43 protein-coding genes and 4 tRNA genes are annotated in these 41,959 nt (G+C 68.3%); 29 read left to right on the top strand and 18 right to left on the bottom strand.

Annotation, left to right across the window (positions count from 1 at the left end; translation table 11 throughout):
* From AC2SGK_RS16055 to AC2SGK_RS16020, 8 genes are all read left to right on the top strand, one after another.
* On the top strand, positions 1-340 hold a 340-nt coding region (locus AC2SGK_RS16055; RefSeq protein WP_488324477.1), incomplete at its 5' end, for an SIS domain-containing protein.
* A gap of 22 nt (positions 341-362) precedes the next feature.
* Positions 363-590 (top strand): hypothetical protein, encoded by a 228-nt coding sequence (locus tag AC2SGK_RS16050; RefSeq protein WP_488324476.1) that lies wholly within the window; start codon positions 363-365, stop codon positions 588-590.
* 42 nt (positions 591-632) lie between these two features.
* Complete coding sequence (locus AC2SGK_RS16045; RefSeq protein ID WP_488324475.1) at positions 633-1,787, top strand: hypothetical protein; 1,155 nt, start codon at positions 633-635, stop codon at positions 1,785-1,787.
* A complete protein-coding gene (locus AC2SGK_RS16040; RefSeq protein ID WP_488324474.1) occupies positions 1,784-2,770 on the top strand; it encodes an NAD-dependent epimerase/dehydratase family protein in 987 nt (328 codons plus the stop codon). Before AC2SGK_RS16045 ends, AC2SGK_RS16040 begins: the two co-directional genes overlap by 4 nt.
* Before the next feature lie 42 nt (positions 2,771-2,812).
* Positions 2,813-3,427, top strand: a complete 615-nt coding sequence (locus AC2SGK_RS16035) for a histidine phosphatase family protein (protein WP_488324473.1) — start codon at positions 2,813-2,815, stop codon at positions 3,425-3,427.
* Between the two features lie 11 nt (positions 3,428-3,438).
* Positions 3,439-3,513: transfer RNA gene (locus AC2SGK_RS16030), tRNA-Val, on the top strand.
* Between the two features lie 109 nt (positions 3,514-3,622).
* Positions 3,623-4,804, top strand: coding sequence for an efflux RND transporter periplasmic adaptor subunit (locus AC2SGK_RS16025; protein ID WP_488324472.1), 1,182 nt, complete (start codon positions 3,623-3,625; stop codon positions 4,802-4,804).
* On the top strand, positions 4,801-7,899 hold the full coding sequence (locus AC2SGK_RS16020; protein WP_488324471.1) for an efflux RND transporter permease subunit: 3,099 nt from the start codon (positions 4,801-4,803) through the stop codon (positions 7,897-7,899). The genes AC2SGK_RS16025 and AC2SGK_RS16020 overlap by 4 nt, the downstream gene beginning before the upstream one ends.
* A 60-nt stretch (positions 7,900-7,959) precedes the next feature.
* Here the strand turns inward: AC2SGK_RS16020 and AC2SGK_RS16015 are convergent, their stop codons facing one another.
* The 8 genes from AC2SGK_RS16015 to aptA form a co-directional block, all read right to left on the bottom strand.
* The gene (locus tag AC2SGK_RS16015; protein ID WP_488324470.1) at positions 7,960-8,943 is read right to left on the bottom strand and encodes an ABC transporter substrate-binding protein; all 984 of its coding nucleotides are present in this window, start codon (positions 8,941-8,943) and stop codon (positions 7,960-7,962) included.
* A 37-nt stretch (positions 8,944-8,980) separates the two neighbouring features.
* Complete coding sequence (locus AC2SGK_RS16010) at positions 8,981-9,814, bottom strand: ABC transporter permease (protein WP_488324469.1); 834 nt, start codon at positions 9,812-9,814, stop codon at positions 8,981-8,983.
* Positions 9,811-10,674, bottom strand: coding sequence for an ABC transporter permease (locus AC2SGK_RS16005; RefSeq protein WP_488324468.1), 864 nt, complete (start codon positions 10,672-10,674; stop codon positions 9,811-9,813). The genes AC2SGK_RS16010 and AC2SGK_RS16005 overlap by 4 nt, the downstream gene beginning before the upstream one ends.
* Complete coding sequence (locus tag AC2SGK_RS16000) at positions 10,671-10,931, bottom strand: hypothetical protein (RefSeq protein ID WP_488324467.1); 261 nt, start codon at positions 10,929-10,931, stop codon at positions 10,671-10,673. Before AC2SGK_RS16000 ends, AC2SGK_RS16005 begins: the two co-directional genes overlap by 4 nt.
* Entirely contained in the window at positions 10,918-11,700 is a 783-nt protein-coding gene (locus AC2SGK_RS15995) for an ABC transporter ATP-binding protein (RefSeq protein ID WP_488324479.1), read from the bottom strand. The genes AC2SGK_RS16000 and AC2SGK_RS15995 overlap by 14 nt, the downstream gene beginning before the upstream one ends.
* The gene (gene hydA, locus AC2SGK_RS15990) at positions 11,697-13,148 is read right to left on the bottom strand and encodes a dihydropyrimidinase (RefSeq protein ID WP_488324466.1); all 1,452 of its coding nucleotides are present in this window, start codon (positions 13,146-13,148) and stop codon (positions 11,697-11,699) included. Before hydA ends, AC2SGK_RS15995 begins: the two co-directional genes overlap by 4 nt.
* A gap of 66 nt (positions 13,149-13,214) precedes the next feature.
* Entirely contained in the window at positions 13,215-14,480 is a 1,266-nt protein-coding gene (locus tag AC2SGK_RS15985; protein WP_488324465.1) for a Zn-dependent hydrolase, read from the bottom strand.
* A gap of 63 nt (positions 14,481-14,543) precedes the next feature.
* Positions 14,544-15,869, bottom strand: a complete 1,326-nt coding sequence (gene aptA / locus AC2SGK_RS15980; RefSeq protein WP_488324464.1) for an omega-aminotransferase AptA — start codon at positions 15,867-15,869, stop codon at positions 14,544-14,546.
* Between the two features lie 165 nt (positions 15,870-16,034).
* On the opposite strand from aptA, the gene AC2SGK_RS15975 reads away from it, so the two are divergent.
* A complete protein-coding gene (locus AC2SGK_RS15975; RefSeq protein ID WP_488324463.1) occupies positions 16,035-16,628 on the top strand; it encodes a TetR family transcriptional regulator C-terminal domain-containing protein in 594 nt (197 codons plus the stop codon).
* 7 nt (positions 16,629-16,635) lie between these two features.
* Here AC2SGK_RS15975 and AC2SGK_RS15970 read toward each other — a convergent pair whose 3' ends face one another.
* Positions 16,636-17,220 carry a TetR/AcrR family transcriptional regulator gene (locus AC2SGK_RS15970; RefSeq protein WP_488324462.1) on the bottom strand — a complete coding sequence of 195 codons (585 nt, stop codon included), beginning with the start codon at positions 17,218-17,220 and terminating at the stop codon, positions 16,636-16,638.
* Between the two features lie 129 nt (positions 17,221-17,349).
* Positions 17,350-17,913 carry a peptidoglycan L,D-endopeptidase MepK gene (gene mepK, locus AC2SGK_RS15965; RefSeq protein ID WP_488324461.1) on the bottom strand — a complete coding sequence of 188 codons (564 nt, stop codon included), beginning with the start codon at positions 17,911-17,913 and terminating at the stop codon, positions 17,350-17,352.
* A 303-nt stretch (positions 17,914-18,216) separates the two neighbouring features.
* Here mepK and AC2SGK_RS15960 point away from each other — a divergent pair, with 303 nt between their 5' ends.
* The 4 genes from AC2SGK_RS15960 to AC2SGK_RS15945 all read left to right on the top strand — a co-directional run bounded on the left by AC2SGK_RS15960 (position 18,217) and on the right by AC2SGK_RS15945 (position 22,614).
* On the top strand, positions 18,217-19,875 hold the full coding sequence (locus AC2SGK_RS15960) for a L,D-transpeptidase family protein (protein ID WP_488324460.1): 1,659 nt from the start codon (positions 18,217-18,219) through the stop codon (positions 19,873-19,875).
* A 63-nt stretch (positions 19,876-19,938) separates the two neighbouring features.
* Positions 19,939-21,039 (top strand): UDP-3-O-(3-hydroxymyristoyl)glucosamine N-acyltransferase, encoded by a 1,101-nt coding sequence (gene lpxD / locus AC2SGK_RS15955; protein ID WP_488324459.1) that lies wholly within the window; start codon positions 19,939-19,941, stop codon positions 21,037-21,039.
* Positions 21,040-21,052: 13 nt separating this feature from the next.
* A complete protein-coding gene (locus AC2SGK_RS15950; protein ID WP_411836766.1) occupies positions 21,053-21,319 on the top strand; it encodes an acyl carrier protein in 267 nt (88 codons plus the stop codon).
* Positions 21,320-21,405: 86 nt separating this feature from the next.
* Positions 21,406-22,614 (top strand): beta-ketoacyl-[acyl-carrier-protein] synthase family protein, encoded by a 1,209-nt coding sequence (locus tag AC2SGK_RS15945; RefSeq protein ID WP_411839485.1) that lies wholly within the window; start codon positions 21,406-21,408, stop codon positions 22,612-22,614.
* A gap of 67 nt (positions 22,615-22,681) precedes the next feature.
* On the opposite strand, the gene AC2SGK_RS15940 is transcribed toward AC2SGK_RS15945, so the two are convergent.
* Positions 22,682-23,464 (bottom strand): invasion associated locus B family protein, encoded by a 783-nt coding sequence (locus AC2SGK_RS15940; RefSeq protein ID WP_488324458.1) that lies wholly within the window; start codon positions 23,462-23,464, stop codon positions 22,682-22,684.
* Between the two features lie 491 nt (positions 23,465-23,955).
* Here AC2SGK_RS15940 and AC2SGK_RS15935 point away from each other — a divergent pair, with 491 nt between their 5' ends.
* A complete protein-coding gene (locus tag AC2SGK_RS15935; protein WP_488324457.1) occupies positions 23,956-25,518 on the top strand; it encodes a helicase HerA-like domain-containing protein in 1,563 nt (520 codons plus the stop codon).
* A 4-nt stretch (positions 25,519-25,522) separates the two neighbouring features.
* Here the strand turns inward: AC2SGK_RS15935 and AC2SGK_RS15930 are convergent, their stop codons facing one another.
* A complete protein-coding gene (locus tag AC2SGK_RS15930; protein WP_488324456.1) occupies positions 25,523-25,858 on the bottom strand; it encodes a DUF6477 family protein in 336 nt (111 codons plus the stop codon).
* Positions 25,859-26,167: 309 nt separating this feature from the next.
* Here AC2SGK_RS15930 and AC2SGK_RS15925 point away from each other — a divergent pair, with 309 nt between their 5' ends.
* The 6 genes from AC2SGK_RS15925 to AC2SGK_RS15900 all read left to right on the top strand — a co-directional run bounded on the left by AC2SGK_RS15925 (position 26,168) and on the right by AC2SGK_RS15900 (position 30,637).
* On the top strand, positions 26,168-27,211 hold the full coding sequence (locus AC2SGK_RS15925; RefSeq protein ID WP_488324478.1) for a DUF6456 domain-containing protein: 1,044 nt from the start codon (positions 26,168-26,170) through the stop codon (positions 27,209-27,211).
* A gap of 67 nt (positions 27,212-27,278) precedes the next feature.
* A complete protein-coding gene (locus AC2SGK_RS15920; RefSeq protein WP_488324455.1) occupies positions 27,279-28,193 on the top strand; it encodes a LysR substrate-binding domain-containing protein in 915 nt (304 codons plus the stop codon).
* An 85-nt stretch (positions 28,194-28,278) separates the two neighbouring features.
* Positions 28,279-29,235 (top strand): lipoyl synthase, encoded by a 957-nt coding sequence (lipA, locus tag AC2SGK_RS15915; RefSeq protein WP_488324454.1) that lies wholly within the window; start codon positions 28,279-28,281, stop codon positions 29,233-29,235.
* 110 nt (positions 29,236-29,345) lie between these two features.
* Positions 29,346-29,429 (top strand) — tRNA-Leu (locus tag AC2SGK_RS15910).
* 111 nt (positions 29,430-29,540) lie between these two features.
* Complete coding sequence (locus tag AC2SGK_RS15905) at positions 29,541-29,972, top strand: ElaB/YgaM/YqjD family protein (protein WP_411836760.1); 432 nt, start codon at positions 29,541-29,543, stop codon at positions 29,970-29,972.
* Positions 29,973-29,983: 11 nt separating this feature from the next.
* Complete coding sequence (locus AC2SGK_RS15900; protein WP_488324453.1) at positions 29,984-30,637, top strand: phage holin family protein; 654 nt, start codon at positions 29,984-29,986, stop codon at positions 30,635-30,637.
* A gap of 49 nt (positions 30,638-30,686) precedes the next feature.
* Here the strand turns inward: AC2SGK_RS15900 and grxD are convergent, their stop codons facing one another.
* The 5 genes from grxD to tyrS all read right to left on the bottom strand — a co-directional run bounded on the left by grxD (position 30,687) and on the right by tyrS (position 33,208).
* The gene (gene grxD, locus AC2SGK_RS15895; protein ID WP_411836758.1) at positions 30,687-31,049 is read right to left on the bottom strand and encodes a Grx4 family monothiol glutaredoxin; all 363 of its coding nucleotides are present in this window, start codon (positions 31,047-31,049) and stop codon (positions 30,687-30,689) included.
* 35 nt (positions 31,050-31,084) lie between these two features.
* Positions 31,085-31,327, bottom strand: a complete 243-nt coding sequence (locus AC2SGK_RS15890; protein WP_488324452.1) for a BolA/IbaG family iron-sulfur metabolism protein — start codon at positions 31,325-31,327, stop codon at positions 31,085-31,087.
* 115 nt (positions 31,328-31,442) lie between these two features.
* Complete coding sequence (locus AC2SGK_RS15885; RefSeq protein ID WP_411836756.1) at positions 31,443-31,610, bottom strand: hypothetical protein; 168 nt, start codon at positions 31,608-31,610, stop codon at positions 31,443-31,445.
* Between the two features lie 85 nt (positions 31,611-31,695).
* Complete coding sequence (locus AC2SGK_RS15880; RefSeq protein WP_411836754.1) at positions 31,696-31,848, bottom strand: hypothetical protein; 153 nt, start codon at positions 31,846-31,848, stop codon at positions 31,696-31,698.
* 121 nt (positions 31,849-31,969) lie between these two features.
* Positions 31,970-33,208 carry a tyrosine--tRNA ligase gene (tyrS, locus tag AC2SGK_RS15875; protein WP_488324451.1) on the bottom strand — a complete coding sequence of 413 codons (1,239 nt, stop codon included), beginning with the start codon at positions 33,206-33,208 and terminating at the stop codon, positions 31,970-31,972.
* A 78-nt stretch (positions 33,209-33,286) separates the two neighbouring features.
* Here tyrS and AC2SGK_RS15870 point away from each other — a divergent pair, with 78 nt between their 5' ends.
* The 5 genes from AC2SGK_RS15870 to AC2SGK_RS15850 all read left to right on the top strand — a co-directional run bounded on the left by AC2SGK_RS15870 (position 33,287) and on the right by AC2SGK_RS15850 (position 36,710).
* On the top strand, positions 33,287-34,411 hold the full coding sequence (locus AC2SGK_RS15870; RefSeq protein WP_488324450.1) for an anhydro-N-acetylmuramic acid kinase: 1,125 nt from the start codon (positions 33,287-33,289) through the stop codon (positions 34,409-34,411).
* A 56-nt stretch (positions 34,412-34,467) separates the two neighbouring features.
* Entirely contained in the window at positions 34,468-34,986 is a 519-nt protein-coding gene (locus AC2SGK_RS15865; RefSeq protein ID WP_488324449.1) for a PRC-barrel domain-containing protein, read from the top strand.
* Between the two features lie 206 nt (positions 34,987-35,192).
* Positions 35,193-35,269 (top strand) — tRNA-Asp (locus AC2SGK_RS15860).
* A 28-nt stretch (positions 35,270-35,297) separates the two neighbouring features.
* Positions 35,298-35,374, top strand: a tRNA-Asp gene (locus AC2SGK_RS15855).
* Positions 35,375-35,444: 70 nt separating this feature from the next.
* Positions 35,445-36,710 (top strand): glutamate-5-semialdehyde dehydrogenase, encoded by a 1,266-nt coding sequence (locus tag AC2SGK_RS15850; RefSeq protein ID WP_488324448.1) that lies wholly within the window; start codon positions 35,445-35,447, stop codon positions 36,708-36,710.
* Here the strand turns inward: AC2SGK_RS15850 and AC2SGK_RS15845 are convergent.
* Positions 36,707-37,330, bottom strand: coding sequence for a histidine phosphotransferase family protein (locus AC2SGK_RS15845; RefSeq protein WP_488324447.1), 624 nt, complete (start codon positions 37,328-37,330; stop codon positions 36,707-36,709). The genes AC2SGK_RS15850 and AC2SGK_RS15845 overlap by 4 nt on opposite strands.
* 40 nt (positions 37,331-37,370) lie before the next feature.
* Here AC2SGK_RS15845 and AC2SGK_RS15840 point away from each other — a divergent pair, with 40 nt between their 5' ends.
* The 4 genes from AC2SGK_RS15840 (at position 37,371) to AC2SGK_RS15825 (ending at position 41,634) form a co-directional block, all read left to right on the top strand.
* The gene (locus AC2SGK_RS15840; RefSeq protein ID WP_488324446.1) at positions 37,371-37,550 is read left to right on the top strand and encodes a DUF3553 domain-containing protein; all 180 of its coding nucleotides are present in this window, start codon (positions 37,371-37,373) and stop codon (positions 37,548-37,550) included.
* Between the two features lie 136 nt (positions 37,551-37,686).
* On the top strand, positions 37,687-38,472 hold the full coding sequence (gene olsB / locus AC2SGK_RS15835; protein WP_488324445.1) for an L-ornithine N(alpha)-acyltransferase: 786 nt from the start codon (positions 37,687-37,689) through the stop codon (positions 38,470-38,472).
* A complete protein-coding gene (gene olsA, locus AC2SGK_RS15830) occupies positions 38,469-39,368 on the top strand; it encodes a lyso-ornithine lipid O-acyltransferase (RefSeq protein WP_488324444.1) in 900 nt (299 codons plus the stop codon). The genes olsB and olsA overlap by 4 nt, the downstream gene beginning before the upstream one ends.
* A 1-nt stretch (position 39,369) precedes the next feature.
* The gene (locus AC2SGK_RS15825) at positions 39,370-41,634 is read left to right on the top strand and encodes an adenosylcobalamin-dependent ribonucleoside-diphosphate reductase (protein WP_488324443.1); all 2,265 of its coding nucleotides are present in this window, start codon (positions 39,370-39,372) and stop codon (positions 41,632-41,634) included.
* Positions 41,635-41,959: the final 325 nt, after the last annotated feature.

Genomic DNA, 41,959 nt, shown 5'->3' with positions numbered 1-41,959 from the left:
TGCCTCGGGAGAGCTGAAGCACGGCCCCATCGCGCTGATCGACGGCGACGTGCCGGTGGTGGTGCTGGCGCCGCATGACGCGCTGTTCGACAAGACAATCTCGAACATGCAGGAGGTGATGGCGCGCCACGGCCAGGTGCTGCTGATCTCGGACGCGGCGGGCATCGCGGCGGCGGGCGAGGGCATCACCGCCAGCCTCGCGCTGCCCTCCGGCGGGGGCGTGTTCCAGCCCATCCTCTACGCCATCCCCATGCAGTACCTCGCCTACCACACGGCCGTCGCGAAGGGCACCGATGTGGACCAGCCCAGAAATCTGGCAAAATCCGTCACCGTCGAATAACGCAGAAGCAGGACAGTCCCGCATGTACCCGAACTCTCGCATCGAAAAGGCGCATTTCATCGTCTACAGCAACGAGGCCGCGCCGTTCGGCGAGAACTCGGACTATTATTGCGAAAGCGCGCTGCGGGCGGGGTTCGACACCGCCACGCACCACACCGAACGCCAGCTGCGCCAGACCCCCTTCTGGGAGGAGAACCGCGCCATCCTGGAACAGCCGCGCGGGGCGGGCTACTGGTTGTGGAAGCCGTGAATCATCCTCGAGACGCTGCGCAAGGTCGGGCCGAACGACATCGTGGTATACAACGATGCCGGCCGCTACTCCCCGCGCTCGTTCGAGCCGTTCCCGTCCTTTCCCCATGCCGCGGTCGAGCTGACCGCGATGATGCCCAAGCGGTTCATCATGGGCACGCGCATCGAATGGCTGGTTCAGGGACAGTACACCAAGCGCGACTGCATGATCCTGACCGGCGCCGACACGGACGAGATGCGCTATGCCCCGCAGATCAACGCCTGTCCCGCCCTGTTCATGCCGTCGGCCGAGTCCTTCGCGTTTCTCGAGCGCTGGCTGGAACTGGCGCGTGACCCTCGCGCGCTGACCGATCAACCGGACGAGCTGGGCACGCCCCATCCGGAATTCGAGGATCACCGCCACGACATGGCGATCGCCTCGATCCTGCTGCATCAGACCGGCGGTCACTATTTCGACCTGTCCGACACGGGCGCCCTGGCCGAGGCCGATCACCTGCGGCAGCGCAACCGCCATGTGCCCCGGCTGCAGACCCATATCGGCTACCTCTCCCTGATCGCGCGCGAGGCGCTGCGCGACGATTTCTTCGCCGATCCGCAGGCCGACCTCTCCGAGGTCGAGCGGCTGGTCCGCAACATCCGCCCCGACGAACCCATTCCCCAGCAGCCGCGGACGGTGCCGGCGCGGGTGCTGGTCGAGGAGCTGAATGCCGGGACCGGCGACATCCTGCCCGACCATGTCCGTGCCGCGGCGCAGAAGAAGGTCGTGACCGCGATGAAGATCCACGCCTTGGGCCAGCAGCAGGAAGGGACCGGCATGGTCTGGGCCGATGCCGCCGCGATCCTGCGCAACGTCCTGTCGGACGGCGCTGCCAAGGACGCGGACGTCCTGGCCATCAGCGCCGCCATCGCCCTGGACGAGGCACTTTCCAGGCGTCCCGACCTGCAGCGCGCGACCCGCGCCGACATGGTCTGGAACGCGCTTGGCGACGAGGCGCGGGCCATGTTCAAGGCGCGGTTCAAGCGCAACAGCAGCCCGGCGGGGCGCGCGGCCCTGGAGGGCGCTGCCGACCACGCCGCCCGGGCGGGGGTGTTCGGTCTGGACCGCGAGCTCAGCTATCCGCGCCGGCGCATGGTGGCCGAGATCGAGGGGATGTTCATGGACTGGCTGCGCCTTCAGGACGCCGAGGTGACCGAATGACCCGCCCCGCGCGCATCCTGATCACCGGCGGCGCGGGCTTCATCGGCGGGCATCTGTCCCGCCGCCTGATCGCCAAGGGGACCGAGGTGGTCGTGCTGGACGACCTCAGTTCCGGCAGCCGCGACGCCGTGCAGCCCGAGGCCCGGTTCCATCACGGGTCGGTCTGCGACCCGGCGGCGGTCGCCGCGGCGGTGGAAGGGTGCAGCGGCATCGTCCATCTGGCGGCGATGGTGTCGGTGCCCGAATGCGTGGCGGACTGGACGGGCGGGCATCGTGTCAACATCGGCGGCACGATCACGGTCATGCAGGCCGCGCGGGCGGCGGGGAACCTGCCGGTCGTCTATGCCTCATCGGCCGCGATCTACGGTGATCAGCAGGGGGCGCTCTGCCACGAGGCGCTGCTGCCCGCGCCGCTGTCGCCCTACGGCGCGGACAAGCTGTCCTGCGAACACCACGCCCGCGCCTTCTGGACGATCCATGGCCTGCCCTCGGCCGGGCTGCGCTTCTTCAACGTCTTTGGTCCGGGGCAGAGCATCCGTTCGCCCTATGCCGGGGTCGTCGCGCGCTTCTGCGACAACGCGCGGACGGGGACGCCCCATACGCTTTTCGGCGACGGGCGGCAGACGCGCGATTTCGTCCACGTCACCGACGTGGTCGAAATCATCCGCCGCTCGCTGGACCGCCTTGCGGCAGAGCCCGACGCGCTGGTCTCGAACGTCTGCACCAACCGGGCGATCAGCCTGCTGGATCTGGTCGCGACGCTGGACGACATCGTGCCGGGCAGCGCGGCGGGCAGGACCTTCCTAGACGCGCGTGCCGGCGACATCCGCGATTCGCGGGGCTGCGACCGCCGGATGCGGGCGCTGTTCGGCGATCTGCCCGGCAGGACCCTGCGCGACGGGCTGGCCGAAATCCTGTCGCCGGACCCGCGACCGATGCCTGCGGAGATGCGGCTGGACAGTCCCCGCGGCCCCGGATCATAAACCGCGATGCCGGCCTGCCGCCGGCACGGGGAACATCCGACGATGCGCCAGGACTGGCCCGACCTGCATCTGCTCCGCCACGGAGAAACCGAATGGAACCTGGAGGAACGCCTTCAGGGACGCGGCGATTCCGCGCTGACCGAACGTGGGATGCGGCAGGCGCGGTGGCAGGCAGCGCTCATCCGCGGGGTCGGGGGCGCGCGCCTCTCCAGCCCGCTCGGTCGTGCCGACCGGACGGCGCGGATCGTCTTCGGCCCGGACTATCGCCATGACGACCGCCTGGTCGAGATCTGCGTCGGGCGGTTCGCCGGACAGCGGCTGGCCGACCTGCGCCGGGCGCATCCGCCACTTTTCGCCGGGGGCCCGCTCGACTGGTACGACCGCTGCCCGGGCGGAGAGGGGTTCGCGGCGCTGCGCGCGCGCTGCGCGGCCTTCCTGACCACACTGGACGGTCCGGCTACGATCGTCACCCATGCCATCACCCTGCGCATGATCCGCCTGATCATTCTGGGCCGGCCGCTGTCGGCGCTGGCCTGCGGTCCGGTGCATCAGGGCGCTGTCCACCGCCTGTCGCGGGGGCGGGAGACCGTGCTGCGCCATCCCGACGACACGGAGGATGCGCAGGCTCTTGCAAGACCCGCACCCGGCGGGCCATAAGGCGGGGGCATGGCCCGTTAGCTCAGTGGTAGAGCGTCCCGTTTACACCGGGCCGGTCGGGAGTTCGAATCTCTCACGGGCCACCATGCCGCAGCGCGGGGCCGACGCAGCGGTTGACCTCGGCAGGACAAAAAACCATCTAGGGCATTGGGGTGTGCGCGGGCGGTGGCGCGGCCGATCTGGAACGGAATGGTCATGGCGCGTTATCTGTCCTCTTCGACGGCGGTCTTTCTGGCGATTATCGGCTTTCTGGTCTTCTGGATCGGCGGCGGCATGCTGACCCGCGAGGCGCCCCCCGAATCGCAGCCGGTCGAAATCCCCGTGGCCCATGTCGCGGCCAGCCTGTCGGAGGCCGAACGCATCGTACCGCGCACCGCGCTGTTCGGGGACGTGGTGCCTGACCAGACCTCGGTCCTGCGGGCGCGGACCGGTGGCATCGTCGAGGAGGTCGTGACCCAGGGCCATGAGGCGCGCCAGGGCGAGGCGCTGGCCCGTCTGTCGGCCGACGACCGCGAGGCGGGCGTGGCGCGCGCCCAGGCCGCTGTCGGCTCGGCCGAGCGCGACTATGAGGCCGCGCGCCAGCTGCGCGAGCGGGGCGTGACCTCGGAGGCCGAGCTGCAGTCGCGCTTCGCGCAGCTGGAATCGGCCCGCGCCGAACTGCGCGCGGCCGAGCTGGAGTTGCAGAACACCCGCCTGACCGCCCCCATCACCGGCACCGTCAGCCGCGTCATCGCGGAGACGGGAACCTTCGTCGATGCCGGGGGCGAGGTGCTGGAGATCGTGCGCAACGACCCGCTGATCGCCCGCATCGAGGTCCGCCAGTCCGAGATCACCGCCGTGCGCGTGGGCCAGCAGGCGGGCGTCGTCTTTCAGGGCGGGCGCGAGGCCGCGGGCCGGGTGCGATTCATCGCGCCCGTCGCCACGCCCGAGACCCGCACCTTCCGCGTCGAGGTCGAAATCCCGAACCCCGACGGCATCCCCGCCGGTCTCAGCGCGCAGATCACGCTGGACTTGGAGCAGCAGCAGGCGCACCGCCTGTCGCCCGCGCTGATCCGGCTGGACGATGCCGGGCGGATCGGCGTGTTTATCGTCGCCGACGACGGAGAGACCTTGCGCTTTGCCCCGGTCGAGATCGCGCAGGCCCGCGCCGAGGCGATCTGGGTCACCGGCCTTCCTGCCCGCGCGCGCATCGTGACCATCGCGCAGGGCGCGCTGAGCGACGGCCAGACGGTCCGCGTCAGCGAGACGCCCGAGGAGTATCGCGGCATCCTGGGCGACGCGGAGGCGCCGGCCGATCCGGCCGATCCGGCGGCCGCGGCCGATCTGCTGGGCGCCGCGAACGCAGCCGAACCCGGCGCAGGAGCGGCCGTCCGATGAACGCGATCATCGCGGCGGGGTTCTCTCGGGCGCGGACCATCGTCATGGTCCTGATCGGGCTGCTGCTGTCGGGCGCGATGGCCTATGTCGCCATGCCCAAGGAGTCGATGCCCGAGGTCGACATCCCCATCTTCATCGTCAACGTCACCTATAGCGGCGTCAGCGCCGAGGATTCCGCGACCCTTCTGGCCGAGCCGATCGAGCGGCAGGTCAATGCGCTGAACGGCTTGCGCAGCATGCGTACCGTGGCCAGCGAGGGCTTTGCCACCGTCACGCTGGAGTTCCAGCCCGGGTTCGATCAGGATCAGGCCCTGCAGTCCGTCAAGGACGCGGTGGATGACGCCGCTCCCGACATCCCGCCCGAGGCCGACGGCCCCTTCGTGCGCGAGATCGACATGTCGACCTTTCCGATCCTGACGGTGGCGCTGTCCGGTCCGGTGCCGGAACGCGAGCTGATCCGGCTTGGCCGCGCGCTGAGCGACCGAATCGAGACCGTGGGCGGCGTCCTCCAGGCCGACCTGACCGGAGAGCGCGAGGATCAGCTGGAGATCCTGATCGATCCCCTGGCGCTGGAGACCTACGGCATCTCTCCCGATCAGCTGTCGCAGGCGATCCGCGCCAACAACCAGCTGATCGCGGCGGGGTCCTTCGACACCGGGGCAGGGCGGATCGGCGTGTCGATCCCCGGCACCGTGGTGCAGCTGGACCAGATCATGTCGATCCCCGTCCTGGTGGACGGGGCGACGGTGCTGCGCGTCCAAGACGTGGCCGAGGTCCGCCAGACCTTCAAGGACCCGGTCAGCTTCGCGCGCATCGACGGCCAGCCGGCGCTGGCCATCGACGTGCGCAAGTCGGCCGGCGCCAACATCATCGACACCGTCGAGGCGGTCCGTGCCGTGGTCGACGACACCCGCGCCGACTGGCCCGATCAGGTCGCCGTCGTCTTCATGAACGACCAGTCCAAGGAGATGCGCAACCTGCTGTCGGACCTGCAGAACAACGTGATCGCGGCGGTGGTCCTGGTCATGCTGGTGACCGTGCTGTTTCTGGGCGTGCGGGCGTCGTTCCTGGTGGCGCTGGCCATTCCGGGCTCGTTCCTCAGCGGAATCCTGATCATCTGGGCGCTCGGCTTCACGATGAACGTCATCGTGCTCTTCGCGCTGATCCTGGTCGTCGGCATGCTGGTCGACGGCGCCATCGTCGTGGTCGAGCTGGGAGAGCGGCTGATCGCGGACGGACAGCGCAAGGCACGCGCCTACATGCTGGCGGCGCAGCGCATGGCCTGGCCCATCATCACCTCCACGCTGACCACGCTGGCGGTGTTCTTTCCGCTGCTGTTCTGGCCGGGTCTGGCGGGGCAGTTCATGTTCTACCTGCCCGCGACCATGATCGCGGTCCTGCTGATGTCGCTGGCGATGGCGCTGGTCTTCGTGCCGGTGGTGGGTGGTGCCCTGGGCGGGGGCGATCCGCCACCGCCCGACCCGGATGCGGACGACCGATCGGGCAGGATGGCGCGGCTGTCGATGTGGACAATCGCGCGGCCTGGCGTGACCCTGGGCCTGTCGATCCTGTCGGTGCTGGTCATCATCTACGCCTATGCGCAGTTCAACCGCGGGGTGGAGTTCTTCCCCGAGACCGATGCCGAACGCGCGCAGGTCCAGGTCACCGCCAACGGCAACCTGTCCGTCCAGGAGAGCGACCGTCTGGTCCGGCTGATCGAGCGGCGCATCCTGGGCTTCGACGGGGTCGAGCGCGTCTATGCCCGCACCATTGGCAGCGTAGAGCAGCGCGTGCGCTCCAGCCTGCCAAGCGACGTGATCGGCCAGATCCAGGTCGAGTTCACCGACTGGCGCGGCCGCGATCCGTCCTCGGTGGTGATCGAGCGCATGCGCGAGGCCACGGCCGAGGTGCCGGGCCTGGGCATCCAGATCGAGGCCGCGGCCTCGGGTCCCGGCGCCGCCCGCCCCGTGCAGATCGAGATCTCGGCCACCAGCCGCCCCGTCCTGCAGCAGGTGGCCCAGGAGGTCGAGCGGCTGATGCGCGCGCAGGGCCGCTTCGTGGACATCGCCAACGACACGCCCCGCCCCAACCCCGAGATCCGCCTGCAGGTCGACCGCGAGGAATCGGCCCGCTACGGCATCGACATGAACACCATCGGCACCGCGGTGCAGCTGCTGACCACGGGGGTGAACCTGGGCACCTATCTGCCCGATTTCGCGGTGGACGAGGTGGACATCGCGCTGCGCTATCCGCCCGAACAGCGCAACCTGGAGAACCTCTCGGCGCTGCGCGTCGTGGGCCCCACCGGCGCACAGGTGCCCATCACCAACGTGGTCGAGATCCTGCCCGCCCCGGCCCCCGCCGCCATCACCCGCATCGCCGCGCGCGAGACGCAGACCCTGACCGCCGATCTGGCCCCCGGCGCGACGCTGCAGGCCGAGCTGGCCGCGATCCAGGCCGCCATCGATCGGGTCGAGCTGCCCGACGGGGTCGAGATCTCGTTCGGCGGAGAGATCGAGGACCAGCAGGAGGCGATGACCTTCCTGATGGGCGCCTTCGTCGCGGCGATCTTCCTGATGTTCACGATCCTGCTGATCCAGATTAACAGCTTCTATCAGGCCTTCCTGGTGCTGACCGCGATCGTCTTCTCGATCTCGGGCGTGTTCCTCGGGCTGATGGTGCGGCAGGAGGCCTTCTCCATCGTGATGAGCGGCATCGGCATCATGGCGCTGGCGGGGGTGGTGGTGAACAACAACATCGTGCTGATCGACGCCTATAACGAATATCGGGCGGGTGGCGACGATCCGGACCGGGCCGCGCGCCGCGCCGCCGCCGAACGGGTGCGGCCGGTCCTGCTGACGGCGGGGACGACGGTGATCGGGCTGATCCCGATGGTCCTGGGCATGACGGTGGACTTCACCGGGCGCGACCTGTTCTTCGGCGCGCCGTCGGGGCAGTTCTGGATCCAGCTGTCCACCGGCATCGCAGGCGGGCTGGTGGTGGCGACGGCGGTGACGCTGGTGCTGACGCCGACGCTGCTGGCCTGGGACGGGCGTCGTCGCCTGGCCCGCGCCGCGCGCCGGTCGGCGGCATAGGGCCGCGGCACGCAAAAGGGCCGCCCGGTCGGGGCGGCCCTTGGCGGCGATGCGCCGTGGTCAGTCGAAGGCGCGGTCGGTGATGGTCGAGACCCAGGCCCCTTCGGGTGCCGCGGCGATCACCGGCTCGGACCCGCCGGCCAGCAGGATGTCGACCGTGCGCTGATAGTCGGCCTCGTCCAGCGAACCGTTCGATCCCTCCAGCAGCTTGGCGATCTCGGTCATCATGCGGGTCTGATGCTCCAGGGTCTGGGCGCCGGTCTCGTCGTTGTCCAGGACGATCTGCGCCGCCTCCTCGGGGTTCTCGGCCGCATATTGCCAGCCGCGCATGCTGGCGCGGACGAAGCCCACCAGATCGGTCACCTTGGCCTCGTCCGCCAGGGTCTCCTCCAGGACGTAGAGCCCGTCCTCCAGTGTCGCCACGCCCTGATCCTCATACTTGAAGGTCACCAGATCCTCGGGCGTCAGGCCCGCGTCGATCACCTGCCAGTACTCGTTATAGGTCATGGTGCTGATGCAGGCCGCCTGCTTCTGCAGCAGCGGATCGACGTTGAAGCCCTGCTTCAGCACGGTCACGCCCTCCGCACCGCCCTCGGTCGACAGGCCGAGCGTGCTCATCCAGGACAGGAACGGATATTCGTTGCCCGCGAACCAGACGCCCAGGGTCTTGCCCGCAAAGCCGGTGGCCGGATCGGTGATGCCGCTCTCCTTCAGGCAGGTCAGCATCATGCCGGAGGACTTGAAGGGCTGGGCGATGTTGACCAGCGGCAGGCCCTTCTCGCGCGCGGCCAGGGCGGCGGGCATCCATTCGACGATCACATCCGCGCCGCCACCCGCCAGGACCTGGGTCGGCGCGATGTCGGGACCGCCCGGCAGGATCGTCAGGTTGACGCCCTCCTCCTCGTAGAAGCCCTTCTCCTGCGCGACGTAATAGCCCGCGAACTGGGCCTGCGTGACCCATTTCAGCTGCAGCGTCAGATCGCCCGCCTGCGCGGCGCCGGCCATCAGCGCAAGGGCTGCGGCCCCGGTCATCAGTCGTGTCATTCCCCGTCTCTCCTGTTGGTGGGGCGTTCGGCCCCGGTTAGTTGCGCTGCGACGGGTGCCAGAACGTCACCTTCTTCTCGATCAGCGCGACAAGTCCATAGAACAGCGTTCCCGCCAGCGCCGCCACGACAATCTCGGCCCAGACCAGCGGCAGGTCCAGCCGCCCCACGGCGGTCGAGATGCGGAACCCCATGCCGCGCGTCGGGCTGCCGAAGAATTCGGCAACGATCGCCCCGATCAGGGCCAGCGTGGTGGTGATCTTCAGCCCGTTGAACAGAAAGGGCATCGCCGCGGGCAGGCGCAGCTTCCACAGGCTGGCGCCATAGGGGGCGGCCCAGCTGGCCATCAGGTCGCGCTGCATCGCGTCGGTGGCCTTCAGGCCCGCGACCATGTTCACCAGGATCGGAAAGAACACCATCACCACGACCACGGCGGCCTTCGACTGCCAGTCGAAACCGAACCACATGACCAGGATCGGCGCGATGCCGACGATGGGCAGGGCCGCAACGAAGTTCCCGATTGGCAGCAGGCCGCGCTGCAGGAAGGGGCTGCGGTCGATGGCTATGGCGGTCAGCACGGCTGCCGCCGCCCCGATCAGCCAGCCGGTCAGCGCGCCCTTCACGATCGTCTGGACGAAGTCGGTCCAGAGGATGCCGGTATTGGCCGCGAAGCTGGCCGCGATCTGGCTGGGCGCGGGCAGGATGACGGTCGGCACGTCATAGGTCCGCACCACCATCTCCCACAGCAGGATGACGGTCGCGCCGAAGATGATGGCGACCAGGGCGCGGGACGCGCGTGTGTCGATGCGCGACAGCCAGACGTTCAGCGCCCAACCGCCCAGCCAGACGCCGATGATGGGAAGCGCGCTCATCGGGCCAGCCCCATGCGGGTCAGCGTGGCGCGCTCGATCACCCCGACGATGGCGACGAGAGCCGCGGCCAGGATGGCGGCGGTGAACAGCGCAGCCCAGATCTGCACCGTCTGCCCGTAATAGCTGCCAGACAGCAGGCGCGCGCCCAGGCCTGCCGTGGCCCCCGCGGGCAGTTCGCCCACGATGGTGCCGACCAGGGCGGCGGCAATCGCAACCTTCAGGCTGGCGAACAGATAGGGCAGGGATGCCGGCAGGCGCAGGTGCCACAGGACCTGTGCGCGCCCCGCGCTCCAGCTGCGCATCTGGTCCAGCTGCATCCCGTCGGGGTTGCGCAGGCCCTTGACCATGCCGACCAGCACCGGAAAGAACGACAGCCATGCCGCGATGATGGCCTTGGGCAGAAGGCCCGTGACCCCCATGCTGGACAGGACCACGATCACCATTGGCGCGATGGCGAGGATCGGCACCGTCTGGCTGGCCACGGCCCAAGGCATGACCGACTGGTCCATGCTGCGGCTGTGCACGATGCCCACGGCCAGCAGGATGCCCGCCGCCGCGCCGATGGCAAAGCCCGCCAGCGTCGCCGACAGCGTGACCCAGGCATGCCAGACCAGGCTGCGCCGCGAGGTGATGGCCTGGCCGGCGATCCCCTCCCACAGCCCGACCGCGACCTGATGGGGGGCGGGCAGGACGGGGCGGTCCTGGTTCAGCGTGCGTGCGACAAGGTCGGGCAGGGTCAGCTCGATCCCAGCGCGGACGGCCTGATCGCGCTCCCATGTGGCGTTCATGCGGATCGCGGCCAGGTACCAGACCGCGACGATGGCCAGCAGCACCGCCAGGACGGGGGCAAAGTTTCTCATCGCGCTATCGTCCATCGTGGGTCTTTGCGGGTAGTCGGCTCGAGAATTCCTTTGTCTCTCAATCGCTGTGCCACCCAGCGCATGTCGTACTGCCCCGTAATAAACAGGTCACCTGCCGCTTCCAGCTCTGATCTGTGATGCGTCCAGATGTGACGCGCCACTTCGACGATCGTCGCCGCTCCACCGTGGTTACTGATCGCATCAACGATCCATTGTCGCATCGCAGTCTTAACGGATTCTCTGTCAGTCATGGTCATGCCCCTCGCGCAGCCCCTCGCGGACCTCATGGGCCAGGGCGATGAATTCGGGCGTGTCGCGGATGTCCAGCGGCCGGTCCGGGGGCAGGGTGCTGTCGATCACGCGGGTGATCCGCCCCGGACGCGGCGACATGACGACGATCTTGGTCGAGAGATAGACCGCCTCGGGGATCGAATGGGTGACGAAGCCGATGGTCTTGCCGGTCTTGCGCCACAGCGCCAGCAGCGCCTCGTTCAGGCGGTCGCGGACGATCTCGTCCAGCGCGCCGAAGGGCTCGTCCATCAGCAGGATGTCCGCGTCGAAGGCCAGCGCGCGGGCGATGCTGGCACGCTGCTGCATGCCGCCCGACAGCTGCCACGGGAACTTGCCGCCGAACCCCGACAGCTCGACCAAGTCCAGGACGCGAGCGATGCGTTCAGCTCGGTCCGCCTTGGAAAACCCCATAATCTCAAGCGGAAGCGAGATGTTCCCCGAAATCGTCCGCCACGGATAAAGCCCCGGCGCCTGAAACACATAGCCATAGGCCCGCGCCCGCCGCGCCGCATCCGGCGCCATGCCGTTGACGCTCAGCGTGCCGCCGGTCGGCGTCTCCAGCGCCGCGATGGAGCGCAGGAAGGTCGTCTTGCCGCAGCCCGACGGCCCGATGAAGCTGACGAACTCGCCGGGCGCGATGTCCAGGTTCACGTCCTTCAACGCATGGACCGGCCCGTCGGCGGTGTGGAAGGTCAGGCCGACATCGCGGGCCCGGATGACAGGCTCCACGATCAGACCCCGCTGGCCGGAATGCCGCCGCGGGCGATCGGACGCGGCGCGGTCAGCTCCTTCCACGCGCTCAGCGCGCGGTTCACGGTGCCGCGCGGCTCGCGGGCTACGAATTCGCCATGGCCCTCGCGGCTGTCCACCTTGCCCTCGGTCACGGCGACGACGCCGCGGGTCAGGGTGAAGCGCGGCAGGCCCTTCACCCGCTGCCCCTCGAAGACATTGTAATCGATGGCCGACTGCTGCGCCTCTGCCCTGATGGTCTTCTCCGCCTCGGGGTCCCACACCACCAGATCGGCGTCGCTGCCCACCAGCACCGCGCCCTTGCGGGGATACATGCCCAGGATCTTGGCGATGTTGGTCGAGGTCACGGCCACGAACTCGTTCGGTGTCAGGCGGCCCGTGCCGACCCCCTGCGTCCACAGCATCGGCATCCGGTCCTCCAGCCCCCCCGTGCCGTTCGGGATCTTGGTGAAATCGCCGCGGCCCGTGCGCTTCTGCTCGGTCGTGAAGGCGCAGTGGTCGGTCGCCACCACCGACAGGCTCCCGGATTGCAGCCCGGCCCAGAGGCTGTCCTGATGCTGCTTGTTGCGGAACGGGGGCGACATCACCCGCCTCGCGGCATGGTCCCAATCGGCGTTGAAATACTCGGTCTCGTCCAGCGTTAGATGCTGGATGAGCGGCTCGCCCCAGACCCGCTTGCCTGCCGCGCGGGCGCGACGGATCGCCTCGTGGCTGTCCTCGCAGCTGACATGGACCACATAAAGCGGCACGCCCGCCATGTCGGCCACCATGATCGCGCGGTTCGTGGCCTCGCCCTCGACCTGCGGCGGGCGGGAATAGGCATGCGCCTCGGGGCCGGTATTGCCTTCGGCCAGCAGGCGCGCGGAGAGTTCGGCCACGACATCGCCGTTCTCGGCATGGACCATCGCGACGCCGCCCAGATCGCCGACGCGCCGGAAGGACGCGAACAGCTCGTCGTCGTTCACCATCAGCGCGCCCTTGTAGGCCATGAAATGCTTGAAGCTGGTGATGCCGCGATCCACGACCGCCTGCATCTCGTCATGGACCTGCTCGCCCCACCAGGTCACCGCCATGTGGTAGCTGTAGTCGCAATGCGCCCGACCGGCCTTGTTGTCCCACATATGCAGCGCATCCAACAGACCTTGGCCGGGCGAGGGCAGGGCGAAATCCACCACCATCGTGGTGCCCCCGGCCAGCGCGGCGCGCGTGCCACTCTCGAAATCGTCGGCGGAATAGGTGCCCATGAAGGGCATCTCCAGATGCGTGTGCGGGTCGATCCCGCCCGGCATGATCAGGCAGCCGGTCGCGTCCAGCACCGTATCGCCCGTCAGCCCCTGACCGATGGCCGCGATCCGGCCCCCCTCGATCAGCACATCCGCCGCATAGCTCAGATCCGCCGTGACGATCGTGCCGCCCCTGATGACCGTGCCCATCGCATCCCTCTTCTTCGTTCAAATATCCTGGGGGACCGGGGGTGAAACCCCCGGTCGGGGTCCGCGTCAGCGGACGATCTCGGCCGCGTCCAGCACCGCATGCAGCAGCACGTCGCAGCCCGCGCGGGCCCAGTCCGGGGTGATCGCCTCGGCCTCGTTATGGCTCAGGCCCCCCTCGCAAGGGCACATGATCATTACCGTAGGCGCGACCTTGGCGATCCAGCAGGCGTCGTGACCGGCGCCCGACACGATGTCCATGTGGCTGTAACCCAAACGCTCGGCCGCATCGCGGACCTTGCCGACCAGGCCCTGGTCAAAGGTCACTGGATCGAAATGCCCGACAGGCTCGATTTCGATCCCGAGACCCAGTTTGGTAGCGATATCATCGGCTTCCGCCTCCAACCTCGAGCGCATCGAGGTTAGCTTGCCCAGATCGGGCGAGCGGAAGTCGATGCAGAAGACCGCCTTGCCCGGGATCACGTTGCGGCTGTTGGGGAACAGGTTCGCCTGCCCCACGGCGCCCACGGCGTTCGGCTGATGGTCCATGGCGATGCGGTGCACGGCCTCGATGATCCGCGCCATGCCAAGGCCGGCGTTCACGCGCATGTCCATCGGCGTCGATCCGGTATGCGCATCCTTGCCCGTCAGGGTCACCTGCAGCCACCATAGACCCTGCCCATGGGTCACGACGCCGATCTGCTTGCCCTCGGCCTCCAGGATCGGCCCCTGCTCGATGTGATACTCGAACATGGCATGGATGCGCCGGTCGCCGGGAGCCTCGTCCCCGCGCCAGCCGATCCGATCCAGTTCGTCGCCGAAACGCTTGCCCTCGGCATCCTGCCGGCTGTTGGCGTAATCCTCGGTCAGAACGCCCGCGAAGACGCCCGATGCCAGCATGGCAGGCGCAAAGCGCGCCCCTTCCTCGTTGGTCCAGTTGGTCACCACGATGGGCCGCCGCGTCCGGATGCCCAGATCGCGGATCGAGCGGATCACCTCCAGCCCCGCCAGCACGCCCAGCACGCCGTCATAGCGCCCGCCGGTGGGCTGCGTGTCCAGGTGGCTGCCGATATAGACCGGGTCCAGATCCGGCTCAGCCCCCTCATGGCGCATGAACATGTTGCCCATGCGGTCCAGGCCCATGCTCATCCCCGCCTCCTCGCACCAGCGGCGGAACAGGGCGCGCCCCTCGGCATCGGCATCGGTCAGCGTCTGGCGGTTGCAGCCTCCGGCGATGCCCGGCCCGATCCGGGCCATTTGATCCAGGCTATCCCACAGCCGGTCGCCGTCCACCGTGATGTTGGCAGCCGCCATCACGCCACTTGCGTCGCTCATTCTTAGTCCTTCCTGTCGGGCCGCCCCGTTCTGTCGCGGGGTCGGCTGGATGGGTGTGCCGCCTCAGGCGGCGGTCTTCAGCACCTCGCCCAGGGTGCCGATCAGGTGATCGATCTGGGCCTCGCTGATGATCAGGGGGGGCGACATGGCGATGATGTCGCCGGTGACGCGGATCAGGATGCCCGCCTCGAAGGCGCGCAGGAACACGTCGAAGGCACGCTTGCCGGGCTGGCCGCCGATCGAGGCCAGTTCCACGGCGCCGATCAGCCCCATGTTGCGGATGTCGACGACATGGGGATGGTCGCGCAGCCCGTGCAGGGCCTCCTGCCAATAGGTCTCCAGGCTGGCGGAGCGGGTCAGCAGACCCTCCTCGGCATAGGTGTCCAGCGTGGCGATGGCCGCCGCGCAGCTGATCGGGTTGCCGGAATAGGTATAGCCGTGGAACAGTTCGATGATGTGCTCGGGGCCCTGCATGAAGGCGTCATGGATCTCGGCCGTGGCCAGGACCGCGCCCATCGGGATCACGCCGTTCGTCAGGCCCTTGGCGCAGGTGATCATGTCGGGGATCACGCCGAAATGCTGCGCGGCAAACGGGCTGCCAAGGCGACCGAAGCCGGTGATGACCTCGTCGAAGATCAGCAGGATGCCGTGCTTCTTTGTGATCGCGCGCAGCTTCTCCAGATAGCCCTTGGGTGGCATCAGCACGCCGGTCGACCCGGCCATCGGCTCGACGATGACGGCGGCGATGGTCTCGGCGCCGTGCAGGGCGACCATGCGCTCCAGTTCGTCTGCCAGGTGGGCGCCATGCTCGGGCTGGCCCTTGGTGAACAGGTTCTGGGGCAGGTGGGTGTGGGGCATGTGGTCCACGCCCGCCAGCAGCGTGCCGAAATGGCGGCGGTTGTTGACGATGCCGCCGACCGAGATGCCGCCGAAGCCCACGCCGTGATAGCCCCGCTCACGTCCGATTAGCCGCGTCCGTGCCGCATCGCCCCGCGCGCGGTGATAGGCCAGCGCGATCTTCAGCGCCGTGTCGACCGCCTCGGACCCGGAATTGCAGTAGAAGACATGCTCCATCCCCTCGGGCGCGATGTCCACGATGCGGTTGGCCAGCTCGAAGGCCAGCGGATGGCCCATCTGGAAGGCAGGTGCATAGTCCAGCTCTCCGACCTGGCTCTGCACGGCCTCGGTGATCTTGGGCCGGCAATGGCCCGCATTGCAGCACCACAGGCCCGCGGTCCCGTCCAGGATCTGGCGGCCGTCGGCGGCGGTGTAATGCATGTCCTGCGAGGCGACCAGCATCCGCGGGGCCGACTTGAACTGCCGGTTGGCGGTGAACGGCATCCAGAAGGCACGCAGGTCGTTCGGGGCGGGCTTGCGGTCAAGCGGCATGGAGATCGTCCTCACGTATTATTGACCAAACGGTCAGGAACAGGCTAGCACGGGGCAGGAGGCAGTCAAGCGTCCTGACGGGCCGGAACGCAAATCCGGCCGATCTGCCCAAAAACGGATCATGCCAGAGACCGAGGCCCGATGACAGACGCCACCGCTTCCCCGATGACCCGGATTCAGCAGAAGAACCGCGACCTGATCCTGGCGGGGGCGCTTGAGGCGTTTTCGGCCAGCGGGCTGCGCGGCGCGACGATCGACCAGATCGCCAAGGCTGCGGGACTGTCGAAGCCGAACGTCCTCTATTACTTTCCGTCGAAGGACGACATCCACAAGGCGCTGCTGACCGCGCTTCTGGACATGTGGCTGGCGCCGATGCAGCAGATCGACCCCGCGGGCGAGCCTCTGGAGGAGGTGCTGGCCTATGTGCGCGCCAAGATGCTGATGTCGCGCGACTTTCCGCGCGAAAGTCGGCTGTTCGCGCATGAGATCCTGCAGGGCGCGCCGCATCTGACCGAGATCCTGGGCGGCGGCCTGCGCGAGATCGTGGACCGCACCGTGGGGGTCCTTGAGGGCTGGATGGCGCAGGGGCGGCTGGCGCGGGTCGAGCCGCGCCACCTGATCTTCTCGATCTGGGCGATGACCCAGCACTATGCCGATTTCGAGACCCAGGTCCGCGCCGTCCTGGGCGAGGGCCGCGACCCGGTGGCCGAGGGCGGGGCGTTCCTGGACGATCTCTATCGCAAGCTGCTGACGCCCTGAGGGCGCCTCAGGCGGGTTTGTCCAGCATCTCGGCCGCGACCAGAATCAGCGACAGGTTCTCGTGCGCGGCGGCGATGAAGTCCTGGCGCGCGCCCGACACCCAGTCTTTGGTCGCGGCATTGGTCGCGGCGATCACCGCGGCGGCCAGGATCTCGACCACCCGCTCGTCCGATCCGGGCAGGCGGCGGTGCAGCAGGCTGCGCATCTGCGCGCGGCGCGCCAGCATGTAGCTGTTGCGCAGCGCCTCCAACTTGGGGTCGCTCTCGGCGAGCGACAGGATCGCGCCGATCATCTCACGTTCGTGCAGGAAGCGGGTCAGATGCGCCTCGACCAGGCGGGCCAGATCGTCGATCAGCCGCCCCTTGCCCGCCACGAAGACCTCGGACGCATCGGGCGGATAGTTCGGCGGCGGCCCCATCAGGGCGGCCTCCTTGTAGGGGTAGTAGTTGAAAAAGGTCCGGGTGCTGATCTCGGCATGCCGGGCTATGGCCTCGGTCGTCACGTTGGCCAGACCGTCGCGAAGAGCCAGTTGCACGGCGGCGGCCTGGATCTTCTTGGCGGTCCGAAACCTGCGGGTGTCAAAAGGGCTCATGGTGTCCGATCGATGGATTGTATCGGGACAGCGTCGCAAGCCGCGCGACGCGGGGCAAGCCCCAAAAGGCGGAAAACGCCGTTCGCGGTTGCGAAGGGCGTCTGCGCATCTGCGGCTGGCAAGGAGTGATCAGCTGCCCCAGGTCCGGACCGGACCGCAATCCATGTGCACGAAGTTCGATCGGCTGTAGCGTCCCACGCCACCCGCGCGGCAGGCCGCGGCCGCCTGATAGATCTGCCCGACTGAACGCGATTTCAGGCGCAGGTCGGCGGCCTTGCCGGTCATGTGCAGCGAGTTCTGCGCCACGCCGCTGGACTGGCGCCGCAGCATCGCGTTGGTGCGGGGCGAGCGGTAGCCGGACAGCATCATGTAGGGTTCGTTGGTCTGCAGCAGGCGCGACGATGCCGCCGCCACGTCGACCATCCGCGGGTCGATGCCGATCACCTCTCCGGTGCGCCAGTCGCGCATGAAGATGTTGATCTCGTTCAGGGCCTCGCGGATGTATTTGCCGTCCACCCAATAGACCGTGTCGAGGCTTTCGCCCGTCCGGCCCGAATACATCCTGATCCGCCGCATGTCGCCCGCGTTTCCGCGCAGAAAGCCGAAGGCGTTCGCCATCACCGGAGCTGCCGCAACGCTGGTGGCCGCGAACACGCCGAGAATGCCGCGACGCGAGATAAGGTCCATTGTCATGTCAGATCGCCTGTCCTGCTTCGTTTTTTCAGCCGGCAACAAGATGCGGCCCGTCGTGGTTTATCCCCGACCTGATTAACAATATGTCAAAACACAGTGCGCGCCGAAACAGATTCTGGCCCGGCCGGAACATAATGCCCGGATCTCGGCAAGATACCGCCGAAAATCGAAGCTGTGGCGCATTCGGCAAGGTGCTGTGCTTTTTTCGCAACCACGGTGTTTTCGCCATGCCTTCAAGGATCTGGAGCATGGCGCCGCGGGTTCGGCTGTGGGATGATCGGGGTCTGTTCCAAGAGGTGTGTCATGTCGGTTCTGATGCGGTTGGGCGTGGTGGCGCTGACGCTGTCGGTGGCCATGGGCGGGGTCGCAGGGCCCGTCTTCTCGCAGGTTGCTCTCGATCGCGTGACCGTGGCCGCGGCGCCACGGCTGGATTTCTCCGAGACGCAGATGGCGCTGGCGCTGGCGGTCGCGGATGATCCGGATCTGGCCGCCTTCTATGGCGGCAACGGCCTGCGTCCGATCTTTCTGGGTCCCGAATCCGAGACGCGTCGTGCGGCCCTGCGCGCGGGCATCGCCGCTGCGCCGCGCCACGGGATCCCCTCCGCCCGCTATCGTCCCGAAACGCTGACAACCGCCGCGGACGATCTGGCGACCGAGCTGGCCCATGCGCGTGCCCTGTCGCAGCTGCTGCGCGACCTGACGGGTGGCGTGCTGGACCCCGGCCGCGTCGACCCCGACATCAAGCGGCGTCCCGACCGCACCGCGATGGCGCGGCTGCTGGCCCGGTTCCAGGCGGCGGCCGATCCCGGGGCGGTGCTGGCCGATGCCGCGCCGCGCCACCCGGCCTACGCCGCGCTGCAGGAGGCGCTGGCAGGACCGGCGGCGCTGCTCGTGCCGGCGGATCTGCCGCGCGTCCCCGATGGCGTGTGGCGGCCCGGCGACCGCGGCGACGGCGTGGCTGCGCTGCGCGGGCGGCTGAGCGCCATCGGCTTTGCGCCGGCGGGCGGCGATGCGACGGCCTTCGACGCGACGCTGGCGGATGCGGTCGCGGCCTATCAGCGGGCGGCGGGCCTGCCGGCTGACGGCATCGCCGGGCCGCGCACGCTGGCGCTGCTGAACGGCGATGCCACGGGGGGTCAGGACGCCCGCCACCGCGCAATCGTCGTCGCGCTGGAGCGGTTGCGCTGGATGGCCGGCGCGGATGTCGAGAGCCGGCATGTCTGGGTGAACATCCCCGAATTCACCACCGTCATCGTCGAGAACGGGCAGGAGGTGTTCCGCACCCGCAGCGTCATGGGCAAGGACACGCCCGAGATGCGCACGCCCGAATTCTCGGAGTTGATGTCGAACGTTGTCGTCAATCCCAGCTGGAACGTGCCGCGCTCGATCGCGGTGCGGGACTATCTGCCGCGCCTGCAGGCCAACCGGCATGCGCTGTCCCACCTGGACGTGGTGGACGGGCAGGGGCGGGTGCTGGCGCGCGACGGGATCGACTTCTCGCGCTACAGCGCCTCCAGCTTTCCGTTCCGCCTGCGCCAGAAGCCGAGCGACGACAATGCCCTGGGCGTCGTCAAGTTCATCTTCCCGAACCCTTGGAACATCTATCTGCACGACACGCCGTCCAAGCACCTGTTCGCCAACCGTGTTCGGGCCGAGTCGAACGGCTGCATCCGCATCGGCGACCCGGTCGATCTGGCCCGTGCGCTGCTGTCGCGCCAGACGGACGACCCGGCCGCCATGTTCCAGCGCGCCCGCGACCGCGAGCGCGAGATCTGGCTGAAGCTGGAGCCGGCGGTGCCGGTCCATCTGGTCTACTTCACCGCATGGCCCGATGCGGACGGCACGGTCCGGCTGTTCGACGACATCTATGGCCGCGACGCCCGCATCTGGCAGGCGCTGCAGGATCAGGGCTTCGGCGCCGCCACGCCCGAGCGGCTGGCCGAGCTGCCGCCGCGGCCCTGACGGCACGCGGGCACTGGAAGCGACGGCGCAAACAGGCTAAGTCCCGGCCCGAAAGGGGGGACCATGGTCCTGACAATCGGAGAGCTGGCGCGGGCTCTGGACGCGCGCTGCTGGGGCGATGCGTCGATCGCGGTGACGGGGGCGGCCGAGCCCGCATCCGTCGGGCCGGCCGGCCCCGAGGGCGGTGTGCTGGCCATGGCTATGGCCCCCAAATACGCCGAACACCTGACACCCGGCAGCATCGCGATCCTGGCCGAGGGCATGGACCCCGAGGCCTACGGCCTGAAGGCCGCGATCTTTGCGCCGCGGCCGCGGCTGGTCATGGCGGGGCTGACGCGCGCCTTCGACCGCGGACCCGACATCGCGCCGGGCATCCATCCCACCGCCGTGATCGACCCCGCGGCCGAGATCGGCGAGGGCGCGGCCATCGCGCCGTTCGTGGTCATCGGGCCGGGCGTGCGCATCGGCGCGCGGGCGCGGATCGGCGCGCATGTCAGCATCGGGCGGGGCGCGCGCATCGGCGATGACGCGCTGCTCCATCCCGGCGTGCGCATCGGGCATGACGTCGTGGCGGGCGACCGCCTGATTGTGCAGCCCGGCGCGGTGATCGGCGGCGACGGCTTCTCCTTTGTGACGCCGGAGGAATCGGGGATCGAGGAGATCCGCCGGACCCTGGGCACCCGCGAGGGGATCAGGGAGCAGCATTATACCCGCATCCATTCGCTTGGCGCAGTCGAGCTGGGCGACGATGTCGAGATCGGCGCCAATGCCACCATCGATCGCGGCACGATCCGCTCGACCCGCGTGGGCAGCGGCACCAAGATCGACAATCTGGTGATGCTGGGCCACAATGTGGTGGTGGGGCGCGACTGCCTGCTGTGCAGCCAGGTGGGCGTGGCCGGATCGTCGGTCATCGGCGACCGGGTGGTTCTGGCCGGGCAGGTCGGCGTGAACGACAACATCCAGATCGGCGACGACGTGATCGCCGGGGGCGCGGCCAAGATCTTCACCCGCGTGCCCGCGGGCCGGGTGATCCTGGGCAACCCCGCCGTCAAGATGGAGACGCAGCTGGAGATCCAGAAGGCCATGCGCCGCCTGCCGCGTTTCGCGACACAACTGGCAAAGCTTCAGGAAACCGTTACACGCCTGTTGGAAAAGGGCTGAGCAGGAGGGCGACATGACAGACGACATCACGCAACGCATCCGGGCCATCATCGCCGAACAGGCCATGCTGGACCCCGACCAGGTCACCGACGACTCCACCCCGGCCGATCTGGGCATCGACAGCCTGGGGCTGGTCGAATCGATCTTCGCGCTGGAGGAGGAGTTCGACATCACCATCCCCTTCAACGCGAACGAGCCGGACAAGTCCGATTTCGACATCTCGACCATGGGCACGATCATCGCGGCCGTCCGGCGGCTGGTGGCGGAAAAGGCCGGATGAGCGGGCCCGCCGACGAGGCGCTGATCGACGCCGGACGCGCGGCACCCGCCATCCGGCCCGCGGGCGACCTGACCCGCCGCGACGGTCTGCGCCGGGTGGTCATCACCGGGGCGGGGACGATCAACGCGCTCGGCCATGACGTGGCCTCGACGCTGGCGGCCTTCCGCGAGGGGCGCTGCGGAATCACCGCGCTGGATTTCCGCGACGTGGACCGGCTGTCGATCCAGATCGGCGCGCAGGTCCATGACTGGACCCCCGAGACCTACTTCAACCGCCAGCAGATCCTGCTTTACGACAAGTTCACCCAGTTCACGCTGCTGGCGGCCAAGCAGGCGGTCGAGCAGTCGGGCCTCCATTTCCAGGGCGCGCTCGGGCTGCGGTCGGGGGTCGTGCTGGGCACGGCGGGCGGCGGGCTGAACACCTGGGACGAGAATTACCGCGCCGTCTATGAGGAGGGGAAGAACCGCGTCCATCCCTTCGTCGTGCCGAAGCTGATGAACAACGCGGCCGCCTCCCATGTCAGCATGGAATTCGGCCTGCGCGGCCCGGCCTTCACCGTCGCGACCGCCTGCGCCAGCAGCAACCACGCGATGGGGCTGGCCTTCCAGATGGTGCGCTCGGGCGCGGCCGACGTCATGCTGTCGGGCGGCTCCGAGGCGATGCTGTGCTTTGGCGGCGTCAAGGCCTGGGAGGGGCTGCGCGTCATGTCCAAGGATGCCTGCCGCCCCTTCAGCGCCAACCGCAACGGCATGGTGCAGGGCGAGGGTGCGGGCGTCTTCGTCTTCGAGGATTACGAACATGCCCGCGCCCGTGGCGCCGAGATCCTGGCCGAGGTCGTGGGATTCGCCATGTCGTCGGATGCGCAGGACATCGTCATGCCCTCGGCCCAGGGGGCCGAGCGCGCCATCACCGGGGCGATGGTCGATGGCGGGCTGAACCGCGAGGATATCGGCTACATCAATGCCCATGGGACGGGCACCGCGGCCAATGACAAGACCGAATGCGCCGCCGTTGCCCATGCCTTCGGCCATCACGCGGACCGGCTGATGATCTCATCGACCAAGTCGATGCACGGTCACCTGATCGGCGGCACGGGCGCGGTCGAGCTTCTGGCCTGCATCATGGCGCTGCGCGACGGGGTGATCGCGCCCACGATCGGCTATCAGGAGCCGGACCCGGAATGCGCGCTGGACGTGGTTCCGAACGAGGCGCGCGAGGTGCGCGTCGATGCCGTGCTGTCCAATGCCTTCGCCTTTGGCGGGCTGAACGCGGTCATCGCGCTGCGCCGCGTCTGACGCCCGTGCCATGTGAAAGGCCGCGCCCGTCGGGGCGCGGCCTTGTCGTCTGCGAAGGTCCGGCGGATCAGTTCGCGGGCGCGTCCTCGGCCTGGGCGTCTTCGGCGGGGGCCTCCTCCGCCGCATCGGCGGCCGGGGCTTCGGGGGCGGGTGCCGCCGCATAGGCGGTCAGTTCGTCGAAGGCCGCGGTGAAGCCCGACAGCGACATGCTCAGCTGCACCGGCTGCTCCGGGTCGCCGCCGAAGGGCAGCAGCTGGATCGTCGCATTGCTGCCCGCCTTCATTGCCGCCAGTTCGGGATTGGTGAAGCCCATCCGCGCCACGCAGCCGACCGGTGCGCAGAAGCTGAACGGATAGCCGCGCGTCTCGCCCGAATCGATCTGCACGCCGAGGCCCTTGATCAGGTCCGTCTCCAGCGGCGCGACCAAGGTGGCGCCGGCGGCGACCTCGCCATTGGCCAGCGGGACCATGGTCAGCTCGGCGACGGCGTTATCATCCGCGTCGGTCAGCAGCTTGTACATCTCGCAGGGGTCCTTGCCCTGACCGGCGCGGATGCAGCGGATCGTCCAGTCGCCATGCTCGGACTTGGCATAGTAGCTGCCGGGGCCCTCCGGATCGCGGGCCGGTGCGGCACCCTCCGCAGGCGCCTGCGCAGCATCCGCCGCGGGCGCATCAGCCCCGGCCGCGTCGGCGGCAGGAGTCTCGGCCGCGGGAGCATCGGTTGCAGGCGCCTCGGCGGCGGGCGTCTCGGCGGCGGGGGCGTCCGTCGCGGGCGCCGTCTCCTGGGCGAAGACCGGGACCGAAATCAGGGCGAGAGCCGCCAGCAGCGCGGTTGAATGTTTGGTGACCATTGATCTTTCTTTCTTTTGCTCAATGCATTGCGGCTGATCTATCACGGCGTCGCGGCCTTGTCAGCCGCCCGCCGGATCGCGCCGGCTCACCTTGGCTTGAAGCCGCCGTCACCGGGAATGAAGGGGATCGGGAACTGGAACGGCGCGTCATGCGTCTGGCAGACATGCGAAAGGCCGTGGTTTCCCCACGGCCCCCGACGCTTTGCGTAGTCTCCCTGCCGGACTGGCCGGTCATCATTGCGTCAAAATCTAGTCGCGCGGGCGTGATCAGTCAACAGCCGTTCCGCAGCGGCGCGGTCACATCACGTCGGCACCAGCCCCGTGCCCGGCATCCGCGCAGAAAAAAAGCCGCGCCCGAGGGCGCGGCAGTCCAACAGGGAGGAAGGTCCGGCCCGCCACCGACGATCCGGACAACTTCACCTTGCCATGAAAGCATTAAAAATGTCTTTTCAAGACGTGCGTTGCAGATGTTTTCAGGGTCGGAGGGTGCGATGGCGGAACTGCTGGATGCGGCGGCGGGAACGGTCTTCGTGGGCGGCGCGGGTCCGGGCCATGCGGTGCCCGAGCATCTGCTGCTGAAACTGGCCAACCGCCACGGGTTGATCGCGGGGGCGACGGGCACCGGCAAGACCGTGACCCTGCAGACCCTGGCCGAGAGCCTGTCCCTGGCGGGCGTGCCGGTGTTCCTGTCCGACATCAAGGGCGATCTGTCCGGCCTTGCAAAGGCGGGCTCCGCGGATGGCAAGCTGCACGAACCGTTTTCCGCCCGCGCCGCGCAGATCGGGCTGGCGCTGGACTATCGCGCCTTTCCGGTGACCTTCTGGGATGTCTGGGGCATGCAGGGCCATCCCGTCCGCACCACCCCGGCCGAGATGGGGCCGCTGCTGCTGGCGCGGCTGATGGACCTGACCGAGGCGCAGGAGGGGGTCATGGCCATAGCCTTCCGCGTCGCGGAGGAGGAGGGGCTGCCGCTTCTGGACCTGCGCGACCTTCAGGCGGTGCTGGTCTGGGTGGGGCAGAATGCGGCCGACCTGTCGCTGCGCTATGGCAATATCAGCGCGGTTAGCGTCGGCGCTATCCAGCGCGCCCTGCTGGTCCTCGAGACCGAGGGCGGGGCCAATCTGTTCGGCGAACCGGCACTGGAGCTGTCGGACATCCTGCGCCGCGATGCGGACGGGCGCGGTGTCATCAACATCCTTGCGGCCGAGCGGCTGATGAACGCGCCGCGGCTTTACGCGACGTTCCTGCTGTGGCTGCTGTCGGAACTGTTCGAGCAGCTGCCCGAGGTCGGCGACCCCGACCGCCCCGTCGCGGCATTCTTCTTCGACGAGGCGCATCTGCTGTTCGACGACGCGCCCAAGGCGCTGATCGAAAAGGTCGAGCGGGTGGCGCGGCTGATTCGCTCCAAGGGGGTCAGCATCTGGTTCGTGACGCAGAACCCGGCCGACGTGCCGGAATCGGTGCTGGGTCAGCTGGGCAACCGCGTCCAGCATGCGCTGCGCGCCTTCACCGCCAAGGACCAGAAGGCGCTGCGCGAGGCGGCGCAGAACTATCGCCCCAATCCCGACTTCTCGATCGCCGAGGCGATCCAGCAGGTCGGCACAGGCGAGGCGGTGACGTCGTTCCTGCAACCCAAGGGCGTTCCAGGCGTGGCGCAGCGGACGCTGATCCGGCCCCCCTTCAGCCAGGTCGGACCGATCACCGATGAGGAGCGTGCGAGCGCCTGCACGGCGTCCGGAATGGGGCCGAAATACGACACGCCGCTGGACCGGGATTCGGCCTATGAGATGCTGGCGCGCAAGACCGCCGCGGCCGCTCAGGCGGCCGAAGGTCGGCGCGCGGACGACGACCTGTTCGACATGCCCGCGCGGGATGGCTCCGCGCCGGGCGGGCGGGGGCGACCCTATCAGGCACCTAAGCCAAAGGCACCGTCGCGGGGCCGGTCCGACAGCATCGTCGAGACCTTCGGCAAGAGCCTGGCCCGGCAGTTGGGCACCCGGACCGGGCAGGCGCTGGTCCGGGGCGTGCTTGGTTCGCTGATCCGAAAACGCTGACCGGTCACAGCGCGATCGCGGCCGCGGTCTGCGGTGCGGCGTCGATGGCGGCGCGCATCTCGGCCAGGATCGCGATCATCAGCAGGACGTGCCGGCGCATGTCGTATTCGGCATCCTGCATCAGGCGCATGTCGTTCTGGATCTCCTCCTCGGCTCGCAGGCGCGACAGCATCGCGCCGGGCGCGGGGCAGCGGTCGCTGCGCAGCAGCAGCGGCAGGTCACGGTCGCGCCGCCAGCCGCGCTGACCCTCGCGGGCGGCGCGGATCAGCGTGGCGGGCCTGCGCATCCCATGATTCGCGGGACGCGGACGGAAGGCGATCACATTCGATGCGGTGGTCATGGGCGGGTCATTTTCATCTGCCACGAACGCAGCTTCACACAACCTTGACGTGTGTTGCCAAAAGCCCCGCCGCATCGCGCGCCGCGGCAAGGCTTCTTTAGGAATTGTTAGGGAATGTTGCGGCTATGTGCAGAAAGATCCTGTTAACCGCAGGGAAAAATCAACCCAGGGTGGCATTCTGCAGGGCCGCCCGAGGACGAAAAAAAAGGACCCGACATGACCATTTTGACCGGTGATTTCGCCTTCCACGCGGACGACGCGGAGCACCGTGCGCAGGCACAACAACCGTCGCAGGCGCCCGATGAGCGCATGCAGGACGCCCAACTGTATCTGCGCCATGTCGAACAGGGCGTGACGATCCGGGCCCTGGCGCGCGAGGCGGGGTGCCATGCCTCGACGATCCTGCGCCGCATCCGCCGCTTCGAGGCGCGCCGCGACGATCCGCTGGTCGATGCGGCGCTGGCCCCGCGCGCCGATCAGCGTCCCCGCGCGGACGAGCGTCAGATGCTGCGCGTGCTGCGCCGTCTGGCCGAACCCGGCGCGGTGATGGCTACCGCCCCCGGCATGGACAAGGCCATCGTCACCCGCGACGACATCCGCACCGCCGTCCTGGACCGATCTCTGGCAGAGACGCTGGCCCTGAAGGGATGGGTGGTGCAGGCGTCGGGCGGCGGTCGCATCTTGCGCTATGTCATCGCACCGGGCGGGCGCGAGGCACTGCGCGAGATGCTGCGCTCTCCGCGCCAGCGCAACGCCGTGCCCGGGCCGGCGGCCTTCGCCGATGCCAGCCCCGTCCACGACGCACCGACCGGTATGGCCGAGGCGCAGGCCGGCTTCGATCACGGCGACCGCCACCGCATCTGGGATGAGCGCGTGATCGAGGACCCCGAGGACGGCCGCCGCCGCCAGGCCCGCGTAAACATCGCTGAAAGCCCGCTTCTGGTGCTGGCACGGCGGCGCGACCATGACGGCCAGCCCTTCCTGTCCCCCGGCATGGTCACCGCGGGCGAGCGTCTGCGCGAGGATTTCGAACTGGCGCAGATGGGGCCGCGCGTCACCCAGAACTGGGACGGTTTCATGACTTCGGGGATCGACGTGTCGCGCGGGGGCGGGGGCTATCGCGGCGGGTCGGAATCTGCGCGCGACCGGGTCGCCGTGGCGCTGCGCGATCTGGGTCCGGGTCTGGGCGATGTCGTGCTGCGCGTCTGCTGCTTCCTGGAGGGGATCGAGCTGACCGAGCGCCGGTTGGGCTGGTCCGCGCGATCCGGCAAGATCGTGCTGCGCCTGGCGCTGATGCGGCTGGAGCGGCACTATGCCGAGACCTACGGCAAGGGATCCCCGCTGATCGGCTGATTGCGGCCGGGCGCGGTCGGCGATAAGCTGTGCCAAAGCTCGCCACCCGCCAGGATCAGGTCGCCTTATGAACATCACGCTGCGCCAGTTGCGCTACTTCCTGTCGCTGGCCCAGCACATGCACTTCACCCGCGCGGCCGAGGCGATCAACGTCACCCAGCCCGCCCTGTCCATGCAGATCCGCGCATTGGAGGAGGCCGTGGGGTCCCGCCTGGTCGAGCGCACGCCCCAAGGCGTCGTGCTGACCCCGCAGGGACGAGCGCTGGAGGCCCATGCGCAGCACGTCATGGACGCCATGCTGGAGCTGGAGCAGGACCTGCGTCAGCCGGGTCGGGGCGGACGGCTGATGCTGGGCATGATCCCCACCGTCGCCCCCTATCTGCTGCCCGAGGCGCTGCCCATCCTGCGGGCGCGCGACATCGGGCGCGACCTGCACCTGCGCGAGGCCCAGACCGACCGGCTCTTGGACGAACTGGCCTCGGGGCGGCTGGACGCGATCGTGGTGGCCAGCCCGCAGGACGGATCGACCACGCGTGCGGTGCCGCTGTTCACCGACCGCTTTCTGCTGGCCGGCAGCGCGGCGCGCATCGCGGGGCTGGGCGCGAAAGGTCCGGCCCCCGATGCGCTGGACCCCGGTCAGCTGCTGCTGTTGGACGAGGGGCACTGCCTGGGCGATCAGGCGCTGGAGGTCTGCGGGCTGAATCGGCGCACGGCCCGGCTGGATCTGGGTGCGGCGTCGCTGTCCACGCTGTGCCGGCTGGCCGCGCAGGGCATGGGCCTGACCTTCCTGCCCGAACTGGCCCGCCGACAGGAGCTGGCCGCCGCCCCGGGCCTGACCGCGATCCGCTTTCCCGACCCCCAGCCCGCCCGTCAGGTGGTCCTGATGCGCCGCGCGACGACCCCGGCGCAGGGCTGGTTCGACGATCTGGCGGCGATCCTGCGGCAGGCGGCCGGGCCGCTGCTGCAATCGGGGCACGCATGACCGCCATGCGTGCGGCCCCGCCGGCGATGCGTTGCCAAGCGCGGCCAAAGCGCCTATTTCAGGACGAACCGCGACCGAAAGGACCATGACCTTGCGCGACCTCAGGATCCCGGATCAGCGCCACCCGGAAAAGGCGCACCGACCCGACCAGGCCCAGCCCAAGAAGCCGGACTGGATTCGCGTCAAGGCGCCGACCTCGGCGGGCTACAAGGCGACACGCGACCTGCTGCGCGAGAACCGTCTGTCCACCGTCTGCGAGGAGGCGGGCTGCCCCAATGTCGGCGAATGCTGGAGCCAGGGCCACGCCACCATGATGATCATGGGCGAGATCTGCACCCGCGGCTGCACCTTCTGCAACGTGGCGACCGGCAAGCCTCAGGCGCTGGACACGTTCGAGCCGGGCCGCGTCGCCCATGCGGTGCAGAAGCTGGGCCTGAACCATGTCGTCATCACCAGCGTGGACCGCGACGACCTGTCCGACGGCGGGGCCGAGCATTTCGCCCAGACCATCCGCGCGATCCGCCACCGCTCTCCGACCTCGACCATCGAGGTGCTGGTCCCGGACTTCCTGAAATCCGCCCCCGGCGCGCTGGAGACCGTGGTCGCGGCGCGGCCCGACGTGTTCAACCACAACCTGGAGACGGTGCCCGGTCTCTATCCGGAGGTCCGTCCCGGCGCCCGCTATTTCCACTCACTGCGCCTGCTGCAACGGGTCAAGGAGATGGACCCGACCATGTTCACCAAGTCCGGCATCATGGTCGGCTTGGGCGAGGACCGTCAGGGCGTCCTTCAGGTGATGGATGACATGCGCGCCGCCGATATCGACTTCATCACCATCGGCCAGTACCTGCAGCCCACCCCCAAGCATCACCGCGTCGACCGTTTCGTGACCCCCGAGGAATTCGCGGGCTATGAGAAGGCGGCCTATGGCAAGGGCTTCCTGATGGTCTCGGCCACGCCGCTCACCCGCTCGTCCTATCACGCGGGCGACGACTTCGCCCGGCTGCGCGATGCGCGGCTGGTCAAGTTGGGCCGCGCCTGATCCCGCCGCAGGCCGGGGTCACGAAGACCTCTTGCAAAAGCGTGCCCCTGGATTTACGCCATGCGCAGCGGTCCCATCGGGGCCGCGCCGAAAGGGCGCCTGGCAGGTTCGGGGGCGTGGCGGAATGGTAGACGCGACGGATTCAAAATCCGTTTCAGCAATGAGTGTCGGTTCGAGTCCGACCGCCCCTACCACGCCCTTTCATCGTCCCGCACCGGCAAAGAATCTGCGCTCCTGCGGGAACAATCGCTCCCTGCGACGGTTTGTCCAACGAAGGTGACAAGACACCTGTGAAAGGACTTACCATGGCACAGAACCCCACCGCCGACGACATCAAGCGCGACGCCCAAGCCGCGGCGAACGAAGCCAAACGTGATCTGCAGGACGGTGCGCGCCGCGTTGCTGACGACGTGCGCGACACCGCGCGCAAGCTGGGCGACAACCCGAGTGCCGCGCGCATCAAGGAGCATGGCGCAGCCTTGGCCGAGGACGTGGTCGAGGCGGGCCGTCAGTATGTCGACCGCGCCCGCGACGTGACTCATGACTATGCGGACAAGGCTCGCGTCGAGGCCGAGCGCCTGTACGAGGCCGGCCAGCAGAAGGCCCATGAGGTCGCGCATTACGCCGAAGAGCGTTATGACGAGGTCTCCGAGATGGTTCGCCGCAACCCGGCGCAGGCTCTGGGCATCGCGGCCGGCATCGGCTTCCTGGTCGGCCTGCTGATCTCGCGTCGCTGAGGCAGGACGAAATGTTCGATTTCGTCCGACACGCCAAACTAGCTGTCGGCGACACCGCTCGGCGTGCGGCCCTGAAGGCCGTCGCCGGCGTGGTCGGTCTGGCCGCTTTCGGCTTTCTGACCGCTGCCCTGTGGTCGTGGTTGGCAAACGACCTGGACTGGGGTCCGACTCTGGCGTCACTGGCGATTGCGGGGGGACTGATTCTCGTCTCGCTCATCCTTGTGGCGATGTCGTCGCGGCAGAAGCATCGCATGCCCACGTCGGACGACGTCCGTCGTGAAGTTAGCGCCCGCGTTTCGCTGGCAACCGAGGCCGCTGTCGGCAAGGTGCGGGCCGAGGCGACCAAGGTCGTCGATCTGGCTGAAAGCAAGGCGACTTCGCTGATGGGGCAGGCCAGTGACCGCGCAAGCCGATTGGCCGGCGAGGCCGAGGAGCGTCTGTTCGGCACCGTGCGTGACACCGCGCGAGCAGTCGGCCTGACCTCGGGCAATCTGCACGCGGCCAAGGATCGCCTGCACAGCGCCGCGCATACCGCACGCGCCGCCTCGGACAGCAATCCCGGCAGCATGGCCAAGCTAATCGGCGCCTTTGCGGTCGGCGTCACATTGGCAGCCGCAATCCGCGAACGCCGCGGCGGGCATGACGACTACGATGACCTGATGTAAAAAAGGGCGCCTCAACGGGCGCCCTTTTTGATCTGGTCCGGTGCGGTGATCAGGCGTTCGCTTCGCGGATCTTGTCGGCCGCGGCCTTGTCAAAGGCCACGCCCTTCTTGGCCAGCAGGTCGTCCAGTTCTCCGGACAGAGTCATCTCGGTGATGATGTCGCAGCCGCCCACGAACTCTCCCTTGACGTAAAGCTGTGGGATGGTCGGCCAGTCCGAGAAGTCCTTGATGCCCTGACGGATGTCGGCGTCGGACAGCACATTCACGTCTTCATAGGCGATGCCCATGTAGTTCAGCACCCCCGCCACGCGGCTGGAGAACCCGCACTGCGGCATCTCCTTGGTGCCCTTCATGAACAGGACGACGTCGTTGCGGTCGATCAGGTCCTGGATGCGCGTGTTCGCGTCGCTCATAGGTGGCAGTCCTTCTGGTCGGTCTGTGGAGGCGCTCAGTCGGGCGCCTTGGTGGTCAGGGCCAGGGCGTGCAGTTCGCCCGCCGGGCCGTCCATCTTGCCCTGCAGCGCGGCATAGACGGCGCGCTGCTGCTGGACGCGGTTCAGCCCGCGAAAGCTCTCGTCGATGACCTCGGCGGCGTAGTGGTTGCCGTCCCCGGCCAAGTCCGTGATGGTGATCCGGGCGTCGGGGAACGACGCCCGCAGCAGGGCCTCGATATCATGCGCTTCCATGGCCATGGGTGATCCTCGTCTCGTGTTGCACCAGATGTAGGTGATGGCGCATGGGGCCGCAAGGCCGACACGACAACGGCCGCACCCGAGGGCGCGGCCGTCATGGTCCTGCATGGCGGTGTTACTGCGTGGCGCTGATCGCGCCGACGGTGCCGCCGACGACCGCACCCGCGGGTCCGGCGACGGCCGCGCCGCCGAGGCCGCCGGTCGCGGCACGCTCGCCGACGGTGGTTCCGCAAGCCGACAGCGCCAGCGCGGCGCCAAACAGTCCGATGGTCACGAATTTCATGGGGTTCTCCTTGAGATGTCTGGTTCTCAAGGACGGACGCGGGAAGGCGGAATGCGGTTCCGCCTTATGTGCGCCCGTATCCGCGTCAGGCGGCGCGGCGTGCGTCCAGCTCGCTGACCACGGCGCGGGGGCTGTCCTCGCGGGCGTAGTATCCGAACATCTGCTCCAGCGCGGCATCGGCCTGCTGGCTGCGCTTGCGGTCCGCGATGCTCAGCGGTTTCTGGGTGTCCTGCGACATGGGTCTTCTCCGATCAGGGCGTTTCCTCCCGTGACGGTCAGATATTGACTGACGGCTCAAAAAGAAACCGCCCTGACGCAAGGTCAGGGCGGGTGCAAGGCAGCCATGCAGTCAGGTCAGATCACGCCAGCCGCAGCATCCGGTGCTTCTTCTTGCCGACCGAGATCTTGATGCCCGCCTCCAGCGCCGCGCGCTCGACCACCTGCTGGGGGTCGGTGACGGGGGCGTTGTCGGCCCGCAGGCCGCCCTCGGCGATCAGGCGCTTGACCTCCTTGCCGCTGGCCACGATGCCGGACTGGACCAGGGCCTGCGCGATGGTCAGGCCGTCGCTGTGGGCGGGCAGGGTGGCGACCTCCAGATCGCCGCCCGCGCCGCCCTCTTCGAAGACGCGCCGGGCGGTCGCCTCGGCGCTGGCTGCGGCGTCGGCGCCGTGCAGCAGGGTCGTGACCTCGTTGGCCAACCGGACCTTGGCCTCGTTGATCTCGGCGCCCTGCAGCGCGCCCATCCGCTCGCATTCCGCGACCGGGATCTCGGTATAGAGCTTCAGGAACCGGCCGACATCCGCATCGGTGGTGTTGCGCCAGAACTGCCAGAACTCGTAGGGCGACAGCATGTCGGCCGAGAGCCACGTGGCCCCGCCCGCCGACTTGCCCATCTTGCGCCCGTCGCTGGTCGTCAGCAGCGGCGAGGTCAGACCCCAGACCTGCCGGTCGTCCACGCGCCGCGTCAGGTCGATGCCATTGACGATGTTGCCCCACTGGTCCGAGCCACCCATCTGCAGCACGCAGCCATGGCGGCGGTTCAGCTCCAGAAAGTCGTAGGCCTGCAGGATCATGTAGTTGAACTCCAGGAAGGACAGCGACTGCTCGCGGTCCAGCCGGGACTTCACCGATTCGAAGGACAGCATGCGGTTGACGCTGAAATGCCGCCCGATGTCGCGCAGGAAGGTCAGATAGTTCAGACCGTCCAGCCATTCGGCATTGTTCAGCATCACCGCGCCGTCCGGCCCGTAATCCAGGTAGCGGGCGAAGACCCGGCCCATCCCGTCGATATTGGCCAGGATTGCGGCATCGTCCAGCAGCGGCCGCTCGTCGCTGCGGAAGGAGGGATCGCCGACCTTGGTGGTGCCGCCGCCCATCAGGGTCAGGGGCCGGTTGCCGGTCTTCTGGAACCAGCGCAGCATCATGATGTTCAGCAGATGCCCCACATGCAGGCTGGCCGCCGTGGCGTCATAGCCGATATAAGCCGTGATCGGCCCCGCCAGCAGCGCCCGGTCCAGGCCTTCGTAATCCGTGCAGTCGGCCAGATAGCCGCGCTCGGACATGATGCGCAGGAAGTCGGACTTGGGCTGGTAGGTCATGGGGTTCATCCTTCTGTCTGCGCGCGATATACAGTCTGGGGCAGCGAAGGAAAAGCGATGATCCGGGCTTTGGGAATGATGTCTGGCACCTCGCTGGACGGGGTCGATGCCGCGCTGATCGACACCGACGGCATCCGCATCGGGGCGTTCGGCGCCCATGCCTTCCGGGCCTTCTCCGACAATGAACAGGCGGCGCTGCATGACGGGCTGGGGCGCTGGCCGGACGACCCGGCGGTGCGCGATGTCGCCTCGCTGGTCGAGACCGCCCATGCCGACCTGGCCGCGGGCTTTGCCGATGCGCAGCTGATCGGGTTTCACGGCCAGACCCTGGCCCATGACCCGCGCGGGCGGGGCACCCATCAGGCCGGCAGCGGCGCGGTGGTGGCGCGCAGGACAGGCCGCCCGGTGGTCTGGGACTTTCGGTCCGAAGACGTGCGCCGCGGCGGCGAAGGTGCGCCGCTGGTGCCGTTCTTCCATTGGGCCTGTGCGGAATGGGCCGTGGGGCAGGGGACCCTTCAGCCCGCGCCGGTGGCCTTCCTCAATCTGGGCGGTGTCGGCAACATAAGCTGGGTCGATCCGACCGCCGACGCGCCGGAGGCGCCGGACGCCTGCCTGGCCTTCGACACGGGGCCTGCCAACGCGCCCCTGAACGACCTGATGCGCGCGCGCAGGCGGCAGGCGCGGGACGAGGGCGGGGCGCTGGCCCTGTCGGGGCGCCCCGACGCTGCTGTGTTGGCCGCTTTCCTGTCGCATTCCTATTTCTCACGTCCCGCGCCCAAGTCGCTGGACCGCGATGCCTTCTCCGGGCTGTCCGACAGCGTCGCGGGCCTATCGGACGCGGATGCGGCGGCGACGCTGGTGGCCGCCGCGGCCGGGTCGGTGGCCGCGGGACTCGCCCGGCTGCCCGCGCCGCCCGCACGGCTGCTGGTCTGCGGCGGAGGGCGTCACAACCGAGCCATGATGGAGGCCCTGTCGCGCGCCCTGCCCATGCCCGTCGCCCCGGTCGAGGCGATCGGCCTGAACGGCGACATGCTGGAGGCGCAAGCCTTCGGCTGGCTGGCGGTGCGGGTGCTGCGGGGCCTGCCGATCTCGGGTCCGACGACGACGGCTGTGCCCGAACCGGTCTGCGGCGGGCGCATCAGCCACCCGCGTCGGGGCGGGAAAACAAATGTTAAGGGAACGGTGCCGCCGGGCCTGCGTTGATGACCCGATGATGGCGAAAACGCCGTCAAATCAGGAAATTGATGCGGAGACCTAGAATGAAGACCCTGCTGATCACTGCGGCTGCCCTGACCTTTGGCGCACAGGCCTTTGCCCAGACCGCGACCGAGCCGGCTGCCGGCGCCGCGACCGAGACCGCACCGATGACCGCTCCGGCCGCCGCCATGGATGCGACGACCCTCTCCGAGGCGAACCCGGGCATCAGCGCCGACTGGTTCGAGGGTCTGGCGATCTACACCACCAATCAGCCCGCCACCACCGCTTGGGATGACGAGGCCGATTGGGGCACCGCACGCCCCGACGACTGGACCCAGATCGGCGAGGTCGAGGACGTGATCCTGTCGGCCGACGGTCAGGTGATCGGCTATTCCGCCGATATCGGCGGTTTCCTGGGCATGGGCGAGCGTAACGTGCTGCTGTCGCCTGATCTGGTTCGTCTGGCGGACTTCGACGATGCCGTCCTGTGGGGCGACAGCACGGTCTTCGTGACCAACCACACCCAGGAAGAGCTGGAAGCCCTACCCGAGATCGCGGACGGCGCGCTGCTGGACGACTGATCCGGACAGAGTGTGTTCATGGTATGCGGGGGCGTCGAAAGGCGCCCCCTTTTTCCTGCGCGGACGAAATGTTCCTATGTGTTCAAGGCTTTGCATGTTTTCGGGCATATTCGTGACGATTATGCCCACTGCGCCCTTGACGGGCGGGCGCGCCCTGCGTAAACCCCCTCTCACCCCGGCGGGCGATCGTCCGGGGGATGAGTTGGGCGGTTGTAGCTCAGTTGGTTAGAGTACCGGCCTGTCACGCCGGGGGTCGCGGGTTCGAGCCCCGTCAACCGCGCCACAACTCATCATTCGCCCGAAGGAAATGCGCGGTTGTAGCTCAGTTGGTTAGAGTACCGGCCTGTCACGCCGGGGGTCGCGGGTTCGAGCCCCGTCAACCGCGCCATTTCTTCCCTTTCCCTCCCGATCCGGATCGCGATAAGACGGCGCCGAAATCGTGCATATCGGAGGATGCGATGACCGACATGGTCCAGGCCCGGCAATTGATCGACGCTTTGGGACGCGCCGCCCGCGAGGCGGCCGTGATCTTGGCGCAGACGCCAGCCGGACCCAAGGCCGCGGCCCTGCGCGCCGCAGCCGAAGCCGTCGACGCGCGTCACGCCGACATCTTGGCCGCCAATGCCCGCGATCTGCAGTTCGCCCGCGACAAGGGTTTGTCCGACGCGATGCTGGACCGGCTGCGGCTGGACAATGCGCGGCTGGACGCCATCGCGGGCAGTCTGCGCGATGTGGCGGGGCAGGACGATCCCGTGGGCCAGGTCATCGCGGAATGGGACCGGCCCACGGGCCTGCATATCCGCCGCGTGCGCACGCCCATCGGTGTCATCGGGGTGATCTATGAGAGCCGCCCCAACGTCACCGCCGATGCCGGCGCGCTGGCGCTGAAGTCGGGGAACGGGGTGATTCTGCGCGGCGGCTCGGAGAGTTTGCATTCTAGCGCCGCGATCCACTCCTGCATGGTCGAGGGGCTGCGTGCGGCAGGTCTGCCCGAGACCGCGATCCAGATGGTCCCCACCCGCGACCGAGCGGCGGTCAGCGCCATGCTGGGCGCGCAGGGGCTGATCGACGTGATCATCCCGCGCGGCGGCAAGGGGCTGGTGGGTCTGGTGCAGGAGCAGGCCCGCGTGCCGGTCTTTGCGCATCTGGAGGGGATCTGCCACGTTTATGCCGACGGCGCCGCCGATATGGAGAAGGCCCGCCGCGTGGTGCTGAACGCCAAGACCCGGCGGACCGGAATCTGCGGATCGGCGGAGTGCCTGCTCATCGACCGCGCGTTCTTCGCGCGCCATGGCGACGTGCTGATCCGCGACCTGCTGGAGGCGGGGGTCGAGGTGCGGGCCGAGGGCGATCTGGCGCGCATCCCCGGCACCGTCCCGGCGCAGCCCGAGGATTTCGGGCGCGAGTTCCTGGACATGATCATCGCCGCCAAGCTGGTGGACGGGGTGGAGGAGGCCATAACCCATATCCGACGCCATGGCAGCCAGCACACCGAATCGATCCTGACCGAGGATGACGCGACCGCCGAGCGATTCTTTGCCGGGCTGGACAGCGCGATCCTGATGCGCAACGCCTCGACCCAGTTCGCCGATGGCGGAGAGTTCGGCATGGGCGCCGAGATCGGCATCGCCACGGGCAAGATGCATGCCCGCGGGCCGGTGGGCGCCGAGCAGCTGACCAGCTTCAAATATCTGGTCACCGGCGACGGGACGATCCGCGCCTAGAAGGCGATCTCGCCCCCGGTCGCGTCAAACTCGTGGCGCAGGGGGCGGGACTGGGCGCGCGCGGCCTCGGCCAGCAGGGCGAAACGCACCTCGGACGGGGCCAGGGGTCGCGGCTGGCGACCGTCCAGCCAGGCCCAGAGATCCGGGTCCACGCGCGCGCGATCGCATTCCGCGACCAGCCGCCACGACGCCCCGTCGCGCAGCACGATCACCCGCCCGCCCCATGGCAGCGCCGTCTCGACGCACATCAGCGCAAGCGTCAGCATGCGGATCTCGGGGCGCGGAAAGTCGCCCGCCGCATCCAGCGTGATCTGCAGCCGGCCCTGCGCCGCAACGCCCTCCAGCAGGCGGGCCAGCTCGGCCCGGCCGATGCGCTGGTCGCCCTGCGCCATGCCGAAGGCCATGCGATAGGCCTGGATGCGCGTGCGCGCCGCCGCGACCGCCTCGGCGATCAGCCGCATCTCGGCCGATTGGGCGATGCCCGGAAAGTCCGTGGACATCTCCAAGAGCTCCACCCCGTTGCCGATCGCGCCCAGGGGCGAGACCAGGTCGTGGCACAGCCGCGAGCCCAGCAGGGCGGCCAGATCGCCCGCTGCGATCGGCATTGTATCAACCGTCATCCGTGATACCCTTTGCATTGAATGGACCAAGGAGCCTGCGGTGAACGACATCCTGGAACCCGGCATGATCGTGCGTCACCCCGGCGCCCCCGAATGGGGCGAAGGCCAGGTGCAGTCGCGCATCGGCGACCGCATCACCGTCAACTTCGCCGAGGCCGGCAAGCAGGTCATCGACGGGCGTCGCGTGACCTTGCAGATCCTGACCCTCGGCGGCATGTGAACTCCTGAACGTTGCCGGGCAAGGATGCAACCGCGGGTTGCGGGGCGCAAGCGGAACTTGGCCGGCGGGCGGCTGCGTGTTGCATTGCGGTCCCGCCCTGGCCTAGACAGTCGGCACCTGCTGAAACGGACATGCCGTGAACCGAACCGACCCCGCCTTCTTCGAGATTCGCCTTGCCACCGCGCCCCGGGACCTGATGGCGGCGCAGCGCCTGCGCTATCGCGTCTTCGTCGAGGAACTGGGCGGCACCGGCCCGCTGGTCGATCACGACGCGCGGCTGGAGCGGGACGAGTTCGACCCGGTCGTCGACCACCTGTGCCTGATCGACACGCGCCGCGACCCCGAGGCGCTGGATCATGTCGTGGGCGTCTATCGCCTGCTGCGCAGCGATGTCGCGGCGGGCTTCGGGCGGTTCTACTGCGACGGCGAATATGATCTTGCGCCGCTGCGGGCCAGCGGGCGGCCGCTGCTGGAGCTGGGCCGGTCCTGCGTCGATCCCGAGCACCGGGGCGGGGCGGCGATGTTCCTGATGTGGAACGCGCTGGCCGATTACGTCCTGGATCACGGCATCCAGATCCTGTTCGGCGTGGCCAGCTTTCACGGCACCGATGCCACGATGCTGGCGCCGCCGCTGGCCTGGCTGCACCACAACCACCTCGCCCCTGAGGCGCTGCGCCCGCGAGCGCGGCCCGACGGCTTTCAGCCGATGGACCTGCTGCCCCCCGAGCGGATCGACCGCCGCGAGGCGATGCTGGCCATGCCCGCGCTGATCAAGGCCTATCTCCGCCTTGGCGGCATGGTGGGCGAGGGGGCCTTCATCGACCGCGCCTTCAACACGACCGACGTCTTTCTGCTGATGGACACGGCGGCCATGTCGGCCAAGCACAAGCAGTTCTACGAAAGCCGCTGGCAGCCTGCATGAGCGCGACCTGGCGCGAGGGTGACCCCATGCCGCTGCCCGGCCCGCGCGGCGTCGCGGGATGGTGGCGGGTGATCCGGCGTGGCCTGCCCGCGGTTCTGGTGCTGCTGCTAGGCGTCGCGCTGATCCTGCCGCTGCGCGGGGTCGAGCGGCTGGTCCACGGCCGCCGCCGTCCCTGGACCGGACCGCATGTGCAGGTCGTCTGCCGCCTGGTGCTCGCCTGCATCGGCATCGGCTGGCGGCGGGTCGGGCAGCCGATGCACGGGCCGGGGGCGGTCGTCGCGAACCATTCCAGCTGGCTGGACATCCTGGTTCTGAACGCGGCCCTGCCGGTCATCTTCGTCAGCAAGGCCGAGGTGGCCTCCTGGCCCGGCATCAACATCCTGACCCGCGTGACCGACACGCATTTCGTGGCCCGCGACCCCCGCTTGGCCGCCGCGCAGGCCGAGGAATTCGCCGCCCGGACCCGCGCGGGGCACCGGCTTCTGTTCTTTCCGGAGGGCACGTCGACCGACGGACGGCGGGTGCTGCCGTTCAAGCCCACGCTGTTCCAGGGATTCCTGGCCCCCGATCTGCCCGCCGGGCTGGCGATCCAGCCGGTCAGCGCGGCCTATCGCGCGCCCGATGGCGCCGATCCGAGATTCTACGCCTGGTGGGGCGACATGGAGCTGGGGCCGCATCTGCTGAGCGTGCTGGCCGCGCCGCGGCAGGGAGGGGTGGTCGTGACCCTGCATCCGCCGCTTGCCGTGGCCGGCCAGACGCGCAAATCCCTGGCTGTCAAGTCCGAAGAGTTGGTGCGCGCGGGGGTCATGGGCGCTATGCTTGATTCCGGGTTGCCAGCCGGGACACCGTCCCATATCTCGCCCGTTCAGCCGACAGACACACCAAAGGATGCGTAGGATGACTCGTTTCGCCGCCCCCATCGCCGAGCAGATCTGGGACATGAAGTACCGGATGAAGGACGAGGACGGGCAGGCGGTCGATGCCTCGGTCGAGGACAGCTGGCGCCGTGTCGCCCGCGACTTGGCCCGCGTCGAGGCGGACCCCGCCCGGTGGGAGGAGAAGTTCTATGCCGCGCTGGAGGACTTCAAGTACCTGCCCGCCGGCCGCATCCTGGCGGGAGCAGGCACCGGCCGGTCGGTGACGCTGTTCAACTGCTTCGTCATGGGCACCATCCCCGACAGCATGGCAGGCATCTTCGACATGCTGAAGGAAGCCGCGCTGACCATGCAGCAGGGCGGAGGCATCGGCTATGACTTCAGCACGATCCGGCCCCGCGGCGCGGTGGTCAAGGGGGTCGCGGCCGACGCCTCGGGCCCGCTCAGCTTCATGGACGTATGGGACGCGATGTGCCGCACGATCATGTCGGCGGGTTCGCGCCGCGGCGCGATGATGGCCACGATGCGCTGCGACCACCCGGATGTGGAGCAGTTCATCACTGCTAAGCAGGACAGCGCGCGGCTGCGCATGTTCAACCTGTCGGTCCTGGTGACCGACGCCTTCATGGAGGCGGTCAAAGCCGACGGCCCGTGGGACCTGACCTTCGGCGGCCGCGTCTACAGCACCGTTCAGGCGCGCGACCTGTGGAACCGGATCATGAAGGCGACCTATGATTTCGCCGAACCGGGCGTGATCTTCATCGACCGGATCAACAAGGCCAACAACCTGTCCTATGTCGAGACGATCGCGGCCACGAACCCCTGCGGCGAGCAGCCCCTGCCGCCCTATGGCGCCTGCCTGCTGGGGTCGATCAATCTGGCGCGGCTGGTGACGAACCCCTTCACCGACGCGGCCGAGCTGGACCCGGAGGCGCTGGACGATCTGGTCCGCACCGCCGTCCGGATGATGGACAACGTGGTCGACGCATCGAAATTTCCGCTGGACGCGCAGGCCGAGGAGGCCCGGAACAAGCGCCGCATCGGCCTGGGCGTGACCGGTCTGGCCGACGCGCTCTTGATGCTGGGCCTGCGCTACGGCGCGGCCGACGCGGTCGAGCAGACCCGCGTCTGGATGAAGGCCATCGCCCGGTCGGCGTATCTGGCTTCGGTCGATCTGGCCAAGGAGAAGGGCGCCTTCCCGCTGTTCGACGCCAAGAAATATCTGTCCTCGGGCTTCATGTCCAAGATGGACGCCGATGTCCGCGATGCCATCGCCAAGCACGGGATTCGCAACGCGCTGCTGACCTCGATCGCGCCCACCGGCACGATCAGCCTCTATGCAGGCAACGTGTCCTCGGGGATCGAGCCGGTCTTCGCCTATGCCTATACCCGCAAGGTCCTGCAGAAGGACGGCTCGCGGACCGAGGAGGAGGTCGTCGACTATGCCGTGCAGATGTGGCGTGACCTGAAAGGCGACGCCGCGCTGCCGGATTACTTCGTGAACGCGCAGACCCTGGCGCCCAAGGATCATGTGGCGATGCAGGCGGCAGCGCAGGAATGGGTCGACAGCTCGATCTCCAAGACCATCAACTGCCCCGAGGATATCAGCTTCGAAGAGTTCAAGGATGTCTATCTGGCGGCCTGGGATCTGGGCTGCAAGGGCTGCACGACCTATCGCCCGAACGACGTGACCGGATCGGTCCTGTCGGTCAGCGAGAAGACCGAGAAGGCCCCCGAGGCCGACAAGGGCGCCGACGTGGTCTATCTGACCGAGCCGCTGGACCGTCCCGCAGCCCTGGAGGGTGCGACCTACAAGCTGAAATGGCCGGGGTCGGAGCACGCGATCTACATCACCATCAACGACATCATCCACGGCAACCACCGCCGCCCGTTCGAGATCTTCATCAACTCCAAGAACATGGAGCATTACGCCTGGACGGTCGCGCTGACGCGCATGGTCTCGGCCGTGTTCCGCCGCGGCGGCGACGTGTCCTTCGTGGTCGAGGAACTGAAGGCGGTGTTCGATCCGCGCGGCGGGGCGTGGATGCAGGGCCGCTATGTGCCCTCGATCCTGGCGGCCATCGGCGGCGTGATCGAGCGTCACCTGATCGAGACGGGCTTTCTGGCGGGCGAGGGCCTGGGCCTCAAGGCCGACCCGCAGGCCGAGGTCATGGCCGTGGGCGAAGCCCCGCGCGGTCCCTCTTGCTCCAGCTGCGGCCAGTACGGCATGCGCATGGTGGAAGGCTGCATGACCTGCCCCAGCTGCGGCCACTCGAAATGCGGGTGAGCGGGCAGGGCGGTTTGTTGTTGTCCTGACAAGCAAAAGTTTTCCTTTTGCCGCCCATAATTTGTCCTTTCGCAAGCCATAGATTTTTCACCGTTGATTTTTATGGCAAATGGCTCGCAAAAGGAGCGAATACTCGGGAGGCGGCTGTCAGCGGCCGCCTCTTTTCACTACCAGGCGCATCGCCAGACCAAGTTGCTGTCTCTCGAGAGATTCGCCAAGTTCTTATCGAGATATGCTCGAAATTTGGTGACGCTTGATCAGGCGGCAGCTTGAATGTGGCGGACGCCGTCGCGGAACTCAACCCCGCTGATGACCTCTGGCAGGC

This window comes from Paracoccus sp. NIOT.M2S5SZ12 (genome assembly GCF_057748165.1).
The sequence above is the reverse complement of the archived record's forward strand: the minus strand, read 5'-3'. Positions and strand labels throughout refer to the sequence as shown.

What these genes read in the sequence shown, in the direction of transcription:
- AC2SGK_RS16035 (WP_488324473.1), top strand. Translation starts at nt 2,813, where the DNA reads ATGCGCCAGGACTGGCCCGACCTGCATCTGCTCCGCCACGGAGAAACC.
- AC2SGK_RS16000 (WP_488324467.1), bottom strand. Translation starts at nt 10,931, where the DNA reads ATGACCATGACTGACAGAGAATCCGTTAAGACTGCGATGCGACAATGG.
- grxD (WP_411836758.1), bottom strand. Translation starts at nt 31,049, where the DNA reads ATGAGCGACGCGAACACGCGCATCCAGGACCTGATCGACCGCAACGAC.
- AC2SGK_RS15900 (WP_488324453.1), top strand. Translation starts at nt 29,984, where the DNA reads ATGTTCGATTTCGTCCGACACGCCAAACTAGCTGTCGGCGACACCGCT.
- lpxD (WP_488324459.1), top strand. Translation starts at nt 19,939, where the DNA reads ATGGTCCTGACAATCGGAGAGCTGGCGCGGGCTCTGGACGCGCGCTGC.
- AC2SGK_RS16025 (WP_488324472.1), top strand. Translation starts at nt 3,623, where the DNA reads ATGGCGCGTTATCTGTCCTCTTCGACGGCGGTCTTTCTGGCGATTATC.
- AC2SGK_RS15865 (WP_488324449.1), top strand. Translation starts at nt 34,468, where the DNA reads ATGAAGACCCTGCTGATCACTGCGGCTGCCCTGACCTTTGGCGCACAG.
- AC2SGK_RS15920 (WP_488324455.1), top strand. Translation starts at nt 27,279, where the DNA reads ATGAACATCACGCTGCGCCAGTTGCGCTACTTCCTGTCGCTGGCCCAG.
- AC2SGK_RS15880 (WP_411836754.1), bottom strand. Translation starts at nt 31,848, where the DNA reads ATGTCGCAGGACACCCAGAAACCGCTGAGCATCGCGGACCGCAAGCGC.
- AC2SGK_RS15985 (WP_488324465.1), bottom strand. Translation starts at nt 14,480, where the DNA reads ATGAGCGACGCAAGTGGCGTGATGGCGGCTGCCAACATCACGGTGGAC.
- AC2SGK_RS15890 (WP_488324452.1), bottom strand. Translation starts at nt 31,327, where the DNA reads ATGGCCATGGAAGCGCATGATATCGAGGCCCTGCTGCGGGCGTCGTTC.
- AC2SGK_RS15845 (WP_488324447.1), bottom strand. Translation starts at nt 37,330, where the DNA reads ATGACGGTTGATACAATGCCGATCGCAGCGGGCGATCTGGCCGCCCTG.
- AC2SGK_RS15930 (WP_488324456.1), bottom strand. Translation starts at nt 25,858, where the DNA reads ATGACCACCGCATCGAATGTGATCGCCTTCCGTCCGCGTCCCGCGAAT.
- AC2SGK_RS16005 (WP_488324468.1), bottom strand. Translation starts at nt 10,674, where the DNA reads ATGAGAAACTTTGCCCCCGTCCTGGCGGTGCTGCTGGCCATCGTCGCG.
- AC2SGK_RS15935 (WP_488324457.1), top strand. Translation starts at nt 23,956, where the DNA reads ATGGCGGAACTGCTGGATGCGGCGGCGGGAACGGTCTTCGTGGGCGGC.
- AC2SGK_RS15940 (WP_488324458.1), bottom strand. Translation starts at nt 23,464, where the DNA reads ATGGTCACCAAACATTCAACCGCGCTGCTGGCGGCTCTCGCCCTGATT.
- tyrS (WP_488324451.1), bottom strand. Translation starts at nt 33,208, where the DNA reads ATGACCTACCAGCCCAAGTCCGACTTCCTGCGCATCATGTCCGAGCGC.
- lipA (WP_488324454.1), top strand. Translation starts at nt 28,279, where the DNA reads ATGACCTTGCGCGACCTCAGGATCCCGGATCAGCGCCACCCGGAAAAG.
- AC2SGK_RS15905 (WP_411836760.1), top strand. Translation starts at nt 29,541, where the DNA reads ATGGCACAGAACCCCACCGCCGACGACATCAAGCGCGACGCCCAAGCC.
- AC2SGK_RS15925 (WP_488324478.1), top strand. Translation starts at nt 26,168, where the DNA reads ATGCAGGACGCCCAACTGTATCTGCGCCATGTCGAACAGGGCGTGACG.
- olsA (WP_488324444.1), top strand. Translation starts at nt 38,469, where the DNA reads ATGAGCGCGACCTGGCGCGAGGGTGACCCCATGCCGCTGCCCGGCCCG.
- AC2SGK_RS16015 (WP_488324470.1), bottom strand. Translation starts at nt 8,943, where the DNA reads ATGACACGACTGATGACCGGGGCCGCAGCCCTTGCGCTGATGGCCGGC.
- AC2SGK_RS16050 (WP_488324476.1), top strand. Translation starts at nt 363, where the DNA reads ATGTACCCGAACTCTCGCATCGAAAAGGCGCATTTCATCGTCTACAGC.
- AC2SGK_RS15975 (WP_488324463.1), top strand. Translation starts at nt 16,035, where the DNA reads ATGACCCGGATTCAGCAGAAGAACCGCGACCTGATCCTGGCGGGGGCG.
- AC2SGK_RS15850 (WP_488324448.1), top strand. Translation starts at nt 35,445, where the DNA reads ATGACCGACATGGTCCAGGCCCGGCAATTGATCGACGCTTTGGGACGC.
- AC2SGK_RS16040 (WP_488324474.1), top strand. Translation starts at nt 1,784, where the DNA reads ATGACCCGCCCCGCGCGCATCCTGATCACCGGCGGCGCGGGCTTCATC.
- AC2SGK_RS15950 (WP_411836766.1), top strand. Translation starts at nt 21,053, where the DNA reads ATGACAGACGACATCACGCAACGCATCCGGGCCATCATCGCCGAACAG.
- AC2SGK_RS15825 (WP_488324443.1), top strand. Translation starts at nt 39,370, where the DNA reads ATGACTCGTTTCGCCGCCCCCATCGCCGAGCAGATCTGGGACATGAAG.
- AC2SGK_RS16020 (WP_488324471.1), top strand. Translation starts at nt 4,801, where the DNA reads ATGAACGCGATCATCGCGGCGGGGTTCTCTCGGGCGCGGACCATCGTC.
- AC2SGK_RS16010 (WP_488324469.1), bottom strand. Translation starts at nt 9,814, where the DNA reads ATGAGCGCGCTTCCCATCATCGGCGTCTGGCTGGGCGGTTGGGCGCTG.
- AC2SGK_RS15870 (WP_488324450.1), top strand. Translation starts at nt 33,287, where the DNA reads ATGTCTGGCACCTCGCTGGACGGGGTCGATGCCGCGCTGATCGACACC.
- AC2SGK_RS15970 (WP_488324462.1), bottom strand. Translation starts at nt 17,220, where the DNA reads ATGAGCCCTTTTGACACCCGCAGGTTTCGGACCGCCAAGAAGATCCAG.
- AC2SGK_RS15960 (WP_488324460.1), top strand. Translation starts at nt 18,217, where the DNA reads ATGTCGGTTCTGATGCGGTTGGGCGTGGTGGCGCTGACGCTGTCGGTG.
- mepK (WP_488324461.1), bottom strand. Translation starts at nt 17,913, where the DNA reads ATGACAATGGACCTTATCTCGCGTCGCGGCATTCTCGGCGTGTTCGCG.
- AC2SGK_RS15885 (WP_411836756.1), bottom strand. Translation starts at nt 31,610, where the DNA reads ATGAAATTCGTGACCATCGGACTGTTTGGCGCCGCGCTGGCGCTGTCG.
- hydA (WP_488324466.1), bottom strand. Translation starts at nt 13,148, where the DNA reads ATGGGCACGGTCATCAGGGGCGGCACGATCGTCACGGCGGATCTGAGC.
- aptA (WP_488324464.1), bottom strand. Translation starts at nt 15,869, where the DNA reads ATGCCGCTTGACCGCAAGCCCGCCCCGAACGACCTGCGTGCCTTCTGG.